Consider the following 57,671-nt stretch of genomic DNA (forward strand, 5'->3'; position numbering starts at 1 on the left):
CTCCGCTGCCGGTAAAGACATTTCTCGTATTACGTACAGAGAAGGATAAACGCAGTGCTTATATCAAATGGTCGCCGGTTGACAATGCCTATGCCTACAATATTTACTATGGAACAGCACCTGATAAGTTGTACAACTGTATTATGGTACATGATGGAAATGAATACTATTTTAAGGGAATGGACAAAGAAAAAGTTTACTATTACAGAATCGAAGCGGTAAATGAAAACGGCGTTTCGGAAAAAACAATAGTGCAAACAGTAAATTAAAATTATATAGCAGCATGAAATCCGTAAAAAATTATGTAGCAATTCGAACGGTAATTCTAGGTTTTCTGACAATTATTGGGACCTCTTTGTTTTCTCAGCATAAGGAACATTTTCAGGATGATGGGGAAGCGCCCATTTTATCCTATCATCATGGGAAACCATTTTATAAAGACATTCAAAATTTCAAGTCGGCAGATAGTGTTCAAATGCCTCCCTCAAAAGCTATTTTGCTGATCGGTAGTTCTTCATTTACCTATTGGCGTGATGTGGCAGCTTATTTTCCCGGTTATACAATAGTGAACCGTGGATTTGGTGGCTCAACACTGCCTGACCTGATCCGGTATCAGGATTTTATCATCTATCCCTACAAGCCAAAACAGATTCTGATTTATTGCGGTGAAAATGACTTTGCCTCATCGGATACAATTGATGTAACGACAGTTGTAAATCGTTTCAAACAATTGTTTTGGGATATCCGTGTACGTTTGCCGCGGGTTCCTATTAGTTATGTTGCCATGAAACCCAGTCCAAGCCGGTATCATCTGTTACCAAAATATGTAGAAGGCAACAGGCAGATAAAAGAATTTCTTGCTACCCAAAAATTTACCTCTTTTATTGATGTTTACCCGGCTATGTTGCAACCCGATGGCCATCCGATTGGCGAAATTTTCACATCAGACAGTCTGCATATGAATGCCAAAGGTTATGCTGTGTGGCAGAAATTAATTAAGCCACATCTCAAAAAAGGAAAATAAAAAAATTGACCACCATGAAATATAAGATTGCTGTTTGCCGGTTTGTGTTACCGGTTCTTTTACTGTTGCTGATAGCCATAAGTCCATCATTTGCACAACAAAAAATGAATCAGTTCATCACCGGTCTGATGGCCAAAATGACGGTTCAGGAAAAAATCGGGCAGCTCAATCTGGTAGTTGGTGGTGAAGCTACAACCGGTTCCGTGGTAAGCACCGGTGTGGAAGAAAAAATCAAACAGGGGAAAGTGGGTGGCATTTTTAGTGTTTCAACACCCCAGCGGATTCGCCGCATTCAGGAACTGGCAGTACAGCAAAGCCGGCTTAAAATTCCCATCATTTTCGGGATGGATGTGATTCATGGGTATCGCACTATTTTTCCTATTCCGTTGGGGATGGCCGCTTCCTGGGATATGCAACGTATAGAAGAATCAGCCAGGATAGCTGCGCAGGAAGCAACGGCAGACGGACTGAACTGGACCTTTTCTCCTATGGTGGATATCTCCCGTGATCCACGCTGGGGAAGGATTTCCGAAGGTTCGGGGGAGGACCCCTTTCTGGGGTCAGCCATCGCGGCAGCCATGGTAAAAGGATACCAGGGTAAAGATCTGTCTGCAGATAATACACTGCTTGCCTGTGTGAAACATTTCGCTCTATATGGTGCAGCAGAAGCAGGTCGCGATTATCATTCAGTTGATATGAGCCGGATCAAAATGTTTAATGAATATCTGCCTCCTTATAAAGCGGCCATTGATGCAGGTGTAGGATCGGTGATGAGTTCCTTTAATGATGTGGATGGCATTCCGGCAAGTGGTAATAAATGGTTATTGACCGATGTGCTGCGTAAGCAATGGGGATTCAAAGGCCTGGTGGTATCCGATTATACTTCGGTGAATGAAATGATCGATCATGGTTTGGGTGATCTGAAAGCGGTATCGGCACTTTCCCTGAAAGCCGGACTGGACATGGATATGGTGGGCGAAGGTTTTTTGACAACGCTTGAAGCTTCGCTTAAAGAAGGGAAAGTAACGATGGCGGAAATTGATCGCGCCTGCCGCCTGGTACTGGAAGCGAAATACAAACTGGGTTTGTTTGATGATCCATTCCGGTATTGTAATGATGTAAGAGCGCAAAAAGAGATTTTCTCTGAAGCGCATCGCAAAATTGCCCGTGCTACCGCAGCACGCTCCTTTGTGTTGTTGAAAAATGAAAATGTATTGCCATTGGCAAGAAAGGGATCCATTGCATTGGTTGGACCGCTTGCTGATGCAAAGGAAAATATGGTGGGCACCTGGTCGGTATCTGCCGATGTTTCCAAGGCAACTTCTTTGCTGGCCGGATTGAAAGAAGTAGCCGGAACCGGCGTACAGGTTCGTTATGCAAAAGGCGCCAATGTTTCGGAAGATGCTGCATTGGAGGCCAGAACAAGTGTGTTTGGTAAACCCTGGCAGCGTGATTCCCGTCATCCGGATACCCTGATTGCAGAAGCCGTGCGCCTGGCAAAAGAGTCTGATGTAGTGGTGGCTGCCATGGGTGAACTGGCAGAATTTACAGGGGAATCATCCAGCAGAACCGATTTAAATCTGCCCCAAAGCCAGAAAAAACTGGTGGATGCATTATTGGCTACCGGTAAACCCGTTGTAATGGTATTGTTTACGGGTCGTCCGCTTACTATTACAGAGGAGGATCAAAAACTTCCTGCCATCCTGAATGTTTGGTTCGGCGGGTCTGAAGCAGGTTATGCCATTAGTGATGTATTGTTCGGCGATGTGAATCCATCGGGTAAATTACCTGCCACCTTTCCACGAAATGTTGGACAGATTCCTATTTATCATAGTTACAAAAACACGGGTCGGCCGCTGGTGGGGGACGAATTTCAGAAATTTCGTTCCAATTATCTGGATGTTTCCAATACACCCCTTTATCCGTTTGGTTATGGTCTCAGTTATACAAAATTTGAATACAGTCCGGTTAAGCTGAGTAAAACTTCATTAAAAGGTGCTGAAAAGCTGATGGCGTCTGTAACAGTTACCAATAGTGGGAAATACGCCGGTGAAGAGGTGGTGCAAATGTATCTCCGGGATATTGTGGCTACGAATACCCGGCCATTAAAGGAACTGAAAGGGTTTAAAAAGCTGCTATTGCAGCCTGGTGAATCGAAGGAAGTGAGTTTTGAAATCACCACCAATTTGCTGAAATTTTATGATCACAACCTTCGGTACGATTGGGAACCGGGTGAATTCACCGTATTTATCGGCACCAATTCCCGCGATGTATCATCCGCCAACTTCACCTGGAACCGTTGACCTAAATTTCCACCGGTCGGGTGCCACCGGTCGGGTGCCACCCGACCGGTGGAAGAAAAAAGAGTAACTTTGCCGCATGAACCGTTACCGGCTTTTTTCAGTAGCTACGATTGCCTTACTAGTTTTCATCTGTTCCTTTTCCCAACATGGAAGCGATGAGAAAAAATGGATTGAATTATTCAATGGCAAGCATATCCGCAATTGGATGGTGAAGGTCAATCACCATGATGTGGGGGTGAATTTTGGCAATACGTTCCGGGTAGAGGATGGTTTGATTAAAGTCCGCTATGATCAGTATGGCGCTTTTAATAATCAGTTTTCTCATCTCTATTTCAAACGGCCATTTTCGCATTATCATCTGCTGGTAGAATATCGATTTACCGGCAAGTTCAAAGAGGATGCGCCGGGTTATACCTTCAGAAACAGCGGTGTCATGATGCATTCGCAGGATCCGCGCACCATGTTGAAAGACCAGGACTGGCCGATATCCATCGAAATGCAATTTTTGGGCGGACTGGGAGATGGGAAACCCCGCACTACCGGTAATCTGTGTACGCCAGGAACGGATGTGGTGTATGAAGGCAAAATTGATCCCCGTCATTGCATCGATTCCAGATCCAAAACCTATGATGGCGATCAATGGGTTACTGCTGAAGCCATCGTATTGGGGGATAGCCTGATTCAACATATCATCAACGGAGATACTGTACTTCAATATTCAAAACCACAGGTGGGTGGCGGTGTTGTCAACAATTTTGATCCCAAATTCAAAGTCGATGGAACACCTTTAAAGAAAGGATTTATTGCCTTGCAATCAGAAGGGCAGGAAATCGATTTTCGCCGGGTTGCGATCCGGATCTTAAGGCGCTAAGACCGGATGCCGTACCTTTGCGGCATGGAAAAAATCGAAACAATTATTCTGGACCTGGGTGGCGTGTTGCTGAATATCAGTTTTGAAGCCACTGAAAAAGCGTTTGAATCCATTGGTCTTACCAATTTTCATCAGTATTTTTCTCAATACAAAGCATCTCCTTTGTTTGAGCAACTGGAGACAGGTGCAGTTTCGGAACAGGAGTTTTATACCTATTTCCGCAAGGAAACCGGTCTGATCGTAGATGATGAATCCATTACAAAGGCCTGGAACGCCATGCTGCTGGATTTTCCTCCGGAGCGGATCGAATGGCTGCGCGGACTGGAGGATCGTTACAGGGTCTTTTTATACAGTAATACCAACAGCATTCATCATGAGGCTTTTCAATTGAAATTCAGTGCTGAATTTCCGGGTAAACCCTTCGATCTGCACTTTGAAAAAGCGTATTATTCACATATACTCGGGAAGCGAAAACCCTATCTGGATTCCTTTCATGCCCTTATTGAGGATGCCGGTATTAATCCCGCTACCACCGTATTTATTGATGATACCAAAACCAATATCGATGGTGCCGAGCAGGCAGGAATGAAAGGGATTTTTCTCACCAATGGACAAACGGTGCTGGAGCTGGGGATCTGAGGAAGTGAAAGGTGAAAGGTGAGAGGTGAAAGGTGAGAGTTCACCTGAAGGGTACCCGTCGGGTGAACAAATGTTGCAGAAAATACCCACAAGTTGCAAAAAGATGTTACTACCTGTTTGTAGCTGGGATTGAAGTTCCACCCACTTTTTTTAAACAGGAGTAGTTACCGCCTTAGACCTTCTGTGCTAAAGATTGATCCGATGTGGATGATAAATAGAAAAGAAGCCCAGCGTTGAGCTAAGCGTTTAAGAGAGTTTCAATTGAGTTCCATGAGTGTTGCTCGAGTAACTTTTCACTTTTCACTTCCCACTTCCTCAAATTCTATATAGTCACCTTTTGCAGGAGCGGCCTGCTGCGTGTTGCGCAGGGGATCGGGCTGACCGGCGTTTTCGCGATAAGCACCTTGTTGTTGCATGCGGGCTTCCATTTCTTCCTGGGCCGCTTTGAATTGGCGCCGAACGGTTCGGGTTGCCCGGGTAACCGGAACTACGAACCCGAAAATAAACCGATAAGCGATGTACGCCAATAACAGTAGTAATACAGTTTTTAACATAGCCCGGTAAAGGTACAAACTCTGGCAAGATCATTTTTGTTAATCTTACCGGCTGGCCACCGGCGCAGCACATTTGGATCGTATGCAGGTTTTACCTTACATTTGCATCGGAAAAAGAAGCAAGAGAAGGGAACGGAAGCGTTCCCTTCTTCTATTTTCGAAATTGACAAATCAGGCAGCGTGGCAAATGAAACATATATCCAGGCAGTTGGGCAGTTTATGAATGAGCTGCTGGAAGGAGACGGAGATTGCTTTTTGGTGGAGGTAAGAATCAAGCCCACCAACAATTTTAAAGTGTTTTTGGATGCGGATTCAGGGATCTCAATAGCAAGATGTGTGAGTTTTAACCGGGCATTGTACAAGAAAATAGAGGAAGCGGGCTGGTTTCCGGAAGGAGATTTTTCGCTGGAAGTATCTTCACCCGGATTGGATGAGCCATTGAAACTTTGGCGCCAGTACAAAAAAAATATCGGCCGCATGGTAGATATTACACTGCTTGATGGAACACCGCTTAATGGCAAATTGCTGGATGTAACGGAAGATGGCTGTGTGGTTGAAGAAACAAAAGGGAAAAACAAAAAAAAGGAAGTGATTACCCACTCTCTTTTATTTGAGAATATAAAACAAACAAAAATTCAGGTAGTATTCTAAATAACACTACTATGGCAAGTATCAATTTGATTGAAGCATTCCAGGATTTTAAAGAAGCGGAGAATATTGACCGTCCCACTATGATGAAAGTAGTGGAAGACGTGTTTAAAACGCTGCTGAGAAAGAAATACGGTAGCGATGACAATTTTGACGTAATCGTGAACGCTGAAAAAGGTGACCTTGAAATTATCCGCAGAAGGATGATTGTAGATGATGGTGCTGTGGAAGATCCACTGGCTGAAATCGCCTACAGTGAAGCCCGGAAAATTGAACCCGATTACGAAGTTGGGGAGGAATTGTACGAAGAAGTGGAAATCCTGGATTTTGGTCGCAGGGCTATCCTGGCAGCCAAACAAACCCTTGCCAGCCGGATCAGTGACCTGAAAAAGAATGTGCTGGTTAAAAAGTATGGTGACCGCGTTGGGGAAATCATCAATGCGGAAGTTTACCAGGTATGGAAAAAGGAAATTCTGCTCCTGGATGAGGAAGGAAATGAACTGATTCTGCCTAAAAGTGAGCAGATTCCGCAGGATTATTTCAAAAAAGGGGAGACGATCCGCGCCGTTGTAAAGAAGGTCGAATTAAAAAATAATTCACCCGTAATCATTTTATCGCGCACCAGTCCGTCTTTCTTAGCTAAATTGCTTGAAATTGAGGTACCGGAGATCTTTGATGGATTGATTGTTATTAAGAAAATTGTCCGCGAACCAGGCGAAAGAGCCAAAGTAGCGGTAGAATCCTACGACGACCGCATTGACCCTGTTGGGGCTTGTGTGGGAATGAAAGGAAGCCGCATCCATGGAATCGTTCGGGAACTGAAGAACGAAAACATTGATGTGATCAACTACACCAATAATCAGCAGCTCCTCATTCAAAGGGCACTGACACCGGCCAAGATCACCAGTATGGAACTGGACAACGAAAAGCACCATGTGAATGTATTCCTGAAGCCCGACCAGGTATCCCTGGCTATCGGACGTAAGGGCGTGAATATCAAGCTGGCACAGGAATTGACCAGCCTGACTATTGACGTGTTCCGAGATAATGAAGGTGAACCGGAAGAATATGATATCGACCTGGATGAATTCAGCGACGAAATCGAAACATGGATCATTGATGAATTAAAACGCATTGGTTGCGATACCGCACGCAGCGTTTTGGACCTTACAGTTGACGAGTTAGAGAGAAGAACCGATCTGGAACGTGAAACGATTGAAGATGTGAAGAAAGTGCTCCAGGCTGAGTTCGAGAAAGAATAAGTTCGAACAAAGAAAAAAAATAAGGTCTGCATGGGGCAGACGCAATAAGTACGAATGGCAGAAACAACAACACCTAGATTGATGGCCGCCGCCAAGGAATTCAACGTTGGGAAGGACACCCTCGTGGAATTTCTGGTGAGCAAAGGTTTTGATCGCGATGAACTGAAACCCACTTCCAAACTCTCGGAGGACATGTATAATGCCCTCCAGCGGGAGTTTCAGGGAGATAAAGTGGCTAAAATCAAGAGCGATCAGATCGACCTGCCCAAAGGCAGTGTGCAGGAAAAGAAGAAAAAGGAAGATGAAGAATTGCTCTTCCGCAAGGAAACTAAAAAGGCAGAGGTTCCGGCAGAAAAACCTGTTGTGGAAGAACCGACTCCTGTTGTGGAAGCGGAAGCACCGGTGAAGGAAGCTCCTGTCAAGGAAACTCCTGTAAAGGAAATGCCGAAAGAAGCACCAAAGGAAACACCGAAGGAGGAGCCCATTGCTCCTGTTGTTGCGGAAACTCCCGCACAGCCGGAATTGGTAACACCTGAAGTAATAGAAGAAGCAAAACAGGAAGAACCTGCTGTTGAGGAACCGATCAAACCAAGCGTTCCATCAATCGAAGGCCCAAAAATTGTAGACAAAATTGATTTGTCTGCCATTGATTCTTCCACCCGTCCTAAAAAACTGGTGAAGAAACAGGAACCCAAAGCACCCGAATCAAAAGCACCGGCAAGAGATCCCAAAGAAATCGAAAAGCCGGTTATTGCTAAGAAAGAGGATCCTGCTCCGGCGAAAGCACCGGAGGCTCCTGTTGTTGAATCGGATGAAAACAGTAATCTGCCTCCTGCCATTGAAAATATTCAGGCAGAAAGATTGACCGGTCCAAAGATTATGGGCAAAATCCAACTGCCTGTTGACAGCGATACACGTCCTAAACCTGCAGCTGCCGGAGCCGGTGGTAATGCAAGTCAGGATGAAAAACGCAAACGCAAGCGCATTCCGATTGATAAAAAAGGGGAAAATATCACCCGCCAGCAGGCCAGTGGTCAGCAACAGGGGGGTGGATTCCGTGGCGGTCAGGGACAGGGTGGACAACAAGGTGGCGGTAATCGCTTCCAGCGTCCTGGTCAGGGTGGTCAACAGGGTGGCAGAGGCGGACAACAAGGCGGTGCCAACCGGGGTGGTCCTGGCCAACGGAACCAGCCTCGTGAGGTTAAAGAAATCGATCAGAAAGAAATCCAGGAGAAAATACGCCAGACACAGGCTAAAATGGCCGGTGGTAGTGGAAACCAGAAAGGTGGACGTGGTATGAAAACCCGCCGTCTGAGGGAAAAACGCGCCGGCATGGCCGAAATGGAGGGTGGTGAAGCACAGGATATGACCCTGCAGGTAACGGAGTTTATCAGTGTAAGCGAACTGGCTGCCCTGATGGATGTAAGTTATGCTGAGGTAATTGGAAAATGTATGGGACTGGGTATGATGGTGTCTATCAACCAGCGCCTGGATGCGGAAGTTATTGAATTGGTAGCAAGCGAATTCGGCTTCAATGTGGAATTCATTGGAGTGGATGATGCCGATGCCATGGATGAAGAGGAAATTGTGGATGATCCGGAAGATCAGAAACCACGCTGGCCGATTGTAACTATCATGGGTCACGTTGACCATGGTAAAACATCCCTGCTTGACTATATCCGTAGTGCGAATGTGGTAGGTGGTGAAGCGGGTGGAATCACCCAGCACATTGGTGCCTATACCGTGGATCTCCCGAACAATAAAAAAATCGCTTTCCTTGATACACCTGGTCACGAAGCCTTTACCGCGATGCGGGCAAGGGGTGCCAAGATTACCGATATTGCGGTGATTGTGGTAGCTGCAGACGATGCAGTAATGCCTCAGACCAGGGAAGCCATATCACACGCACAGGCGGCAGGTGTTCCCATGATTTTCGCCATCAACAAGATTGATAAAGACGGAGCCAATCCGCAAAAAATATACGAGCAACTGGCCGGCATGAATATACTGGTGGAAGAATGGGGTGGTAAATTCCAGAGCCAGCAACTCAGTGCCAAAAGCGGACTGAATGTTGATTTGCTGCTGGAAAAAATCCTGCTGGAAGCTGAATTGCTCGAGTTGAAAGCAAACCCGGATAGGGAAGCTAATGGTAGTGTAATTGAAGCTTCTCTTGATAAGGGCCGGGGTTATGTTGCAACTGTTCTGGTTCAGAACGGAACCCTGAAACAGGGTGATCTGGTGGTATCTGGTCAGTATTTCGGTCGGGTTAAAGCCATGTTCAATGAACGGAATAAAAAGCTTGATTCTGCTCCTCCATCCACGCCGGTTTTGATACTTGGCTTAAATGGTGCGCCGCAGGCAGGTGAAACTTTCCGGGTATTTGAAGATGAATCCGAAGCGAAGGAAGTGGCCAACAGAAGGGCTCAGATCCTTCGTGAACAGGGGATCCGGACCAAGAAACATATTACCCTGGATGAAATTGGTCGCCGTCTGGCACTGGGTAACTTTAAACAGCTCAACCTCATCATCAAAGGTGACGTGGATGGATCTGTGGAAGCTCTGTCTGATTCATTGATTAAACTGAGCACAGAAGAAATAGCTGTAAACGTAGTACATAAAGCTGTAGGTGCGATCACCGAAAGTGATGTATTGCTGGCAACTGCATCGGATGCTATCCTGATTGGTTTTAACGTTCGTGCTTCAACACAGGCCGCCCGTCTGGCTGATAATGAAGGGGTTCAGATTAAGACTTATTCCATCATCTATAACGCCATTGAAGAAATCAAGAGCGCTATGGAAGGGATGCTGGAACCAAAAGTTCAGGAGAAAGAAGTGGCTACTGTGGAAGTTCGCGAAGTGTACAAATTTGACAAAGCTACCGTTGCCGGTTGTTTTGTTACTGAAGGAAAACTCAAGCGCGACAGCAAAGTTCGCCTCTTCCGTGATGGGGTACTTATCTATCCAAGAACAGAAGGTGCATTTGCCGAACTGGGCAGCCTGAAACGTTATAAAGACGACGTAAAAGAAGTAAATAATAACTACGAGTGCGGACTTACACTGAAAAACTTCAGCGATGTTCAGGTGGGTGATACCATCGTGGCCATTGAGGAGGAGGAAGTGAAAAGAACCTTGTAGAAGTGAGAAGTTAGAAGTGAGAAGTTGGAAGTTGGAAGTTGGAAGTTGGAAGTTGGAAGTTGGAAGTTGGAAGTTGGAAGTTGGAAGTTTTGCTCCAACTTCTCACCTCCAACTTCTCACCTCCCACTTCCCACTTCCAACTTCCTTAGGGCTTTGTTAAATAATACATGCGTTAACACAGGAGCAATTCTCCTGTGTTAACTTTAATAGGATTACCGAGATTATGCAGAAATTCCTTTTTTTATTGCTGGTTTCACTGGCTTTCGCAAACAGCCAGGCACAGACCCGCAAGGTAGTGGCCGATAAGATTATTGGTGTGGTTGGCGACAAAATCATTCTTCAGTCGGATATTAAAAATGCCATTTTGGATGCGCAGCGTCAGGGGCAACCAGTACCTGAAAATGCCGATTGTTTCATAATGGAACAGGCACTGGCTCAAAAAGCACTTGTACTTCAGGCTGAAAAAGATTCACTGGTAGTGAGTGAAGAGGAAATTGATGGTATGCTCGACAACCAGATCCGTCAGTTTATTGGCATGTATGGTTCAAAAGAGGCACTCGAACAGATTGCCGGAAGAACCGTTTACCAGATCAAGGAAGACTTCCGTCAGAATTTTCGGGAACGCCGGCTGGCTGAACAGATGCGGGGGAAAATCGTGGCCAATATTAAAATCACACCAAATGAAGTAAAAGATTATTTCGATAAGATTCCAACCGATAGCCTTATGTTCTATGAAAGTGAACTGGAGATCGGCGAAATTATTCTATATCCCAAAGCCAGCCGTGATCTTGAACTTTATGCCATCGAAGAATTGAATGATTTCAAGAAACAGGTGGAAGAAGGGAAAGCAAAGTTTGAAACGCTGGCAAGTTTATACACCGATGATCCGGGAAGTAAGAATACCGGTGGTATGTATCAGATTAACAGAACGGAAAAACAAATGGACCCGGCTTTTATCTCCAATGCGTTTCGACTGAGAGAGGGACAGGTTTCTCCGGTATTCAAATCAAAATTCGGCTATCATATAATTCAGATGGTGAATCGGGCGGGTGATGATGCAACAGTGCGCCATATCCTTCGAATTCCTGCCATAACCGATACAGAAGTAGGTGAAACCGTTACCAAACTGGATTCCATTCGCAACGACCTGGTGGCCAATAAATACGATTTTGGCGCAGCTGTTTCCAAATTCAGTGAATCCGATGAATCAAAATTTACCGGGGGGATGAAGCAATGCGGACAGGGAACTTATTGCACCATCGATCAGCTCGATAAAGATTTGGTGGTTGCATTAAAAGGATTAAATCCCGGCGACCTGAGCAAACCACTTGTTTATACAGATGAGCGTGGTAAAAAAGGAGTTCGGCTGATTTTCCTGAAAACCCGTACAGAACCACATCGTGAAAACCTGAAAGACGACTATAATAAAGTAGCAGATCGCGCGCTGGAAATCAAAAAGATGGAAGCCGTAGACAAGTGGTTCAAAAGTAAGATACCTACTTTTCACCTGGTTATCGATCCACAATTTACTGCCTGTACCCAATTAGGGTTATGGATGAATAGCATCACGAAGAACCAGTAATACAATATTCTAATGAAATCAGCAGGTGGTCTGCCTTCGGGCAGACCTTTTTTGTGTAATTTTAAGAATGCACACCCTCGCTGCCATGCCTTCCGTAGTACAGGAACAAACCAGCTATCAGCTTTTTTCCGATGAGGAATCGAGGGTGCTGACTATTTCATCCACGCTTTCTCCGCATCTTTCTTATTCAATTGAAGCAGGGAGAAATCGGCTGGATGATGTGCTGCATCTCGATTCAAAGGCAAGTGCATTGCTGCGATTCGCCACTAAGACAAGGCAACCGGTTCATTTCCGGGCTTCGATTAGAATGGAAGCCGGCATTTTATTTCCGATTTACTGGACCATCATCCCTCAGGCGGAGGGATACCAATGGTTTGGTTTTCCGGTCCCTGAAAAAAATGAATCAGAAAACAGGTTGAAGGAAATTGAACGAACCCTTTCCTCGCTGCATGATATCGTTTTTGAATTGGATGATCAGGGTGTGTTTACCAACTTCTGGGTGGATGATATCAATAAGCTTTTTTTACCACCGGCCGAATTTCTTGGGAAGCCTGTTGAGCAGGTACTTTCGGGATTTCCTTCGCCAATTGGTGATCAATTGGTTCATGCTTATCAGCAGGCAAGAACGAGTCAGTTGAAATTTTCTGTTGAATATTCGGTCCCCGATCAATCCAATTGGTTTGTATGTCGGTTTATGCCGGTTCGGTATGCGGATAAATCTTTTGCCGGAATGATTGTTGTTATTACCGATAGCACACAGCAAAAAGCATTGGAAAATAATTTGCGGGAGAGCGAATTGCGTTACCGCGATTTATTCGAAAATGCACACGATATAATTTATACACTGGATCTCGATACCCGAATTCGTTCCTTCAACAGAAAAGCATCCGAATTACTGGAATATGAACAGGAAGAAATCCTTGGTCAGTCCTCCCATCTGTTTTTTGCTCCTGAAAAATTGGAGCAGGCCATTGAACAGGGCAATTTTAAACGGGATGGAAACAGGGTGGTAACCTTTTATGAGTCGGAATTTATTTCAAAAACAGGGAAACGAATTCCTGTTGAAATCAGTTCCCGATTAATTTTTCGAAATGGTGAGCCCGACGGAATCCATGTAACTGCTAAGGATATCCGCAATCAGAAAATGGCCGCTTTGGAGCTGGCTAAAAGTGAAGCGAAATTTCGTTTTCTGGCTGAATATTCCCGTGACCTGATCTGCCTTCATCGCCCTAATGGAGATTATATGTATATCTCCCCTTCCGTTCAATCGATTCTTGGGTATGAGCGGGATGAATTACTGGGACAATCTCCCTACAATTATTTTCATCCGGACGATGCTGAAACTGTAGTTCGCCAGGCACATGAAAATAATTTTAAAGGCGTTGATGCACCTTCCATTCAATACCGGTACAGAAAAAAAGACGGCAACTATGTATGGTTGGAATCAGTTTCCAAACCAATAATGGAGGATGGTGAACTTATCTATATCCAAACGAACAGCAGAGATATTACGGACCGGAAAATATCAGAAGAAAGACTTCGCCACAGTGAAGAATGGTTCAAAGCCCTTTTTCAAAACTCGCTTGATATTGTACTCGTAATTTCAAAAGAAGGCCGGCTCCTGAATGCTTCACCAAGTTTCGAAAAACAATTGGGCTATACAATTGAAAACTGGTTGGAAAAATCGATTCGTGAATTGATTCATCCCGATCAGGTAGCACTCTTTGATTTTGCCATCAATAAGGTGCTGCTGGCCGAAGACCCTGATCTCGTCTTACGTATTCGACTGAGGAATTTGGAGAATACCTGGTTATGGATGGAATTAAAGGCGGCATCCGGATTAAATACTTCTTCTATTCAGGGAATTATTCTTAGTCTCCGAAATATAACCGAGTATATTGAAATTGAAAAAACCCTGCAGCATTATTCTGACCAGATTACCGGAATGCTGCATAGTATTACAGATGGCTTTATTGCTGTTGATCGAAGTTTTTGCATCACCATGTTCAATGCGGTGGCACAGGAAGCCCTTCTTCATAATAACAACCTGGTGGTAGGTCATAATCTTTGGGGATTGTTTCCGGATGCGTTGAACTCCATCAGTTATCATTCTCTTCAACAGGCAATGCAGCAGCATTCAACCATTCGGTATGAACAGCGAATTGATTCCCTGGCCAGTTGGTTTGATGTCAGTGCATTTCCATATGATGAAGGGTTGTTTATTTATTTCAAGGACGTCACCAAACGAAAAAAACAGGAACGCCTGTTACAGTTGGAAAAAGAAGTGCTTGAAATGCATACGAGCTCCAGAGCGAGTTTGGAGGAAGTGGCAGATCATCTTTTAAAAGGAGTTGAAAGTATTAGTGATCGCTTTTATTGTGCGGTGTGTATTGCTAAAAACAATCTGCGGGATGCAGTTTTACTGGCAGCACCAAGTCTGCCTCAATTATTCTGGGATTTTACGCAGGCGACTCCCCTTGAACCTGAATTGACCACTTGTGGAAGAGCAATAGTACAGCGTCAGCCCGTGGTAATACCGGATGTTGAAAACTCGGACCTCTCAGAATCTACCAGGCAGGGGGCACAGGTTTTAGGAATCAAAGCCACGCTGTCTATCCCGATGATCAGTTCCGGGAATGAAGTATTAGGTACCTTTTCGATTTATTTCATTGATCCTCGTCGGCCAACAGAAGAAGAAATGGCTGTTCTGAGCCGTCTAACTCACCTGCTTACAATGATCATTGAAAACAAGCAGGCGGCAGAGAAACTTTGGATCAGTAATGAACGGTACCTGTTGGCAACCAAGGCCAGTAATGAAGCCATCTGGGATTGGGATGCGGTGGAGCAGGTTTCTTTCTGGGGCGAAGGATTTAATACCCTGTTTGGTTATCCTTCCATGTTTTATACAGGCACCTCGCTGAACTGGGAAAATAAAATCCATCCGGATGACCAGGATCGTGTGCTGAAATTGATATCAAAATATACGTCTGGTGAAAAGAAAGGCTTGTATAAAGCAGAATATCGATTCCGCAAAGCCGATGGTACGTATGCCAATGTAATTGATAAAGGGTATTGCATTTATGATGATAAGGGAAAAGTGATCCGTATGATTGGTTCTACGGAAGACATGACGGAACGAAAGATGCTGGAAGATCAGCTCCTGCAACAGGAAATTCATAAGCAGCAGCAGATTGCGCAGGCCGTGGTGGATGTCCAGGAAAATGAACGGGCTGAGATTGGAAAAGAGTTACACGATAACGTAAATCAGCTGCTTACTACCGCCAAACTTTTTCTGGAACTGGCCCGGAACGATGCTTCCATGCAGGAAAGTATGTTGAAAAGGAGTTCGGAAACTATCATGAATGCCATTAATGAAATCCGCAAAATCAGCCGCTCACTGATGCCGGCCAGTATCAGTGATCTGGGCCTGATTTCCTCTATTAATGATGTGGTGGAGAATATTAACCTGTCGCGCCAATTAATGGCAGAGTTTAAATACGATAAGAATATCGAGAAGCGTTTGAAGGCCAAGGAAAAGCTCATGTTTTTCCGGATTATTCAGGAACAGGTCAATAATTCACTGAAGCATGCGCAAGCCAGCCATCTCCTGATCAGCATAACCAATCACCGGAAAATCACGAGACTGGAGATTAAAGACAATGGAAAAGGCTTTGATCAACAGCAGGCCAGGAAAAAAGAAGGGATCGGAATGTTGAATATTATGAGCCGTGCAGCTATCTTTAACGCAAAAGTTGAAATTATAACGGCTCCGGGAAAAGGATGCCATTTAGTTATAGATTTGCCTTATTCCTCTAAAAAAACAATACCAGAATGAAAAAAGTGTCAATCCTTATCGTTGACGACCACAAACTTATCCGTGAAACCTGGAGTTTCATCCTCGGCAGCGATGAGCGTTTTGAAGTAATCGCAGACTGTGGAGACCCGGATGAAGCAATCAAAGTGGCGGCTGAAAAGAAGCCGAATGTGGTTCTGATGGATATCAATATGATTCCCATGAGTGGCTTTGATGCTACTGAACAAATTAAAAAAGTTAGTCCCGAAACAAGAATCATAGGTGTATCCATGCATTCCCAGCCGGCATATGCCCGAAAGATGTTGCAGGTTGGTGCACATGGCTATGTAACCAAAAACAGCAGCCGCGAGGAAATGGTGAAAGCTATCCTGGAAGTGGATAAAGGAAACAAATACATCTGCGACGAAATCCGTAATATCATATCTGAACAATTAACCGAAACAGAACCGCAGGGACCTGATATTCAAAGTCTTACAGAAAGAGAAATCCAGATTATCAGTTTTATCAAAAAAGGACATTCCTCCCGGGAAATTGCTGCGGAACTGGATATTTCACTTAAAACAGTGGAAGTACACCGGCATAATATTCTTAAAAAACTCAAACTTAAAAACACGGCTGCACTGGTAAACTTTATCAATAGCAACCCAAGTTTGTATTGAGTTTGAATTTTGCTGATAAAGCAATACAATTCTTTAGTGAGTTGAAACCTCCGGGTCGGTTACCGCCCGGAGTTCAACCGCTCTTTCCCCATAAGGATCCCGCTATTCAGTTGCTCATTCGGCAATTTTTTAAGCGGTTTTATGGAGGTGATCAGCCCAGGGTTATGCTGATCGGGATTAATCCTGGCAGGCTTGGTGCAGGAATTACCGGCATTAATTTTACTGCACCCAAACAATTGGAGGCAAACTGTGGAATTTCACATGATTTGGGAGATTCGTCTGAATTATCAGCTGAATTTATTTATGAGGTGATTACTGCTTTCGGTGGCCCGTTGGCTTTTTATCAGCAGTTTTATCTTGGATCCGTTAGCCCGATAGGGTTTATCAAAGCCGGGAGAAACCTGAATTATTATGATGACCCTCTTTTGCTTGAGCGGATTCGACCCTATGCAGTAAAACAAATAAGCAAGCAGCTGGATTTTGGCATAAAAAAATCAGCTGCAATATGTATTGGTGGAGATAAAAACCTGCGATTTCTGAAATCTGTAAATGATGAGTTTAATTTCTTTGAAGAGCTCCGGGTTGTTCCTCATCCTCGTTTTATCCTTCAATATCGCCGTTCAAAGAAGGAAGAATTTATTCAACAATATTTGAAGGAACTCTTGTATTGCATAAAAAAATAATACTAGATTTGCCGTCTTATACGTCGAATTATGATCTGCTAATTTACCGGTCCAACCGGTACTGATCCATCAGGATCTATTTTATAGCCGGTAGTAAATACCGGATGCTGATATGGCCTTTTCTGGCTATTCTTTATTATTATTTATCTGTAAATGCAAACGAATAATTCTACTGCCCTTCGACTGGGTAGTATATGGACTTTCCTGAAAGCTGCTCTAAAAGGTGAGGAGCAGGATTATACCAGCGGCAGCATCCGCCGTGCAGTTTTTCTTCTGGCCATTCCCATGGTAATTGAAATGGGAATGGAAAGTGTTTTTGCCATCGTTGATCTCTATTTTGTTGGACAACTTCCCGATAGTCAGCATAATATTCAGACAGTGGGTTTAACTGAATCGGTTTTATCACTGGTTTATGCCATGGCTATTGGAGTAAGTATGGCGGCAACGGCTATGGTGGCACGCAGGGTAGGGGAAAAAGACCGAAAAGGTGCCGCACATGCAGCCATGCAATCCCTCCTGGTGGGTATTGCCATTGCTGTAGTAGTAAGTGGTGTTGGTCTCTTCCTGGCACCGGATATTCTCCGTTGGATGGGAGCTGAACCGGAGACCGTGAAGATAGGAACCCCCTATACCCGACTAATGATGGGGACCAGTCTGGTAATTACCCTGCTCTTTCTTATTAATGGAATTTTCCGTGGTGCAGGTGATGCTTCCATGGCCATGAAAAGCCTGATGATTGCCAATCTCGCCAATATTGTACTCTGCCCGATCCTGATTTTGGGATGGGGTCCCATACCAGGTATGGGTTTGATAGGCGCTGCGTTAGCCACCACTATTGGAAGAGGTATTGGCGTTGCCTATCAGTTGTATCATTTGTTTGGCAACAAATCGCAGGTAAGTCTGCGACTGGCAAAATGGTTGCCTGATTGGAATGTAATCACTTCCCTTTTTAAAGTGGCAGCACCTGGGACGGCACAATTTATTATCGGTTCCTGCTCCTGGATTTTCCTGGCCAAACTGGTAGCTGAAACCGGCCATTCTGCAGCATCAGCAGGTTATCAGACCGCAATCCGGATAATGGTATTTTTTATCCTGCCTGCATGGGGCATGTCGAATGCGGCAGCTACCCTCGTGGGACAAAATCTGGGTGCCCAAAAACCGGAACGTGCCGTAGAATCTGTAAATGCAACGGCCCGGTACAATGCCATTTTTATGGGTATAGTTATGCTGGTTTTTCTGTTTGCTTCCGAATGGGTAGTGGGGTTTTTTACCCATGACCCGGAAGTGAAACGAATCGGAACCGAAGCGCTCCGGATTATGAGTACCGGATTCGTTTTTTATGGAATTGGCATGGTGATGGCAAATGCTTTCAATGGGGCCGGCGATACCAAAACGCCTACGCGGATTAACCTGATCGGGTTCTGGTTTTTCCAGATTCCACTTGCTTATCTGCTGTCAAAAACTGCAGGCCTCGGTCCATTGGGAGTTTTTATTGCCATCCCCGTTGCAGAAACCAGTATCACCATTGCTGCCTGGATTCTTTTTTTAAAAGGGCGCTGGAAACATGTAGTGATATAATGTTATATTAGAACATGAGTTATTTAAATTCAGATAAACTTCGTCAGGTTATTTTTTTATTGATGCTGCTCTTATTGGGCGGCATCCTTTTTTTTGAATTAAGAGCCTTTTTGCCGGCAGTTTTAGGGGCTTTTACTTTATTTATTCTGATGAACCGCTGGATGCGGGTCCTGGTTGTCAGAGGGTGGAAACCCGCGTTGGCAGCCTCGGCTTTGATGTTATTATCCTTTATGGTGATTGTACTCCCAATTGCAGGAGTTATCAGTATGCTGGTGAACCGGTTGAAAAAATCAGGGTTGCATCTGCAGCAAGCCATCGGTGCCATTGAAAAATTCATTCAAAACCTGGAGCAGCAAATTGGCTTTCAACTGATTAGTGAGCAGTCTTTGGAAAAATTAGGAGGGCTCGCAGCGCAGGAATTACCGCTTCTGCTGGGGGCTACTTTCAATACCCTTACTACCCTGATAGTCATGTATTTTATTCTGTATTTCATGCTGATGGGCGGCAGGACATCAGAATACAATATTTTTCAGTGGCTGCCTATGTCCAAAAAAAACCAGCATCAGTTGCAACAGCAAATCAATTCACTGGTGTTTTCCAATGCCATTGGGATTCCCCTGATTGCTGTAATTCAGGGCGTAATAGGATTGGGGGGATACTTAATAATGGGAGTGAAAGAACCCTTTCTCTGGTTTGCCATCACCTGTATCGGATCAATGATTCCGATTATTGGTGCCGCGATTGCCTATATTCCGCTGGCCATCATATTTTTTGCGGGCGGCGATACCTTAAGGGGGGTGGCCATGCTGATTTTTGGATTTGGTGTAATCGGCACCTCCGATAATGTTTTTCGTTTCTGGCTTCAAAAGAAAATAGGGGATGTACATCCGTTGATTACTGTTTTTGGAGTAATTCTTGGGATTGATCTGTTTGGTTTTATCGGACTGGTATTTGGTCCACTCCTTATTTCTGTTTTTATTTTACTGATCCGGATTTATCATTTAGAATTCGCGGAAGTAATTCCTGCTGAAAATGAATCCTTTACTGCTGATGAATCCCGGTGATAGGTTTGCCTGATGATGATTTTGGATTTATTTAGGATTTTGGGTAGAAATACGCACACTATTTGTTTATGGGTGCCCGTTAATACAATCCAAGCGTCCATGAACAATCTATTATCCAATCCTACCCTGAAAACAGCTGTATTCCTAACACTGTTTTCCCTGCATCTGATGGTCCCTGTAAATGTAACCACCAGTATGGCAGCCGGTTTTAAAAGCGCCGGTTCCATTGCTAATTTAACTGCCTGCATGCTGCCGTTGAGCCAGCAATTACCCGAAAAAAAGATTTTTTCCGCAAAAATTCCCCAGCCTAAAAAACTGGTAGCAGATGCTGTTTATACTGTAGCAGATTCTATTTATTCGGCACTTGGACTGGCACGGAAAGGCTTATCCCGTCCCGCTTTTCGATATGCGTGGAAAGGGTATAAGAACCTGCTCGATAAGGGCCGTGTTCGTCGATCCGATGTATTGTCTATTTGCGATTTCAGTCAGTCTTCCAAAAGGAAACGTCTCTATGTAATTGATCTGGAAGAGAAAAAGCTATTGATGCAAACCTTTGTGGCGCATGGAAGAAACTCGGGATCAGAATATGCCCGGAATTTTTCCAATCGTCCGGAATCACATCAGAGCAGTCTGGGTTTTTATGTAACCCGATCCACTTATTTTGGGGAACACGGATTGGCATTGAAGATTGATGGACTGGAAAGAGGAATAAATGATAAAGCGTCGGCCCGGAATATTGTGGTGCATGGTTCTGACTATGTGGGAACTGATTTTCTGAGATCCAATAAAATGAATGGAAGAAGTTTTGGTTGTCCGGCTGTTCCCAGAGAACAGGCTACCAAAATTATACATACTATTAAACAGGGCTCCTGCCTGTTTATTTATCATCCTTCAAAGAAATACCTGTCAAATTCAAAAATACTTAACGTTTAGCTTGGACATAGACAAAGGCTGGTTTGGACACCCCTAAGCAAGAGCTCAATCCGTAGATTGAGCTTTTCTTTTTATTTTCAGGGTAACCTAATCTGCTGTTTATGTCAAATACTGCAACCTGCCTGAATTGTCAGCTTACTTAAAAAGAAGAAGACATCTGTTGTAATCATTGTGGGCAATCGGGGGCTACGCCTCTATGGTCAGTTACTGAAATGCAAAGGATGTAAAAGCTGGGTGGGGGTTGTTCTGGCAAGTGTTGCTTCGATCGCTTCTATGAAAAAAAGTGATTATCCGATGACCACAATTGAAATTGCCATGGATACCAAACCAGTTAAGAATCCGGCTGCAAGATCCCTGGGCTCATGCTCGCCCAGAATTAGTCTAGCTGTTCCAACAAGTCCGCTTATGAAGAGGGCAATCATCAGGGGCAGGGTCATTGGGATTAAACTTGTCCATGCGAGGTAGATGAAAAATCCGGATAAAACGCCCATGGCGATTCCATGCAGGCTGATTTTGATAAAATTATTGGCAGTAAGGGCAATGATACTGGATACAAAACTGGCGCATAATACCTGTACCAGTTCAGTAGGATTATCGCCCTGGTTTTTTGCCACGTAAAAAATCCAGAAATAAAATACCATGGAGGCAATAATCGGGATGATACGTTCTTTCTGCGTCTTTAAGCGAACGCTGGTGGCAAAGCCTAATCGTTGTAAAAGAAACACGGTAAAGGCTGGAAAAAATGCTGTGCTCACAAATACCGATACCAGTTTGATTTTTTTATAAAGCTCCGTATCGCCCATAAATGCAAAGGGATGCAGAAAGAGTAAAAATGCCGTGATATAGGTTGGGATAAAAAGCGGATGAAACAGGATGGAAATAAGGTTAGCAAATGCCCTTAAGATCCAATTAGCTTTTGGTATGCTACCAGCCTCGAAATTAAGTTGATTCATTATAATTCCTTTCTGAGTCGCGCAACCGGGATATTTAGCTGTTCCCGGTATTTTGCTACCGTTCTGCGTGCAATGTTATAACCTTTTTCCTGTAATAATTCGGTTAATCGTTCATCGCTCAGGGGTTTGCGTTTGTGTTCACCTTCTACCAGATTACTGAGGATTTTTTTAACCTCACGGGTACTTACTTCTTCTCCGCTATCCGTACTTAGACTTTCGCTGAAGAAGAATTTCAGCCGATAGGTTCCGAATTCGGTTTGTACAAATTTGCTGTTGGCAACCCGGCTAACAGTAGAGATATCCAAACCGGTGCGTTCGGCGATATCTTTCAGGATCATTGGACGCATGGTTGTTTCATCGCCCGTCAGAAAAAATTCATATTGGTAATCCAGAATGGTTTGCATCGTCATCATCAGGGTTTGCTGACGTTGTTTGATGGCATCAATAAACCATTTGGCCGCATCAATTTTTTGTTTGATAAACATCACAGCCTCTTTCTGACGCTTGTCTTTTTTGGTTCCGCGATCGTATTCCTTCAGCATGTCGCGATAACCTTCACTGATTCTCAGATCGGGTGCATTTTTGCTGTTCAGGGTAATTTCAAGTTTGCCGCCTGTATTGTAAATGAAGAAATCGGGCACTACATAACTTTCTGCTTTATTTACTTCACCCACATTTCCACCGGGTTTTGGACTCAGCCGGATAATTTGCTGGATGATGAGTTTGAGTTCTTCATCATCGATATTGAGTCCACGCTGAATTTTATCGTAGTGTTTTTTGGTAAACTCATCGAAATAATTGGAAAGGATTTCAATAGCGCCATGTACGGCGGAGCCTTCATTTTTTTTACGTTCCAGTTGCAGCAGCAGGCATTCCTGAAGGTTGCGGGCAGCTACGCCAGCCGGATCAAAATGCTGGATAAGCAGGATTAATTCTTCTATTTCCTCTTCCGTGGCATCAATATTCTGGCGAAAGGCCAGATCATCCTGGATGGAGGCTGATTCTCTTCGGAGATAGCCGTCATCATCGATGCTGCCTACAATTTGTTCTGCAATTTTTCGCTTGCGATCGTCCAGAGTCAGCATGCCGAGCTGGTCAGCCAGCATATCATGAAGCGATGATTCAATTTTAAATGGGGTAACCTGCTTGTCGTCTAATTCAGGATAATTATCATCCCGGAGCCGGTAATCGCCGATATCATCATCACCTTCCGAAACATATTCACTGATATCAATATTATCATATTCTTCTTCAGACCCTTCTGATTCAAACTCTTCTTCGGTTGATTCGAATTCATCTCTGGGCTCTTCGAAATTATCATCGTCCATTTCATCGCCCTGTTCCAGTGCCGGGTTCTCTTCCAGTTCTTCCTTGATGCGTTCCTCCAGGTTGGCTGTAGGCACCTGCAGCAGTTTCATCAGCTGAATTTGCTGAGGAGAAAGCTTCTGAAGTAGTTTCTGTTGTAAACTTTGTCCTAATGCCATTCGTTATGTTCAGGGTTTATGCGCCTTTTTTTGAAAAGTCGCGCTATCCACAAAAATCAGGCCGTAAATTACGTAATTAGTTGCAGCACTTGTGAAAGGAATCCTTAAAATAATGATAATGCTCTTTATAGGGATGTCAGGATATACTGCGAAAGCCCAACAGGAGAAGCTTTTGCCGGTTTTAAAAAATTATGGCAGAATAGCTGTTCCAAGTCTTCAATCGGTGATGGAAATCAAAAAAACTCCTGATTTAAGGGGGTTCAAACAGCTGGATTTAACACATTGGCGGGGGGCTGGAATAATAGTACATGCACCGCCACGAGCTGTTTTTCTTCCGAATAATGTCCGGCTTGCGCCTGATTTTATTCTTCAGCAATGGGGGATTATATGTGTTGGGGAATATAGGTTCGAAAAAAAAACCGGGCTTCCGCTCCGGTTTCGATTAGGTTCACTGGATTATGTAAATCGCCTGGAAGGCAAATAGCTCAATAGTTTAGAAATCCGGGATTGGGCGCAATCCATTCCATGGATGGGATGGTGGCGGGCTGGCGATAATAATTGGTACGCAGACTATCATTCCAGCCATTCGGATTTTTCTCAAAACTTTTACTGCTGAAATAAATTACACCGTGCATATTTGGGGTGTTGCGCACCGCCTGGATCATTTTCGGCAACTGGTTGGGGTCTTTCCAGGCGGAATTGGACCCGGCCCGGTAAATTCCCAGGCCGATATAACAATGTTTGCCATAGGTATTTTTGCTCCACCAGTCAAGCAGTACTTCAAAGGGGGCTGCTTTATGACCGAATTCCCAATACAGTTGGGGGGCAACATAATCGATCCAGTCTTTCTCCAGCCATAAAAGAATATCCGCATAGAGGTCGTCATAATTGGTTTGTCCGGCTTTGGTAGCACTGCCTCGAGGATCCTGATCAGCGTTTCTCCACACACCAAAAGGAGAAATCCCAAATTTTACCCAGGGTTTTTCGGCTTTGATGGTGATGGACAGATGGCGAATAATGGAATCTACATTGCTTCTTCTCCAGGCATCGCGCGACATCCCTTCTCCGAAAACTTTAAAAGTTTTGTAATCAGGAAATTCTTTACCGGCAATGCGATAGGGGTAAAAATAGTCGTCAAAATGGACGCCATCTATCGGGTAACGCTTTACAAGATCGCGCACGATGTTTACCACAAACTGCTGTGCGTTTTTATTTCCCGGGTCAAAGTATTTTTTATCACCATAGGTTAGGAACCAGTCGGGGAAACGACGGGTAATATGATCCTGCGCGGTGATGGTGCTTTTTATATTAAATACGGCGCGATAGGGATTTAACCAGGCATGGAATTCCATTCCTCTTTTATGGGCTTCAGCAATCATGAATTGGAGGGGATCATAAAAAGGAACAGGAGGCTGACCCTGTTTTCCGGTAAGCCATTCGCTCCAGGGTTCATAGGAAGAGGGGTAAAGTGCATCGGCTGCCGGACGAACCTGTACAATAACTGCATTTAATCCGTTTTTTTGGTGCAGGTCCAGCAGTTGAATATATTCTTCCCGCTGTTTTTCCGGATTGATATTTCCTTTGGTAGGCCAATCAATATTCGCAACAGTGGCGATCCAGGCAGCTCTGAATTCCCGGGTTCCTGAATTATTACTTTCCGAGGGAGGGGGAATTGGTGCTGCAGGTTGCTGTGCATTGATAAAAATGGGAGCCAATAGGATTGCTATTGCCAATAGCAAGGAGTTGTTTAACTGCATGATATATTTTTCGGTTAATCCTGACTGTTGCGGAGCTTATCGAGTAGCTTATTTAATTCAACAGCCTCTTTTTCATTGAGATTTTGAAGCAGGCTTTCCCAGTCGCTTTCATGGGTATCCATTTCTGCCAGTAATGCCTGTCCTTTTTCTGAGATAGTTACGTCCACCAGTCTGCGGTCAGAGCTACAAACGACTTTGGAAACCAGTTCTTTTTTTACCAGGCGGTCTACGATTCTGGAGGTATCGCTCATTTTATCGAGCATTCGTTGTCTGATTTGCAGGGTGCTGAGCGGTTCTCCGGCGCCGCGCAGAATCCGGAGTATATTGAATTGCTGGGTAGTAAGATCGTATTGGTCCAGGTGCTTACGGGTATTTTCCATCAACCAGTTATAGGAATAAATCAGGTTAATCATAGCTTTTTGATGTTCATTCCTGAATTTCCGTTGATTGATGTCTTTATTAATACTCATAACAGATATGTTCAGTTTTAAAATTACAGTAAAATGAAATAAGTGATTTTCTAATCCTTATCCCCATACTCTGGTGCCTTCCGAACAGTTGGCGCAAATATCGATATTAGCCCGGCTTTTCAGCAATCCGGATCGGAATTTCTGATAGTTGGCGTCCTTCCAGATTTCATGGAAGGAGGCTTTTTTTAAATCTCCGAGCCGATGTTGTGCATCCTTATCAAAACAGCAGGGTACAACCAGGCCATCCCAGGTGATGACAGTTGCATGCCAGGCCCTCCAGCAATGATTCAGTAATTGATTGTTGAATGCATAGTTGCCGGATTTGTCTTTTTTATAACGACTGTATTTTTCGTTGGTTGGAATGAGTTGATTGGGATCATTGGCATAATCATATACCTGGGCTGTTTTCAGCCAGAGCGCATCTACTCCGATTTCTGCGGCAAGTGCTTTGGCATCTTCGATCTGGTGTTCATTTGGTTTTACCACCAGAAATTGAAACACTACAAATGGTTTGTTGCTACCCAGTTCTTTTTTTGCTTTTACAATATTGCGGGTTCCTTCCAGTACTTTTTCAAGTTTCCCTCCCACCCGGTATTGCTGATAAACCTCCTGAGAGGTTCCATCGATTGAGATTATCAGTCGGTCCAGACCACTCTCAACGGTTTTTTTGGCATTTGCTTCCGTGAGATAATGTGCGTTGGTGGAGGTAGCGGTATAAATTCCTTTATTGGAGGCATATTTGACCATCTCGAGGAATTCAGGGTTCAGATAGGGTTCGCCCTGAAAATAAAAGACCAGGTAGAACAGGTCTTTATAAAGCTGATCGATGGTATTTCGGAAAAAATTGCTCTGCAGCATGCCGGTTGGACGGGTAAATGCCCGAAGGCCACTGGGGCATTCAGGGCAGCGCAGATTGCAGGAGGTGGTCGGCTCTACGCTAATGGAGATAGGTACGCCCCATTGTACGGCTTTCCCGCTGTATTTGCTCAGGTAATAGCTGCTCAGCACTTTCACAGCATTCCATGCCCTGCGAACTGTCATCTTTCTGGCCAGGTTCAATGAATCTCGAAAATTAAACGGCATCCTCCAAAGATACACCCGTCGGGTAAACCCGACGGGTGATTTTAATTTACCCGACCGGTGCCACCGGTCGGGTGGCACCCGGCGGGTGAGGGAAATGCCTATTTTTGCGCGCGATGGCAAAGAAGAAAATGGGCCGGGAACCCGGACCGAAATATTTACTGGCAATATTGGCGATTGGATTAATTGGATTCCTGGGGTGGTGGTGGTTTACCAGCAGCGAACCGGATTTCGAACATTATGAAGATTTTGGAATCGAGATTCCCACCAATTTTCAGATTCATGGGATTGATGTATCGAAATACCAGCAGCGGATTAACTGGGAGGCGGTAAAAGCAATGCGGGCAGAGGATATCAAAATAGGCTTTGTATTTATAAAGGCTACAGAAGGATTGGGAAATATGGATCAGCAGTTTCGGCGTAATTGGGAAAATGCCGGAGAAGTTAGGATGCCAAGAGGAGCCTATCATTTTTTTTTAGCTCCCAAAAGTGGAGCCGAGCAGGCGGAGAATTTTATCCGCCGGGTGGAATTGGAGAAAGGAGATCTTCCTCCGGTGCTGGATGTTGAACAAACCTATGGGGTGTCAGGCGCCAAATTACGGGCTGGTGTAAAAGCATTTTTGGATCGTGTGGAGGCTCATTATGGAGTAAAACCCATCATCTATACCAATGTGGATTTTTACAATCGTCACCTGAAAGATGAGTTTGATGAGTATCCTTTATGGGTGGCACATTATCTGCAAAAGGATCGGCCAAGAATTGCTCGCAACTGGGCTTTCTGGCAATACAGCGAAACCGGACGGGTTACAGGGATTCGCGGTAAGGTTGATTTTAATGTATTCAATGGCGATTCAACAGATTTTCGCGACCTGTTGATAGAGTAGTAGCTTTGAAAAAACTGACTGTATGAGTGAAATGGAAAAAGATGCCCGTGATCTGCTGTATAAAACGCTGATGACCCTCTCCATTGGTGCTTTATGGATGTTGTTGAATATGACAATCGGCATTTATGCGGGATGGTTCTTTTTCGAAAACAGCCCCAAGCTCGGGAACTATATCTGTTATGTGTTTTTTCTGGGAAGCCTGGCCTGGGTCCTGCGGTATTTTTATAAACTGTGGAAGTGATTACTCCTCATACCTTCTCTTTCGCTGAGCCTTATATTTTGCATTTATAATTTCGGCCATCGGCTTTTCATACACCTTGCTTTCCACCCAGGAAATAATATCCAGATAGGCGAAGGCTCTTGTTTCAAAACGGCTTTTTTCGAGGTGTTTGATTTTGTGCAGGAATTTTTCCAGTTCCGGTTTCATTTTCCGGGGAGATACCCCAAAGGAGTGGCGAATAAAACGAAACATTTCCTCTTCCACAACGGTGAGATTTTTCATTTTCGCCATGAATCGATACACTGATTTAATCAGTGATTCTATAATTTCATCATTCCCCAATTCATAGTGAGCCAGCATATGCATGAGACGGGCATAACTTTGCAAATCTATCCGCAGATCAGCCGAAGTATCGTTGATTATTTTTTGTAAAAAATCGATACAGGTATTGTAGTCACCGCTTCCAAAATATAGCGTTGCAAGTTTGTAATTAAAAACAACAATTCGATGCGGATCCACGTAAAGCGCGTATTCATCCAGGTTGGCAATTACAGCATCCACCATTTTGAGTCCCTCTTTGAAGGTGCCAGTCATCAGGTGCCAGTTCAATTTGGCACTGTTGATATATATACTGGTATGAATTCTGAAATTGTCGTGCTGCTCAGCAATGGGGGTGTGTGAAAATGCTTCGAATTCCTTCAATACTTTTTCAAACTGCTGGAAATTTCTTAAGTCGAAATGTGCATTCAGCAGATTGTGCATACCTTTGATATAATGCCCGATTTCGACTTTTTTCATCACTTCATTCTGATCAAAAAGATCCAGCCATTTTTGTGCATATCGGTAATACATCAGAAAATCCTGACGGATAAACGCATACCAGGTATAACTCTGGTATAAATAAAGCCGTTCATAAAAATCGGTCAGCTGAAATGCATCTGAAGGCAATTGCTCTTTAAAGAATTCGCGAATACCAGTTTCATCTTTTTCATTTCTTGCATGTCCGTGTTTGGTATACCACCCATAAAGAAGGAGAGCAAGGTTGGATAAGCGGGTTACACGGTCTATATGACCACTGATTTCCAGGGCTTCCTGGGTCAGTTTTTCCGTTTTTTCCTGGATACTGCGGGTGATATGCAGGGTTTCAATTTTTTTCTCTAAGGATATTACCTGCGCCAGATAATTGAATTTTCCGTTGGCTTTAGCAATTTCCCGGGCTCTTTCCAGAATCTTGAGGGCCTGGTGTTTCAACCCTTTATTATAAAGGATACGGGCATTGTCCAATTGTTCCGACAATTGAAGTTCGAGGGTGTCTGTGCTTTTTAAATCACGTAAACTGGCCAGTAACTGCTTGTAAAGATGGGTTTTGGTATTATTCAACTGTGGCTTCTGGATGGATGGCAGTTTTTTTAGCAGAAGTCGCTCATCGTATTCAGTTAATTTGTCAAGCGAATCGAATAATTCCACAATTTTCAGGTCCTCTTTTGCCGAGCTGCGCTTGATATATAGTTTGAAATGCCGTTTTTCCGCCTTGTGAAGAGATTTTATTAATTGAAAAAGAGAGTCGGTAGATCTGTTGGACATCATTAACTATTTTTCTGCAAATCCTTGCTGGATAAGGGTTTAACTGCAAAAATATCCTTTTTGGAGTAATAAACCGGTTCAAATTTTGATTTTCAGGAAGAAAATTCCCGAGCTACTTTTACATCATCAAACGGGACAAAAGAAAACGACCCGGCTTCACATCGGAAAGCAAAAAAATGAGAAGCAATCGTTAGAGGGAAAAATGGCAAACAATCGTTAGAAGCAAAGCATCGCAGAGGTCGTTATCCCGAATCCTGAAAAGGAACAAAGAAAAGATTCGAAGATTTTTTTATATGGCAAGCAATCGTTAGAGGTCGACTGTTTCTACAGTGGACCTTCTTTTTTTATTTAGCGATGTGAAAATAGGGGACCTATTCCATATAACAAAGAAATTGGTTAAAATTTTTTAACAATCAGTTAATTTATCCCTTCCTTCCGCCTTTTATCACGTGAACCCCAGCCTTATATAATTTTTCTCCTTAAACCCGATTTTTTAGGCATATTGTATGTCTAAATAGTTTTCATGAGAAAAATTGCCTTCCTGATTCCGGCTGCGATGCTGTTAGCAACCGGATCAATAGCACAAAGAAAAGGTAAGAAAGCCCCTGCACCGGTAGCTGATACCACAAAAAAAGCACCCCCTGCACCCCCGGCTAAACCTACCGTAAAAGACAAAACAAAATCAAGTAAAAAACACGAAGGGTTGTTCACTTTGTATCAGGATACCGTTACTGGTTCCGTACAAATGTATATCCGCAAAGATCAACTGGGTAAGGAGTATCTCTACCAGAGCTTTTCAATGGGCGGACCAACTGCACTCTTTTTGCACCAGAATATGATCCGGGCTACATTCCCGTTTATGGTTGAAAAATCATTTGAAAAATTGGAATTCAAACAAATGAATACCAATTTTTACTATGATAAGAACAATGCTGTAAGCAAAGCTGAAAATGTAGACGTAAGCGATGCGGTTATCATTGCAGAAAAAGTAGTGGTTGAAGACAGCCTCGGTTACCTGATTGCGGCTGACGGATTGTTGCTCGGTGATAAACTCGATCCGGTTAAACCAATGATGCCACCCGGTTTACCTCCTGGTGCTGTATTTAACCTGGGCGGTTTGAACCCGGGTAAATCCAAATACGGTATCGTTCGTTCATTCCCGAATAATACCGATGTGTTGGTTGAATTGGCATACGATAATCCAATGCCATTTAATGGGGGCGGAAAAGATATAACTGATGCCCGCTATGTTCGCGTGAAAATGCAGCATTCCTTCCTCGAATTACCAAAAAATGATTTCCGCGCACGTCGGGATGATCCAAGAATTGGTTATTTCGGTAGCGAAGTGGATGATCTTACTTCACTTTCTCCAACTCCATATAAAGACATTATCAATCGCTGGAACCTGGTTAAAAAAGATCCCAATGCGGCTATCAGTGAGCCGGTAGAACCAATTGTTTGGTGGATTGAAAACACCACACCTGTTGAGCTTCGTCCGGTAATCAAAGAAGCCGGTGAAAAATGGAACGAAGCATTTGAAGCTGCGGGATTCAAAAACGCAGTGGTAATGAAAATGATGCCCGATGATGCCGATTGGGATCCTGCTGATATCCGTTACAATGTGATTCGCTGGGTAAGCTCTGCCAATCCGCCTTATGGAGCTATCGGACCAAGTTTTACCAATCCGCGTACCGGACAAATTCTGGGAGCTGATATCACCGTAGAATGGAGATCAGGTGCCGGTGCTGTTATTCAGGATGATCTTTTCAATGCAGGTATGAGTTCTTCTGTTAGTCTGCCTTGGGAAAATCCGGAAGCAGCCATCGAAGCTACACATAACTATAGCAGTTTTGCTGTTCATGGTATGAAACAACACCTTAATTGCGCCATTGCGCAGGAATTAAGTATGCAATTTCAAACAGGGATCGCTACTATTGCCACTCTGGATGAAGAAGAGCGTCAGACTGCTGAAGTAAAAGAATTACACAAGCAGTTTTTGTATTACCTGATTCTGCATGAGATGGGTCATACCATGGGCCTGAACCACAATATGAAGGCAAGTCAGATGCTGAGTCCAACAGAAGTACATGACCAGTCCATTACCCGCAAAATTGGTTTGCAGGGTTCTGTAATGGATTATCCATCATTGAACGTAAACAGCAATCGCGCCAAACAGGGCGATTATTATACAACCAAGGTGGGTCCCTATGATATTTGGGCTATCCAATATGGTTATACCCAATTATCTGCAGCAGAGGAAGAAGCTGAACTGAAAAAAATCCTCTCCCGCAGCACCGATCCTCAACTCACTTTCGGTAATGATGCCGATGATATGAGAGCTCCTGGTAAAGCAATTGATCCAAGAGTGATGGTGAATGATATGAGTAATGATATGGTAGCTTATGCGGAAGAACGCCTGAAACTGGTAAATACCATGATGCCCAAACTGCAGGCTCGTTTCGCCAAACCGGGTCAGAGTTATGCTGAGCTTCGCGGACGCTACTATCAGTTAATGGGCCAACGGGCACAAATGGTGAATTCCGTGAGCAGATATATTGGCGGGGTTTATGTAGATCGTAGTTTTTCCGGACAAAAAACCAATACCAAACCATTTACGCCGGTACCTGTTGCGTATCAGAAGAAAGCAATGGCTTTGCTGAACACCTATCTGTTTGCACCGAATGCTTTCGCTGCAGATGCCAGTCTCTTCCCTTACCTGCAAATGCAACGTCGTGGATTTGGCTTCTTTAATGGCACAGAAGATGTGAAGCCGTCGAATACCATTGCAAGTGTTCAACTAAATACACTGGCGCATATCCTGCATCCGGTTACACTTACCCGGATCAATAACAGCGGACTTTATGGCAATACCTACAGCGTTGCGGAAGTTATGGGTGATTTATCCAAGTCCATCTTCCAGGCCGACCTGAATGGTAGCGTAAACCTCTACCGCCAGAACCTGCAAACAGAGTTTGTAAAAGGAGCTGCAGCTATTGTTGATGCGAAGGTTGGTTACGATAATGCTTCCAAAGCAGCTGCACTTCATACACTGAAGAAAGTAAAAGCTATGCTGGCTGGCGCCACCAGTAGCGATGAGCAAACCAGGGCACACCGTAATAACCTGGTTTTCCTTATTGATCAGGCAATTACAGTTAAGTAATTAAGTTTTATAGATTGAGTTGAGGCGGACCGGATTTTCCGGTCCGCCTTTTTAATAGGTTCCACTTAGTTAAAATGGATGGTATTCATGAAAATTTTCCATTCGTCGAAAAATGCAGTCGGATAAAGGGTTTCATACACTAAAGCTGCCTTACAGCCGTTTTGGAGCATAGAAAATCCCTACCCATGAAACGTATTCTAGCGGTTCTGGCAATTGCCGCAACAGGACTTGGAGCCTGCGAAAAAATAGACAAGCTTACCCAGTTTACGGTAACAGATCGTACCGAATTAAAGATTGAAGCGGGTGCAGCAACCCTGCTTCCCTATGATATTTATACGCCCCCTGTTTATTCTGAAGCGAGCCGCGAATTATCTGTCAATAATTCCAAAGCAGAGATGCTGGAGTCAGTAACCCTGCAGGAATTCAGGATGGTAATTTCGAATCCCTATGGTCGCAGCTGGGATTTTCTGAAAGACATCGAAGTGTATATAGATGCTGATCAATTGCCTGAAAAAAGAATTGCTTTTGAAACGGATCTTACAGATTACATCAATGGTGTTCTTGTACTTAAAACAGAAGATGTTCAATTGGCCGATTACCTTAAAAAAGGTACGTATATCATCAAAACAAGATTAACTACGGATAAAATCATTACAGATGATTTAGACGTCAGTATAACAACAAAATTTGCAGTTGATGCAAAAGTCCTGGGTTTATAACCCGGGATTTTTTTTGGACTGTCTGAAATACTGAAGCAATATAGTCAGCAATAAAATACCGATTCCGATTGCTGCTGTTCTTGCCATGATAAAAATGTCTCCCTGCTTGAAATAAATGCCATACAATGCCCAACAAATTACCAGCGGGTAGGCTTTATCTTTCCACCTGAATAAAAACAGCAACCCCAGTGCTACGGCTACCAGCATCATTACAACGGCCCAGTTAATTGGAGAAAGAAATCCTCCTTCCCAACCCGACGACACCAGTACAGCAGTCGTATTGGCAATGGTGGCAACACTAATCCATCCCAGATATACACTGAAAGGAACCTGAAGGAAAAAATAAGCGGTACCGGATAAGGATGATTTATAAAGAGTAAGTTTCTGATAAATAAGTATAAGGGTTATCAGAAAGAGCAGCATAACTACCAGTGATAAGCGAATTTGCAAATAATGCCATAAAAAAATCCAGGAGCAATTGATGATACAGGTGAGTAGAAATAAGTTCAATAATCCGGGTAAGAGTTGCCTGATTTTAGTATTCGCCTGATTAGAAAAGGCAAACCAGATTGCGTATCCGCAAAAACTAAAAAGCAGCAGGTAAATGGCCGACCAGATGCTGAAAGTAAAACCTGCCGGCACAAAATAATTCGGGTACAAATCTGAAATGGCTCCTGTGCTCATTTGATTGATGGGTAATAATACTGCAAGTGAATTCACTATGATTACACCGGCCATCGCAAGTAAGGCGGCAATCGATCTGGTTTTAAGTTGGTCAGCCATACGGTTTTTTGTTAGTTTCTAAGATACTGCAACAACCAGACCCGTGCTTGGTTGATTTATCATATCCAAAATTTTGGTTAGATTTCAGAATAAACCCAAACCCATGTCGCCACGGGACTATATTCTGCCTTATTATACACTGGTGCATCACCTGCAACAAACAGTGGGGGCTAACCGGGAAGAATTGATGACCGCTTTGCATTCTGCCGGCTGCGATCTGAGTCTGCGCAGTTTTCAGCGCTTACTGGAATCACTCCGGGCTGATTTGGGTATTCAAATTTCTTATGATGCCGCTTCCAATAAATATTTACTGGATGAAATGCCGGTAATTCAACTGGGGAATTTTTTCCGCTACTGCAAATGGATGCTGGAAGCCGGATTTGTATTGGATCAACTAAAAGCGAGATCCGGGGAAGACAGTACCATTTTTATTTCGCCCGCTGAAGGAACCGCCGGAGCGGAATGGTTGCCATTATTGGCGAAGGGCATCGAAGTCAGCCATCTCCTGCGAATTTCCATCCGACAGAATAAGGGGGAAGAAAATAAATCCTATACAATTTTGCCTGTTGCACTTAAAAAAGAAGAGGAAGACTGGATTCTGCTGGCCTGGCATCCCAAAAAAGAAAAATGGCGCCAGATTGCAGTTGGGCGAATTTTGGAATTGCAGGAAAAAGCACCGGGTACTGATATTTATCCTCCTCAGTCCAGGGATGCCATTCGTCAATTCCATCTAAATGGCAAGTCTTCCAAAAAATAGGATCCTTCATTTTCTGTGAATTTAGAAGCAGTATCTGGTGATATGGAGGTGAGTTTCCAGGTAAGAATCCTTGAATTTCGTGAGGTAATCTGGCTATATGTACACAAATCGATTTATTTTCTCCATCGCCATAATAATTGGATTGGCTGCCTGTTCAGGAAATACCAAACTCGTTGAAAAAATTCCGGAACCTGCACCCTATGGTGTTTTACCTGCTGAGCGGCAGTTACGCTGGCAGGAATTGGAATCCTATGTACTGGTTCATTTTACACCAACTACTTTTGAAAATAAAGAGTGGGGCTATGGTGATGCTGATCCGTCCAGTTTCAATCCCTCTGCTTTTGATGCGAGCCAAATTGTTCAAGCTGCAGCAGCCGGTGGCTTCAAAGGATTGATCCTGGTAGCCAAACACCATGATGGATTTGCACTCTGGCCAACCAAAACCACTTCCTACAATATCAGTAAAAGTCCCTGGAAAAATGGTGGGGGAGATATGGTTAAAGAGTTTGAAACGGCCACCAGAAAAATGGGACTGCAGTTTGGCGTGTATTGCTCACCCTGGGACCGGAATTTCCCGGCCTATGGTTCTTTTGAATATGTGAAAGCATTTCGGGAACAACTGCGCGAATTATATTCTAATTACGGTCAATTATTTATCACCTGGTTTGATGGGGCCAATGGCGGAGACGGCTATTATGGCGGTGCCCGGGAAAAACGGAATATCGATCGGACTACCTATTATGGATGGGATACGACCTGGAATATGGTTCGTGAACTCCAGCCTGGCGCGGTTATCTTTAATGATATGGGAGATGTGCGCTGGGTAGGAAATGAGGAAGGACATGCTGCCGAAACTTCCTGGGCTACCTTTACCCCGCAACCACTGGATGGCAAAACAGTTGCTGCTCCCGGGGAACTGAAATACTGGCTATCGCCGGAAGGAACCAGGAACGGCGAATTCTGGAAGCCTGCAGAATGTGATGTGCCCCTGCGGCCGGGATGGTTTTATCATCCCGAACAGGATCACCGGGTGAAAACACCTGCCCAGCTTTTTGATCTGTATTTCAAAAGTGTGGGAAGAGGTGCTGCTTTGGATCTTGGACTATCTCCTGACCGGAGAGGTTTGTTGCATGCTAATGATGTGGAATCCTTAAGCAAATTCGGGGCATTATTGAAAGAAACCTTTGCAACTAATCTGGCTTCTAAAGCAGAACTGAAAGTTAGTAATATTCGTGGAAATGCTGCTTCGAAATTTGGTCCGAAAATGTTGGTGGATGAGGATCGGTATTCCTATTGGGCTACGGATGATAGCGTTTCGAAAGCAGAAATTTTATTGGAATGGAAGGAGCCTGTCAAATTTAATATTGTTCGGATTCGGGAGAATATAAAACTGGGGCAACGGATTGAACGAATCGCCATTGATGTGAGTGAAAATGGAAACTGGAAAGAATTGGCTACGGCTACCAGTATCGGTGCCAATCGCCTGGTACGGTTACCCTTTTTTGTTACGGCAAAACAGTTGCGGATAAGAATTTTGCAATCTCCTGTTTGTCTGGCGATAAGCGATCTTGCTGTATTCAAAGAACCCGATCAGTTACCTGGTGTTTCGTATGAAATGAAGAAAGCACCGGACGCACTTGATAAAAGCGCATGGAAACTTGTTTCGGTTTCGGCAGAGAGTAAACTGCCTGCGGGTGCTGCCCTTCATGCCTTTGATAATGATCCCTCTACTATTTGGCATACCTGGAACAATGAAAAAGAAATGATGCCACCGCCGCAGGAAATTGTTATCGATATGGGCGGGGTTCAAACCATTAAAGCATTTACCTATTTACCAAGAGTGGGCGGTTCCTGGGGAGTGGTGGGTCAATATGAATGGCAGGTGAGTGTTGATGGAAAATCCTGGTCCACTGCCGCTACTGGTGAATTTTCCAATATTAAGGCCAATCCGATTGAGCAGGTGGTATCGCTCCCAGCGCCCATTAAATGCCGCTACTTCCGTTTCATCGGCAAATCCAGCGTAGAGGACAACTATATTTCCGCCGCCGAACTCGGTGCGCTCTGATTTTCACCGGTCGGGTGCCACCGGTCGGGTGCCACCCGACCGGTGAAAATGTGTTAAAACTTCGGTAAAGGGTAGGGGCGGAGTGTGAAAAAAATCGGGTGGAATCATCTCATCCGAAAACCACCATCATGCCAACCCGCTTAATTAAAACCAGCCTCCTGGCAGGAGCGCTGCTCTTATGCTCCGGAATTATTTATACAGCTGTCAGTAAAAACAAGCCGCATTCAGATCCGTTTTCTCCACATCCATCCAGGAAAATTCAGGTTGCCATCTTATTGGATGTGAGTAATAGTATGGACGGGCTCATTTCTCAGGCCAAGGCCCAACTCTGGAATATGGTCAGCATTTTAGGCAAATCCAGTTGTGATGGCTATACACCAAAAATCGAAATCGCCTTGTATGAATATGGCCGTTCCTCAAATAAGCCTTCCGCTGGTTATGTTGAACAGATAACTCCATTTACCACAGATCTGGATGAAGTATCGCGTCAGTTATTCCGGCTTTCCACAATGGGTGGTGATGAATATTGCGGACAGGTAATGTATAATTCCTTAAATGAACTTAAATGGGAAGATGGTCCCGATCATTATAAGGTCATTTTTATTGCGGGAAATGAAGATTTTCTGCAGGGCAACCTTCCTTTTACTAAAGCCTGTTCTATTGCAAAACAAAAGAAGGTAGTAGTTAATACAATTTATTGTGGTGATCGAATGCAGGGAATGCAGGAACACTGGAATCTTGGAGCTGAATGTGGTAATGGCAGCTTTACCCATATTAACTCCGATGCAGCTATTGATATGGTTGCCACTCCATATGATGATCGTTTATTTGAACTGAACAAGCAGCTGAATAATACCTATATCGGATACGGTGCATTGGGACGCGAAAGCAAGGCCAAGCAGGAAGAAGCCGATGTTCAGAATTATTCCATGAGTAAGGAAGTGGCAGCAGACAGGGTAGCCGTAAAAGGAAAGAAGTCATTATATAAAAACACGCAATGGGATCTGGTTGATGCCCAGGAAGCTGATCCCCAGTTTTACAACAAGGTCGACAAAGCAACACTGCCGGAAATGCTAAAAAACAAATCAAGAGCTGAAATCAAAATCTATATTGATGAACAAACGGCCAAACGCAATCAGATCCGGAAAGAATTGGAATCTGTTCAGCTGAATCGTGAAAAATTCATAACTGCAGAAAAAACCAAAAAATCCGGCAAATCAGATCCAACCCTTGCCACTGAAATTGAAAAAATTATCCGCGATCAGGCCCGCCGCACCGGAATCCTGATCCAATAACCATACTGGCCACCCGTCGGGTGGCCATTTCTATGTAACTTGCAGGCTTGCCGCTGGAGTACCTGAACGCCAAAACCAGGGCAGTACGAATTTGATGACGCAAGAATATTTGAACGGATTAAATGAACAGCAACGAGAGGCTGTTTTACATAAAGACGGCCCATTGATGATTGTAGCAGGGGCAGGTAGTGGAAAAACCAAAGTGCTGACAACAAGAATCGCCCACCTGATGGCGCATTATCGGATCGATGCGTTTAATATCCTCGCCCTCACATTTACCAATAAGGCGGCCAAGGAAATGAAAGAGCGGATCGAAAAAATCCTTGGCAATTCAGATGCAAGAAATTTGTATGTAGGTACTTTTCACTCTGTTTTTGCACGAATATTAAGGAGTGAAGCACATCATCTTGGCTATCCGAACTCCTTCACCATTTACGATACGGACGATGCGAAAAGTGTGGTAAAAACTGTGATCAATGAATTGAATCTGGACGATAAGCTGTATAAACCGAACATTGTTTACAATCGCATCAGTTCTGCTAAAAATGCGCTGGTTGGTCCGGGTGAGTATGCACAGGATTATTATATCCAGCAGGAAGATAATCGGTCCAATCGTCCGGCTATTGCTCAGATTTATGCTGCCTATGCCAAACGTTGTTTCAAGAATGGTGCAATGGATTTTGATGATCTGCTAATGAAGATGTACGATTTGCTGAAAAATTTTCCGGAGTCTCTGCATAAATACCAGCATAAGTTTAAGTATATACTGATTGATGAGTATCAGGATACCAATCCGGCTCAGTATGAAATCATTAAATTGCTTGGCGCCGCCTATGAAAATGTGTGTGTGGTAGGCGATGATGCACAATCCATTTATTCTTTCCGGGGTGCAACCATTCAGAATATTCTGCAATTCCAGAAGGACTATGATGATGTGAAAGTGATCAAACTGGAACAGAATTACCGCAGTACCAAAAGCATTCTGAATGTTGCCAATGAGGTAATCAATAACAATAAGGGTCAAATTCCAAAAGAGCTCTGGACCGAAAATGGCGAGGGCGAAAAAATCAGACTGGTTCGCACCATGAGTGATAATGAAGAAGGGAAATTTGTTGCGGATACCATTCAGGAACAAAAATTGCGGAATCATTTCAGCAATCGTGATTTTGCCATTTTATATCGCACCAATGCACAAAGCCGGGCATTTGAAGAAAGCCTGCGTCGGATGGGCATCGCCTACACAATGTATGGAGGTGTGAGTTTTTATGCCCGTAAGGAAATCAAGGATTTTGTGGGTTACCTGCGTCTGATTGTTAATACCCGGGATGAAGAAGCATTGAAACGGGTTATCAATTATCCCGTTCGGGGAATTGGAAAAACAACCATTGATAAAGTGATGGTGATAGCGAATACCAACAATATCACCATGTGGGAAGTGCTTGAAAATGCAGCAAAGGCCGGATTTAAGGCAGGCACGCTGGAAGCCATCGAACAATTTGTGATGATGATCAAAGGCTGCCAGAGTATGCTGACTGGTAAAAACGCCTACGATGTAGCCTTTCATGTAGGTAAACAGGCCAATATTGTGAAAGAGCTTTTCAATGATAAAACAGTGGAAGGGCTTCAGCGATATGAAAACGTGCAGGAATTATTGAACTCCATCAAAGAGTTTACAGAAACACCCAGTAATGATGAAGGTGAAGTGGGCGATAAAGGTCTGGCTGCCTACCTGCAACAAATTACCCTGCTAACGGATGCGGATGAAAAAGATCCCAATGCAGATACAGTGAAGCTGATGACCATTCACGCAGCAAAAGGCCTGGAGTTTCCTGTTGTATTTGCAGCCGGATTGGAAGAAATGCTTTTCCCCAATGCGATGAGCATCAATACCCGCGAGGAACTTGAAGAAGAGCGCCGGTTGTTTTATGTGGTTATCACCCGGGCAAAACAAAAACTCTGGATCACATATGCCAATACCCGGTATAAATTCGGACAACTGCAACAGAATGAACCCAGTCGGTTTATTGATGAAATCCCTCAGCAATACCTCGATCGCACTTTTGCCGGAGGCGGCATGCGTAACCAGGGCACAGGGTTTCAACAGAGTAGTGCATTTGACAGAATGCGCGGGTTTGGTGCAAGTGAACAGGCTGAAAAAATCTACGGACCGCCACCTGCAAAAAGGAAGGATACCGTGCCAGCCTATGTGCCCCCGAAAACTGTGCCTAAAGTTGTGGAGCATATTCCAAGCGCAGATTTTATTCCAAGTGATACAACCAATCTGCAGGCCGGACAAAAAGTGGAGCACCAGAAATTCGGATTCGGAAAAGTATTGAAAATGGAGGGAAGCTCACATAATCCCATCGCTACTGTTCAATTTGAAAACAATGGCGAAAAAAAGATCATGTTGAATTATGCCAAATTGCGGATCATAGAATAACGGATCATAAAACGGCTCTTCAAATAATGCATTTAGTACAACGGGGAACTGCTGTTGTTTTGCTCTTTGCAAAAGAAATTTGAGTAGGTGAAGAACTTTTCCCTTTCACTTTAATCACGGTTACATTGGCAGAGGCCTGCGGTTGGATCGGCTCTAAAATGACTCTGGCTGCAAGCCCCGAAAGCAGCACCAGAAAAGCCGCGAGTAAATAAAATAATTTCATACAATAGGTTTATTGCCGCAAAGTTAAGGCGGGGTTGCCCCCTCTCCAAGCTATTTGTTAATGAACTGTTGTTTTTGGTGTATGAATGGCTGATTTCATTCGTATTCATACTCGAAACGGATTTCAGGTTTGTGCTGTCCATTGATTTCAAGGTGTTGCTTACGGGCGGTAGGATACCCATCTGCGCCATATTCATAACTCATGTGAACGATCTGCCTAACAGATCCATCCGGCAGCAGGTCTTTTATTCTTGTTGGATTGTTTTTATGAAGTACCAGTCCCGGTAAGAATTGTCCCCAGGCTTCCCCGGGTATCGGGTTCCATTTATTATCATGCTCTTCAAAAAACATAGTTGATGTCAGTTCATATTGATTGCTGTCTTTTCTCTTATGCTGATTCACAATTTTTACCAGGTTGCCTTTTTGATTGTATTGGTATTGTGAACGAACATGACTGATTTCATCCGGATTTGTTATAGTTTCCACCAGTTCAGTCAACTGATTCTTTTCATTAAAACTATACTGATGCGTTGCATACTTTGTACCATTGGGATGATAGAATTCTGCTGCCGCCGGACGATTTCCTATATAGGTAAATAACTGCTTTCCTCCTCCTGCAGTTACTGATTCTTTTAGTTTCCCGTTTTCATATTGGTAGTTAATGGTGTAGGTTTTTACAACCGGTCCTTCGGGAGAAAAAATCCAGGTAGATTGATAGGTCGTTACCTGTTTTTGTTCATTGTATGTATACGTGAAGTGGTCGTTTGGTCCGGCTATTAATTTTTTTACGCGTTTGGAAATGACAGGTTCCGGATTGGGAATATCCTGATCATCGTCGTTTTTTCTGCAGCTGTTCAGGGTTATGGTAACTGCCAGCAACAGTAACAGGAACTTGGTGATTTTTTTCATATTGAATAGTTTAATTCAGGTGTATTGCTGACAAGATCATTTTTCAAAAACACATGCATTTTGGATAAACGGCAATTATTTCCACTTAACTGGCACCAATTGTGAAAGTTGAAATTTTCTACAGTTCGGGTGCAACGAATAGACTTCTTTGGTGTTCAAAGCTTATAACCTTAACCATTTTACCTATCCAAATGAACCTTATCATTCACCTGGCGGTGTCATCTCTTTTATTGGCGGGATGCAGTAAAGTGCATACCAGGCCATCGCCATCGCCGGAGCCAAAACCTGCCACCGGCATGGTACAGTTTAAAGTGTATGCAGACCCGGCTCTTCGTTTGTCTCGTCCGGCTACTGCCGATGCAGGTATCCGGTTGTCCATATTGCAAAGCAGTTTTACAACAATGCTGCCGGTTGCTGTTTGGGATACCCTGCTGCCACTTCAGCAATTATCGGGTTTTCCCGGACCCAAGGATCCCGTATTAATTAATAAAAATCTTGAACTGGAATCAGGTAAAAAACAATTGTTTTATCTGACTGCACATAAAATGTATCGCATCGGTCAGGAGATCCGGGTGGATGAAATTTCGAAAGGATTTTCCTCCGTGCAGGAGTTGGTTGTCCTTGATATTGGCCTTTGATCAGAGCAAAGTGCCAATGAACTTTTTTATAGCAATGCAAAAAAGTCTTTTCTGGAATTTTGCAAAATGAAAAAAACGCTGCTCCTTATTTTATTGGCTGGTTTAGGATTCAGTGCGTCATCTCAGGCAATCCGACTCGCCACCTATCAATACGATACGCTTACCCGGATAAGCAATCTTCAACCACTCGCCAATTACCTGGAAAAGAAGCTGGGAAAACAGGTGGAAGTCAAATCTTACCCTGATGTGCCTTCGTTTATTGCAGCAATCCAACAGAATAAGGTGGATTTGGGGTTCATCAATACATTTGGATATCTTCTTCTTACCAATTCAGCAACTGCCCATCCGATGCAGGCTGTTGCGGCCTGGGTTGTACCTAAGGAAACAACGGATATTTATAAATCATCGTTCATTGTAAGGAAGCATTCAGCCATTCAATGGGATCAGTTAAGCTCCCGGAGTTCATCTATCCGGCTCTGCCTGGTTGCAGCAGGATCTACTTCCGGTAACCTTGTACCCAGATTATTACTAACCAGTCTGAATCTGGATGATCCGGAAAAATCCTTTAAATCAGTATCCTATGCTGGTACACATCAGGCAGCTGTAGAACAGGTATTGCAGGGAAAGGCAGATCTGGCAGCGATGGGGCAGGATGCATTTTTATCAGTTATCAAATCCGACCCCAACAAAAAAGCTGAATTATCGGAGATCAGGATTTCCCCTGAAATTCCCCTGGGTCCTGCACTGCTAAATCAACAACTTTCCAGGGAAATCAACGACTTAATAGTTGCTGCACTGCTTGAATTACACACCAAATCACCGGAAGCGATGGAGAAAATCCGGCAGGGATGGACAGAAGCTCGGAAAGCCACCCATTTTGAACAGATTGCATCTAACCATTATGAGCCTTTTTTACAGCAGTTCGGGAAGCCTAATGCAGTGGCATCCATCCTCTTACGCTTTGCCAAATAGCGGATTAATGCTGATTTCGGCGTACCTTGAGGGTGAAATCTAAACATGAACTGTAGCGAGAGAATTTTACTTTATTTATACCTTCTTCTGTTTTTTCCACTTACCGGCATGGCCCAATCAGACCTGGCCGAGGCGAATGCATTGCTGGATGCAGAGCAGATTCAATATCGAAACTTTCTGAATCAATTCAAAGGCGAAGAAGGAATCCGTATCAGAATTAGGGAATTTGCCTATTACACAACAGATAGCTTGCAGGCAGCTTTTTCTGAACGAAAAGAAGAAAAACCAAAAGATCGCCTTAATAGCATCATCAGTCTGCGGTATTTTTTGCAAACACTCAGAGGAAGCCTGCAGCAAAACCAATATGATGTATACGATATTCCATATGCACTGGAGAAATTCCCGCAGATTGCCCATAAGATTGTAAATGGCGAATCTTTACAGCAAATCATGGCCGGATTTGGAGCCAGGAGAACCCAGCTGATGGCCGATGCCTTTCGGATTTATCCGGTTGGTAAACGACTACAACAGCTGGCAGATGTAAGGCGGGTTGCAACAAGCGTGGACAACCTGATACCTTTCCTGGAAAGAAGACCTGCTTTTCCTTATATGGATACCGCCCTGGTATATATAGCGGAAAGATCCCCGCTTACCATTATTCAGTATATCAATCAGCAATCCACGCCACTGGTAACGTATATAAAAAATTCAACCCATCCATTAATTCAGGAACTGGTAAGTATATCAGGTAACCGAAATGTTGGGGAACTTGCTCATTTTGCATCCGGTCTGCTCAATGGGAAATATACCGTAGATGAATTGCTCTTGTTAAGGAGTTCAAACGTAAATGGATATTATCAAAAGCTGGTAGATGCCATTCAGGAAATTCGCTGGAATCGCCAGCCGGGTACATCTATCGGGATGCAGCCGGCTTTACGAACAGCGTTGCATGAAAAAGCAATGGCATTTTATATCAAGCCGATCAATGATTTGCATGAAAATGGAAATGCAACCAGATTTGCAAGTATTCAACCGCTTCGTACAATTGATCTTTATTACCTGATTACGACCGGAGAAGACGAATTATATACCTCCAGTTTCCTCGGTATCTACAAACAAATGATGCAACAATTGCCTCCGGGAAGAGCTGATAGTCTGCTTGAATATGTTGCCTACGATCAGTTTAGAAAATTTATCCGAATCTGCTCTCACTATAATGTACTGGCGAATTTTTTGTCGAATATGCCGGAACCGGAACGAAAAACGCTGTTGTCTCGTTTTGTATCCGGCATTGAATCGGATATGGAAAACGGAATAGAGGAAGCCATGGATGTGGCCGATGCTTTTATCAGTTTATCGTCTGATTCACTGGCTAACAGTGTGGTTGCAGACCTGTTGGAAGAAAACCTGATACGATGCAGGTCCTCCGATAATTTTTACGGAATCCGGCTTTATACCATTCTTGAACAGATTTATGAAGTGGCCAATCATCCTGAATCGAGGCAGGAATTGTTTTCCCGCCTTGGTAATTATGAATTGCTTTCAGTTAAATCAATCATTGGTGTAGATAATGTCATTCATCAACTGGTTTTGTTTTATGGAGATGATGACGGAAAAGCCAGCTTTAACAGCTTTCTGCAATTGTTCAGGGATACGGCAGTTTGGGAGATCGCTAAAATGCCTAAATGGGTTGAAATTTGTTCGAAAAATGCCATTCAGGCAGTGCATATTTATGCCAATCTTCCCTTGGATCACACCTTTCGGGAGGATGAAAAAGCACAAAAGCAATTACTGGAATATCTCTCCAATCAGCAGATTAAACCTGGTGTTATTATTCACCGGGGACATAGTTACCATCTGCCTACGACACTGAGTTATTTGCAGTCCTATATGAAGCTGGCAATATTGGGTTCCTGCGGCGGTTACAAAAACCTGCTTACTGTTGCCGACAAAAGTCCTCAGGCACAGATTGTGGCAACCAAACAAATTGGTTCCAAACTCATCAATGATCCTATGATTCATGAGCTGAATACGCTTTTGTTACAGGAGCAGGATATATTCTGGCCCGATCTCTGGATAAAACTGGCTGATCAATTCAATAAATCCGAAGCAACAAAAAACCTGTTTTCTGAATATGTACCACCCTACAGAAACCTGAGTCTTTTCGTGATTCGCCTTTATAATGAGGATGCTGCAGTTTTATAATGCTTTTTTAAGTGCCTCTGTAACTGCCTTCGTATTTCCTACAAAAATTTCATTTCCAACTATTGCTACCGGGCGTTTGAGAAAAGTATATTCTTCCAAAATCAGCTGGCGGTAATCGGCTTCCTGCAAGGTTTTTTCATGTAAACCCATACTGCGGAATTTAAGCGCCCTTCTGCTGAACAACGCTTCATAACTGCCGGCAAGTTTTTTCATCTGGTCCAGTTGCTCCGGAGTAATGGCAACTGTTTTAATGTCCTGCAATTCCACCTTTTTTTTAACAGCATCAACTTCCTTTAATATTTTCTGACAGGTATCACAGGTGGCGAGATGGTAAATCTTTTTCATAATCATTCGGAAAGCAAAATAACAGCATTGGACTCAATTTTGTTGAATGAAGCAGCTTTTCTACCTTTCCCTAAATTCTGGAATATGAAAAGCTGGATCAGCCTGTTGATGCTATTTCTGGGAATGCAAGTTTTTGCTCAGCACCCTGATGAATTGGCCATACGTAAAGTATTATCGGATCAGCAGGATGCCTGGAACCAGGGCGATATAGATGCTTTTATGAAAGGCTATTGGAAATCAGATTCGCTTCTTTTTATTGGTGCGAAAGGAGTAACATACGGTTTTACCAATACCTATGAACGATACAAAAAAAATTATGATAGTCCCGAAAAAATGGGTCAGCTTAAATTTGATTTTCTCCATTTTTTACCGCTCTCAGCCAATACCTGGATGATTGTAGGAAAATGGCAGCTCACCCGACCTGTTGGAGATGTTGGCGGACATTATACACTGATCTTCAAAAAAATCAACGGGCAATGGCTGATTGTATCTGATCATACCAGCTGATCAGCCACCGGCACGTACGCGATTCTGTTCTTCACTGCTGCCTCCGGAGCGTTTTTTTGTTTCTCCCAATTGTTTTCCAAATCTCCAGCTGAAACTAATCGTTGCTACCCGGGTATCCCTGTTTTGATCAAACCGTTCACGAACATGCTGGTAGCGGATATCGCCCTTTATCTGCTGACTGAAAAAGATATCACGGACATTTAAACGGACTGTGCCTTTCCCTTTCAAAACCTGCTTGCCAATGCCAGCTGCAACCTGTCCAAATCCATAAATGACGAATTGTGCATCCCTGTTTTTTGCATTATAAAATCCGGATAATTCTGCCGACCAGCCATTCTTGAACTTAAACTGATTGTTGATGTTGCCATTTCCACTGGTGGTTTCGCTGTTGAAATCACTGTTCATCCCGGTTCCGGCCACTTTTCTATAGGTTCCGGTAATATTGATATTGGCAGACCACCAGCTGGTTGGATTAAATTGTGCTGTCAAGGTCAGGTTCAGGTTTTTCATATTAGCAAGATTGCCTTCCGTTAGTATCGTCACCCTGCCTTCTGTTTTGAACAATTGAGAGAAGTACTGTTTGGTATCGGCATATTCAAGAGAACTGGTTAACCATCCTTTATAGGTATGCGAAACCTGAAAATTCCAGGTAAACTGTGGTTGTATATAGGGATTTCCTACCTGATAGGTGTATTCATTGATAAAAAACAGAAAGGGGTTTAATTGCTGATAAGCCGGGCGGTCAATCCTTCTACCGGTTTGTATGGTAAGGGTATTGTTCGAATCCAGTTCATGTGTCAGATAGATGGTTGGAAATAAACTCGCATATTTTCTGCTGAAACTGGAATCGTTTTTTTCAGGATTTCCCAATTGTTGCCCCTTGTATTGGGTATGTTCAAATCGAAGTCCGCCCTGTGCCGACCATTTTCCGAATTTTTTATTACTGTTCAGGTAGGCTGCATAAATTGACTCTTCATATAGAAAATGATTCGTTTTCCCATAGTCCGGAATCCAGTTGTTGGCATTAGAATTAAAGTAGTTCGCCTGATTATTGGTTTTTACATGGCTGGTTTTAATTCCGGCTTCCATTTTCCAGTTGGTAAACAGCGTAGTGGTATAATCTGTTTTGCCGGTATAGATCCTGATCGTTGCAGGCAGATCTCCTTTCAGGTAGCCATCGCTAATCAGTGATTGATCAGCAAGTGTAATGGTATTGTGAAACAGTTGATTATTGCTCATGTCATAGTGCATATAATCCAGATCTGCTGTCAGTTCTGCATTTTTATTAATAGATTGTTTAAAGTTGAGGTTAACCATCCCATTGAGCCATTTGTTGGAATTTTTGCTGGTTGTTTGTACGGTGGAATCTACAATACGATCAGCATCCATCAGGTAACCTGTGCTAATACTGTTGTACTTTCTGGGAGAAATAAATCCTGAACTGGTAATTCCAATGGTGGTTCGTTTACTTAAGTAATAATCCATGCCCAGTTTAAGTGTATTGTTTTGTCCGTTCATTCGTAGAAATGTAGGCTGATCGAAATATCCGGTAAAGGACTGTCCGCTTGCATCCAGATAACTCCGTTTTATATAAAGACTGTTGAAGTTTTTATTTGCATTCTGACTGTAATTCAGAAAGAGATTAAATTTCTCCTTACGATAATTCAGGTTGAGACTGTTATTGGTTTTGTAGTATGCACCATGACCATAGGAAAGATTCAGACTTCCATTCCATCCCCGCTGTTTGTTCTTTTTTGTTTTGATATTGATTATTCCTGAGTTTCCTGCAGCATCGTATTTTGCAGGCGGATTGGTCATGATTTCAATCTGATCCAGTTGGTTGGCTGTCATGGTGTTTAACAGATTAACCAGATCCGGTCCTGTCAGATAACTCGGTTTTCCATCAATCATAACCAGTACACCCTGTCTTCCTTTTAAACTGATATTGCCATCACGGTCAACCGAAATACCGGGCGATTTTTCCAATACTTCCATTGCCGTTGCTCCTGCATTTGAAATGGCAGCATCCACATTCACGATGGTTCGATCGGGTTTCACTTCGATCATTCGTTTTGTAGCACTTATTGTTACTGCCTGTAATTCTGTATTGTTTTTGGAAAGAGATAATGGTCCAAGATCCAGAACGGTTTTGGTATTGGTCAGTTGAAATTCGGAAGAATAAAAATTGGCATACCCTACTGCCGAAACCTGTAATAAATAACTGCCAAAATCAAGCTGATCCATTTCAAATATGCCCTCCTTTCCTGCTACTGCTAATTTTACCACTGAGGAATCGCCGGCCTTTAACAATGATATGGTGGCGCCTTCAACTACCTGACCAAGAACCCTGCCTTTTTCCTGAGCAGTAATAGAAAGACAGCCAAAAATTAAAAAGAATAAACAGATTATTGAACTATACCTCATGTCAGCTGATTAAACCGTAAAAATTCTAAATGCCGGGGGATATAAAAATAGAATTGGGATAACGGGTCGAATAATCCTGCCAATGCACAAGCGGTGAAAATCGGGTATGAAAGGTGCCGCGCCTGGAAACCAAAAAAAACTGAAAGACAGTGTAATAATTTCACCTGATATGTTACTAATTCTATAACAGATGACATTAGTTTTGATCACCAACAGGTAACAATGAACGAAGAATTGTTTTTATCGGAGATAAAAGCAAACCAGGGTATTATTTTCAAGATAGTATCTCTGTATGCGGCAGACCCGGAAGAGAAAAAAGATCTCTACCAGGAAATACTGTTGCAGTGCTGGAAAGGACGGTCGCAATTCAGAGGAGAAGCAAAGTTTAGTACCTGGTTGTACCGGATCAGCCTCAATACAGTCTTAACCAGTAACCGAAAAAAAACGGTGGTTCTGTATCAGGATGAGCTGCCAGATACAGCTTCAGGTGCGCCCATTCAGTTTGAGCAGGAAGACTCCCGGGCATTGCGGGCAGCCATCAGGCAATTAACAGATGCCGACAGAGCCATTGTCTTATTGCACCTGGAAGGATATTCAAATTCAGAAATAGCAGAATGGATGGGGATTTCAGCAAATGGACTTGCTGTGAAATTATACCGGATCCGTCAGCGATTAGCCACCCTTTTAAATGTTCCTGATCATGAATGAACAACAAAAATGGCAGGATTGGAAACCCGAGGATGAAGACCTGAATCAGCTTCTTCAACCCGGTAAAATTCAACAATTTCAACAACATCATCCGCTGCTGAAATTAAGGAGAGGATTGCAGATGAATATGATTTCAGGCATAGTTATCCTTGTTTTTTACCTGGCAATTTTATGGTTTTTCCCTTACTGGCCCATTGTGTTCACAATGATTGTGACAATTTGTTTTACCTTATATATTTTGGGGACGGCATGGAAACTTTACCAGTCTATTCAATCAACTGTTTCTGCAACAAGACCGGTATTGCAGGAATTAAAGATACATTTTGAAGAAATAAGCAAATGGGGCAGAGTACAACAAAAATTGGGACTATTCGTATATCCTTTTGCTGCCGCAGGTGGTTATTTTTGTGGCGGAATACTGGGTTCCGGAAAAACATTTGAAGAGTTGATGCAGCGTCCAGTTTTTGTGTATGTTTTACCAATTACAGTACTTGTTCTGGTACCATTGGGCTATTTGCTGGCAAAATGGATGTTCAATAAAGCATTTGGTAAGCACCTGCGCTCACTGGAGGGGATTATTCAATCACTTGAAATGGACAATTAGTGGTACTTTAAAGCAAAACTACCTGTATGGATCAGCGTATAATTGAACTCTATGATGAATACACGCATCGTCCTTTAACTCGTGATCAGTTTCTTAAAAATTTAATCAGCCTGACCGGCAGTTTAGCTGCGGCCTATTCGATTCTTCCGTTACTGGAAGGGAATTATGCTTCTGCAGAAACAGTTGAAGAAAATGACCTTCATACCGAACGGGTAGAATATGAGACGAAATTTGGCAAAATGAAAGGATACCTGGCTAAACCAAAAACCGGTGAAAAGCTTCCTGCTGTGATGGTGATTCATGAAAACCGTGGCTTAAATGCTCATATCGAAGATGTTGCAAGGCGTGCAGCAAGTGCCGGTTTTCTGGCACTGGCACCGGATGGATTATCCTCACTTGGCGGAACTCCTGCAAATGAAGATGAAGCCCGTCAGCTCTTTCAGCAATTGGTTGCCGGGGAAAATACGGAACGGTTTGCTGCCGCTGTTCCTTATCTCCGGGAAAGGCCAGACTGCACCGGATCTGTTGGAGCGGTTGGGTTTTGCTGGGGTGGTGCCATGAGTAATCAGTTGGCAGTAAATGCACCAGATCTGAAAGCTGCCGTTGCATTTTATGGAAGGCAGCCTGCAGTAGCTGAAGCGGCTAAAATCAAAGCTGCAGTTCAACTTCATTATGCTGCATTGGATGAACGTGTTAATGCAGGTATGAAGGAATATGAACAGGCATTAAAAGACAATGGCATACGGTATGAACAATATGTTTATGAAGGTGTTCAACATGCTTTTCATAACGATACATCTGCTGCCCGTTATAATAAAGAAGCCGCCACTCTTTCCTGGTCAAGAACCCTGGCATTCTTTAATAAATACCTGCGTTCCTGAAGGCTAAGTGGCGGCTCCTGTATAAAACTTATCTATTGGTAATGGTTAGTTTTCGGGTAACCATCTGTCCATCCTGCTGAATCTGAAGCAGATAAACTCCCGGTGTTAAGCCACCTACCTGCATCTGCAGCAGATTGGTTCCATTTTGTACTGCCAGACGTTGTCCTTTTACCTGACGACCATTCAGATCAATGACCCTGATTTCTGCAGTTCCTGCTTTCTGAGATGGCCAGGTAATAGTAACCCGATCCTGAACCGGGTTGGGATAAATCCGGAAAATTGGTTGGATTTGCATTCCTGCTTCCATTTCACTGGCGATTAATGCACTGCTGTTATTGTCGTCATCTTCGTCGTCATCTTCGTCGTCATTTTCTTTTTTATAATTCAATTTCAGTGTATAACAACTATTAGCATCAAATGCACCTTTTTTTCCTGAAATGTAAATGGTGTATCGCTCTTTCTTTTTAGTTTCATCCAATACGATGGTTTCGTCAGTCTGGCCGTCTTTTGTGCTGCTTTCGATCAGTTTTCCTCTGGAATCATAGAGGTAAACATCGTAATCGGCAGGCAGGTTGGTCAACTCCAGTTTAAGTCCCTTTTTATTGTTTTTTGCATGGAAATAAAAACGGTCGTTATCCAATGGACTTGATATGAGGGCTTTGATTTTAGACTTCATTTTCAGCTGAGTGCCGAGCAAACTTAAACGCTCATATTGATCCTTACAAACGGCTGAAGTCGAACCTTCCAGCGGACCGATAGGCAGGTTGTAAAAGTATAAAAGTCCAATACCCCGATTATTGATAAGCATAGGGGCTGAATTATTATCGTGTGCGATAAAACTCAATCCGGTAGGGTTGTTGTTGGTGCCCGGATTCCGGCTAAAGTCAATGATCACTTTATTATCATTGATAACAACGGAAGTAATGGTAAAGCTGCCACCTTCCAGCCTGAACTCACTGGTCAGGTCTCCCAGTGCTTCATAGGAACTTGCTGCATCCTGGAGTGTTAGTGTAAGCTGATCGGCCACCAGGTTTTCTACCGAAGAGAAGGCTGCTTTCTGAGGAGCAGGCGCGTAAATAGAAGTAGGTAAATTTTTTACTCCATAGACATCTTTTTTTACAAGTTCAGTAATCCAATCGCCAAATGAACCATAGCCATTGGGAAAATTAAAGTGACAATAATTAATAATTCCACCATCAAATAATTGAATAGAGGCACCGGTAGACATGATGGAAATATCTTTCCGTTCTTCATCCAGCTGGCGTTGTGCTTCCTGAATTTCCAATGCTCCATTTACAGAAGCCATTCCGCAACCAAAGCGAATTTGAAATAAATAGATTTGCTTTATACCGGGGAAATCCTGCTTCCAGTCAGAATAAAGTTGAAGAAAGGATTGCTTGTATTGCTCTGTAGTCAATTGGGTACTACTCAATGCCCCTAGAACATCGGATTCTCCCTGATACCAAAGAATCGCCTGTATGTTTTTTTCAAAACCAGCTTCTTTGATTCGGCTTAATAATCTTCCATAATTCGTGCTTATCGATTCAGGACTTCCATCGTTTCGTTGAAAAAACTGAAGAGGCTGTCCGGGATCTGCACCATTAAAGATGGCCACCGGAATTTTCATGGAGCCTGCCAGGTTGGAGCCCATGCGCATACCCCACTGTCCGGTATTACCGTTGTTTTCGAACCAAACGTTACCATCACCGATAAACCATTCTTTCGAATAACTAAAAGAACTGCTGCCACTACCATATACACGAACAAACTCTCGGTTGGGTGCATTGGCGGCCGAATTGGCATCATTATCCGGGGTCCAGTTTCCACGCAGGTTAGCTACTGCATTGGATTGACCCTGAATTATAAAGGCATCACCCGCAACCACCTGATCGGCTGATTGCAGCAGAGTCTGCGATAAACCCTTTACTCCATATAATTCAAAGCGATAATTTGCCAGCTCTGCTTTGATTTCTTCCGTTAGTTTGAAACTGGCTTTGTTGTTTCGGAAGAATAACAAAATTGGTAGCTGATACATCAATTGATTATTCCGGTACTTCTTGAGCAATAACATGGTGTAACCACTGCTTTTCTCAATAGTACCGGCAATCGGGATCGCCGCTTTGTTGGTCTTCTGGTTTCTTGGATAGAGTTGTCTGTTTTGCGGATATTGGCTGATTTGCGCAAATGTAGAATGCGCCACGATGGCAAATAGCACATAGAGTGCTGTCCTCCGCCATTGGCGTAGGAAGGCCGGACTGCTGAATTTCATGATTCCTAAGGTTTACTGGTTAACAACCGTCAATTTACGGTTTATTATCATTTGTGCATGTTTAATTTTTAACACATAATTACCTTGAGGAAGTCTGGTTAAAGGCATACGGTATTGTACTGCACCGGCTGGCAAGTTCTCTTGTCGTACCTGCCAGATCCGACCTGCCATATCTACCAGACTGAATTCAGCTTTTGCTGCTGTAGTTGCCTGATATTCAATCGTGATATAGGTACTGGCTGGGTTCGGGTACAGGTGAATGCCGGTAATTTGCATAGCCGGGATATCCATCACTTCCTGGGCTGTTCCGATTTCACGTTGGTTATTAGATGCCCCATAAGCTGGCGAGCCTGATGCAAGCGGACTTGAAAAAGCTTCCGCCCTTATCTGATAACATACGGAAGGAACAATGTCCCCGGATTTACTGATGACTTTAATTCTATAATTGGTGTTAGCCGGACCGTCATTGTAATTGATTACTTCAGCGCTTGTTCCACTATTGGTGGACCTGGCCAATTCCACACCGTTTACATCATAGAGATAGATATCATAGTCTGCTGCAAGATTCCAGAGGCTAAGCTTGAAATAAGGGAAAGACCAGGTTCTGAAACTAAACCAGTCTTCATCCGTACTACTTGCAATGGATGCGGATTGGTTTGTATTATGCGCAAGGGTTTTGGATGCTCCGATCTGATTATTTGGTTCATAGATGTCCGGACAAGGGGTGCCGCCTGGTTCAGGTTCTGGATCTGGTTCTGGTGTTGGATCCGGATCCTCAGAACTTGGTGTAACAGAAGGTGGAGGAGTTGGATTAGCAAGCGGACTTGAAAACGCCTCCAATAGTAGCGAATAACAACGCGTTGGATCATTTGCGCCATTTTTACCTACTACTCTAAGTCTGTAACTTGCATCCGCCAAACCGTCATTGTAAATAATGGCTTCTTCACCTGTACCACTATTTGTAACAGAGCGAATAAGTTCTCCAGTTGTGGAATAGAGATACATATCATAATCTGCCGGTAGATTCGTCAGACGTACTCTGAAATATCGGAAACTCCAGATTCGAATATTGAACCAGTCTTCATCTGTATTGCTTTCTATGGAACCCTGAATGCTGGTATTGTGTGGTAATGTTTTTCCTGTACTGATGCTGTTATTGGGTTCATAGTTATCCGGACAAACAGTTCCGCCTGGCGGAGGAGGCGGTGGAGGAGGGGGATTTGATCCGCCTGTAATCGGGAAGAAAGCAAAATGAACCAATCCCAATCCCTGACTATTGGTGATGATAGGGGAGGCATCTCCCTGGTGACTTCTGTAAGTGACGGAGCTTGGATTATTGGAAGTGCCTGAATTTCTTGAAAAATTTATATAAATAGTTGCACCATTCAGGCTCACAGAGTTAATTGAATAACTTCCCCCGTCCAATCGGAAATCATTGCTGATATCCCCGAACAGATTAAAATTAGTCTGCTGATCTTTTAAGGTGATGGCAACCTGCGTGGCAGCGCCTGAACTGTTATATGCGGTAAAGGAAGCTGATTGAGGTTCTGGCGACTCGATGGCTGCAGGAAGGCTGGCTCCATATAAATCACGCCGAATAATTGGTGAGAGCCAATCGCCTATGTTTCGATAACCATTTACAAAATTATAGTGACAAAAATTCAAGCCGTTATTTTCGAAAAGCTGACTGGTATTTGAACTGGAAATGGTTAAAACTTCAGTTGACTCCTTGTCCAATTGACGTTGTGCTTCCTGCACCAGAACGGTATTGTCAGGTGAATTGATTCCGCAGCCATGACGGATTTGAACAATATAGAAGCGATTTAATCCCGGGTAATCTGATTTCCAATCGTTGTATAAATTGGTAAACCCATTTTTATATTGTTGTATACTTAACTGGGTACTGCTCAACAGGCCCTGGTTATCAGATTCCCCCTGATACCAGATTAATGCACGGATATTATTTTGTAATCCTGCTTCTTCAATTCTTCGCAACAGTCTTCCATAATTGGTAGAACCTGATCGGGGGCTGCCATCGTTGCGTTGAAAATAACTTAATGGCTCGCCAGGCATGGCACCATTAAAAAGCGCAACTGGAATATTGGTTGACCCAACAAGATTAGAGCCCAGTCGCATACCCCATTGACCGGTTTGTCCATCTACATCATACCAAACATTTCCGCGCCCAATAAACCATGCCTTCGTATAGTTCATGCTCAGGTTTCCTCCACCATATACCCTTACAAAATTTCGATTGGGGGAGTTGCTGGGATCATCTGCATTATTGGCGGTATTGGAAGATCCTCTGAGATTTGCAACAGCATTGGATTGTCCCTGAATAATATAGGCATCTCCAGCAACCACATTATTTACGGTTCGTAAATGAGTTTCAGACCAGCTTGATGCGCCATAAAGAGAGAACCGATAATTGTTTCTTTCTGCCGGAATTTGTATGTCAAATGAATAATTGGCTGTCCCATTCCAATAACTAAGATTAAAGGTATAGGTGCTGATCCAGTTGCCATCTCTATAAACATATAATCTCATTCGCCGGTAGTTTGAGTTCTGAGAGGCCATTCCGGCAATGCGAACGGTTGCCCGGTTCGTACTGAGGTTACGTGGATACAACTGATTGTCCAGGGGGAAGGTATTTATCTGTGCTGCCAGCTCAGTAACAGATATAATACTGCATAGCAAAAATGTCAGGAAAGTTGACATAACTTGCCAGGGGCGATGATGGGGTTTCATGCCTAAATAATTTCTACGGTTAAGAATGAGTTTAGAAAGCCGCGCTAAAAATCGGAGATAACAAAAGCATTAATAAGGTAGGATTGCAGGCTGGTCAAATCGAGTAGTGGTATAAAGTTAATTTATTTTGAATACATGCTAATGTTATTTATAAATTTTTGTGTATAGAAACGAGTGAAAATAAAAATCAAGTGTTTTTACGTTTGAAATTCGTGTAATCAATACCCTGTTTAGGGTATTTTTTTCATCGGCTAACCATACCTGTTAATTGATATAAAAAAAAGGAGGCGGATAACCCGCCTCCTTTTCAGAGTTATTCAGATTGAATACTTATTTTCTTTCCAGCAGTTTGTAGAACTGATCCAGTTGAGGAAGAATAACGATACGGGTACGGCGATTGGCAGCTTTACCGGCAGCAGTTGCGTTATCAGCTACTGGCTTGTATTCTCCACGTCCGGCAGCAGCCATTTTAGCCGGATCAAGTCCATGTTTTTTCTGAAGAACCTTCACAACACTGGTTGCACGCATTACGCTGAGGTCCCAGTTGTCTTTAATGATTCCGATATTGCCACGAACTTCATTGTTATCGGTATGACCTTCAACCATGAATTCAATATCAGGCTGGTTTTTAAGAACCATGGCAACTTTACCCAGAACTTCTTCTGCTCTTGGTGTTATCGCATAACTGCCACTTTTGAATAACAGTTTGTCTGAGATATCTACATAAACTACACCTTTATCAACTTTGATATTGATGTCCTCATCTTCAAGGTTACCAATAGCACCTTTCAGATTCATCACCAGTGCCATGTTCAGCGAATCTTTTTTCGCCATTTGCGTTTGAAGATCCTGAATGTATGCATCTTTCAAACCCAGGTTATCCATAGATTTTTTGATACTTTCTGCCTGAGCTGAAGAAATTACTGAAAGATCCTGCAGTTGTTTTAAAGCAGTCGTGTTGTTTTCTTTTAAAAACTCCATTTGCTTGTTCAGATTGGCAACTTCTGATTCTAATCCCGCCCTTTTACGTGCTTCTTCCGCTTTAGCGTCTTCACAGCCTTTCAGATCGTTTTGCAATTGATTGTGCTTATCACTCAATTCTGCATAACGCGCCTGTTCAGCTTTGAATTTTTTGGAGCTTACACAGGAGATCATTGAAATTGATGTGAAAGCTACAAGGACTAAGTAAGAAACTTTCATTTGGTTATAGTTTTTAGTTAAAATTTCGCATAAATGTACGCCTAACTATCAAGTTTTGTGCCTCAAATCGGGGACTTTTAACAACACTTGAAAGTATTCAATGGAATAATAATGTGTATTTAATTCCCTTCCTTCTTTAAGTCATGCATTCCCAATTCGGGGTGTCGCCCTTTTACCGGTGCAAAAAAGTCAATAATCCGATGTAAATCTTCAGATGGTTCTTCACCCGGGTAAAAGGGGGTTGACAGTTTCAGTGTCTTAGTAGAAAAATCCATGCCAGCCATCACAATCGGAACATTTGCCTGCCTGGCAATATGCCAGAATCCCGTTTTCAGCCGGTCAACTTTTTTTCGGGTACCCTCGGGAGATAGTGCCAGTACAAAATTTTCCCTAAGCGCAAATTCCTGTACAACCTGTTCTACCAGATTATTTTTGCTGAATCGATCAACCGGAACTCCTCCTGTAGCTTCAAAAAACCAGCCGAATGGCCCATCAAATAATTCTTTTTTACCAAGATAATGAGCATATGGAATGGGTATAACTGAGCGGGCAGCCATCCCGGTAACAACATCCCAGGCACTGGTATGCGGACCAACAATAATGATTGCCCTGGTTAATTCCGGAGGCCATATTCCATCC

General features: G+C 43.4%; 47 protein-coding genes (2 of these 47 cut by a window edge). 31 read left to right on the plus strand and 16 right to left on the minus strand.

The annotated features are described in order from the left end of the window. The 5 genes from B2746_RS12305 to B2746_RS12325 form a co-directional block, all read left to right on the plus strand. A protein-coding gene (locus B2746_RS12305; protein ID WP_290794221.1) for a discoidin domain-containing protein crosses the window boundary here: on the plus strand, positions 1-269 show its 3' portion. 1,900 nt of this gene lie to the left of the window's left edge; the window shows 269 of its 2,169 coding nt (coding positions 1,901-2,169); its start codon lies off the left edge, out of view; it ends in the stop codon at positions 267-269. A 14-nt stretch (positions 270-283) separates the two neighbouring features. Beyond that, complete coding sequence (locus tag B2746_RS12310; protein ID WP_290794223.1) at positions 284-1,024, plus strand: GDSL-type esterase/lipase family protein; 741 nt, start codon at positions 284-286, stop codon at positions 1,022-1,024. Between the two features lie 14 nt (positions 1,025-1,038). Then, on the plus strand, positions 1,039-3,327 hold the full coding sequence (gene bglX, locus B2746_RS12315) for a beta-glucosidase BglX (RefSeq protein ID WP_290794226.1): 2,289 nt from the start codon (positions 1,039-1,041) through the stop codon (positions 3,325-3,327). A 76-nt stretch (positions 3,328-3,403) separates the two neighbouring features. After that, positions 3,404-4,198, plus strand: coding sequence for a 3-keto-disaccharide hydrolase (locus B2746_RS12320; protein WP_290794229.1), 795 nt, complete (start codon positions 3,404-3,406; stop codon positions 4,196-4,198). A 24-nt stretch (positions 4,199-4,222) separates the two neighbouring features. After that, a complete protein-coding gene (locus B2746_RS12325) occupies positions 4,223-4,837 on the plus strand; it encodes an HAD family hydrolase (protein ID WP_290794232.1) in 615 nt (204 codons plus the stop codon). A 293-nt stretch (positions 4,838-5,130) separates the two neighbouring features. Here the strand turns inward: B2746_RS12325 and B2746_RS12330 are convergent, their stop codons facing one another. Continuing rightward, on the minus strand, positions 5,131-5,391 hold the full coding sequence (locus tag B2746_RS12330; RefSeq protein WP_290794235.1) for a hypothetical protein: 261 nt from the start codon (positions 5,389-5,391) through the stop codon (positions 5,131-5,133). A 180-nt stretch (positions 5,392-5,571) separates the two neighbouring features. On the opposite strand from B2746_RS12330, the gene B2746_RS12335 reads away from it, so the two are divergent. The 10 genes from B2746_RS12335 to B2746_RS12380 all read left to right on the plus strand — a co-directional run bounded on the left by B2746_RS12335 (position 5,572) and on the right by B2746_RS12380 (position 20,749). After that, positions 5,572-6,042, plus strand: coding sequence for a ribosome maturation factor (locus B2746_RS12335; protein ID WP_290794237.1), 471 nt, complete (start codon positions 5,572-5,574; stop codon positions 6,040-6,042). Positions 6,043-6,053: 11 nt separating this feature from the next. After that, a complete protein-coding gene (nusA, locus tag B2746_RS12340) occupies positions 6,054-7,301 on the plus strand; it encodes a transcription termination factor NusA (RefSeq protein ID WP_290794239.1) in 1,248 nt (415 codons plus the stop codon). 54 nt (positions 7,302-7,355) lie between these two features. Continuing rightward, positions 7,356-10,436 carry a translation initiation factor IF-2 gene (gene infB / locus B2746_RS12345; RefSeq protein WP_290794241.1) on the plus strand — a complete coding sequence of 1,027 codons (3,081 nt, stop codon included), beginning with the start codon at positions 7,356-7,358 and terminating at the stop codon, positions 10,434-10,436. 223 nt (positions 10,437-10,659) lie between these two features. Continuing rightward, the gene (locus tag B2746_RS12350) at positions 10,660-12,018 is read left to right on the plus strand and encodes a peptidylprolyl isomerase (protein WP_290794244.1); all 1,359 of its coding nucleotides are present in this window, start codon (positions 10,660-10,662) and stop codon (positions 12,016-12,018) included. Positions 12,019-12,085: 67 nt separating this feature from the next. Further along, a complete protein-coding gene (locus tag B2746_RS12355) occupies positions 12,086-15,853 on the plus strand; it encodes a PAS domain S-box protein (protein ID WP_290794247.1) in 3,768 nt (1,255 codons plus the stop codon). Further along, the gene (locus tag B2746_RS12360) at positions 15,850-16,491 is read left to right on the plus strand and encodes a response regulator transcription factor (RefSeq protein ID WP_290794252.1); all 642 of its coding nucleotides are present in this window, start codon (positions 15,850-15,852) and stop codon (positions 16,489-16,491) included. The genes B2746_RS12355 and B2746_RS12360 overlap by 4 nt, the downstream gene beginning before the upstream one ends. Continuing rightward, on the plus strand, positions 16,488-17,174 hold the full coding sequence (locus B2746_RS12365; RefSeq protein WP_290794254.1) for a uracil-DNA glycosylase family protein: 687 nt from the start codon (positions 16,488-16,490) through the stop codon (positions 17,172-17,174). Before B2746_RS12360 ends, B2746_RS12365 begins: the two co-directional genes overlap by 4 nt. Before the next feature lie 153 nt (positions 17,175-17,327). Next, positions 17,328-18,752: an MATE family efflux transporter gene (locus B2746_RS12370; RefSeq protein WP_290794257.1), complete on the plus strand. Its 1,425-nt coding sequence runs from the start codon at positions 17,328-17,330 to the stop codon at positions 18,750-18,752. Between the two features lie 14 nt (positions 18,753-18,766). Continuing rightward, on the plus strand, positions 18,767-19,816 hold the full coding sequence (locus B2746_RS12375; RefSeq protein WP_290794260.1) for an AI-2E family transporter: 1,050 nt from the start codon (positions 18,767-18,769) through the stop codon (positions 19,814-19,816). 99 nt (positions 19,817-19,915) lie between these two features. Continuing rightward, entirely contained in the window at positions 19,916-20,749 is an 834-nt protein-coding gene (locus B2746_RS12380) for a murein L,D-transpeptidase catalytic domain family protein (RefSeq protein WP_290794263.1), read from the plus strand. Positions 20,750-21,036: 287 nt separating this feature from the next. On the opposite strand, the gene B2746_RS12385 is transcribed toward B2746_RS12380, so the two are convergent. Beyond that, positions 21,037-21,702 (minus strand): hypothetical protein, encoded by a 666-nt coding sequence (locus tag B2746_RS12385; protein ID WP_290794266.1) that lies wholly within the window; start codon positions 21,700-21,702, stop codon positions 21,037-21,039. Next, positions 21,702-23,186: an RNA polymerase factor sigma-54 gene (gene rpoN / locus B2746_RS12390; RefSeq protein ID WP_290794269.1), complete on the minus strand. Its 1,485-nt coding sequence runs from the start codon at positions 23,184-23,186 to the stop codon at positions 21,702-21,704. The genes B2746_RS12385 and rpoN overlap by 1 nt, the downstream gene beginning before the upstream one ends. A gap of 118 nt (positions 23,187-23,304) precedes the next feature. On the opposite strand from rpoN, the gene B2746_RS12395 reads away from it, so the two are divergent. Beyond that, a complete protein-coding gene (locus B2746_RS12395; protein WP_290794272.1) occupies positions 23,305-23,670 on the plus strand; it encodes a hypothetical protein in 366 nt (121 codons plus the stop codon). Position 23,671: 1 nt separating this feature from the next. On the opposite strand, the gene B2746_RS12400 is transcribed toward B2746_RS12395, so the two are convergent. From B2746_RS12400 to B2746_RS12410, 3 genes are read right to left on the minus strand one after another with little or no spacing between them, the layout of a single operon-like run. Continuing rightward, positions 23,672-24,943 (minus strand): glycoside hydrolase family 10 protein, encoded by a 1,272-nt coding sequence (locus B2746_RS12400; RefSeq protein ID WP_290794274.1) that lies wholly within the window; start codon positions 24,941-24,943, stop codon positions 23,672-23,674. A 14-nt stretch (positions 24,944-24,957) separates the two neighbouring features. Beyond that, a complete protein-coding gene (locus B2746_RS12405; RefSeq protein ID WP_290794276.1) occupies positions 24,958-25,413 on the minus strand; it encodes a MarR family winged helix-turn-helix transcriptional regulator in 456 nt (151 codons plus the stop codon). Positions 25,414-25,470: 57 nt separating this feature from the next. Beyond that, on the minus strand, positions 25,471-26,454 hold the full coding sequence (locus tag B2746_RS12410; protein ID WP_290794279.1) for an SPASM domain-containing protein: 984 nt from the start codon (positions 26,452-26,454) through the stop codon (positions 25,471-25,473). Positions 26,455-26,609: 155 nt separating this feature from the next. Between B2746_RS12410 and B2746_RS12415 the strand changes: the two genes are divergently transcribed. Continuing rightward, positions 26,610-27,377 (plus strand): glycoside hydrolase family 25 protein, encoded by a 768-nt coding sequence (locus tag B2746_RS12415; RefSeq protein WP_290794282.1) that lies wholly within the window; start codon positions 26,610-26,612, stop codon positions 27,375-27,377. A gap of 22 nt (positions 27,378-27,399) precedes the next feature. Then, a complete protein-coding gene (locus B2746_RS12420; protein WP_290794285.1) occupies positions 27,400-27,618 on the plus strand; it encodes a hypothetical protein in 219 nt (72 codons plus the stop codon). Here the strand turns inward: B2746_RS12420 and B2746_RS12425 are convergent, their stop codons facing one another. Continuing rightward, positions 27,619-29,181, minus strand: a complete 1,563-nt coding sequence (locus tag B2746_RS12425) for a hypothetical protein (RefSeq protein WP_290794287.1) — start codon at positions 29,179-29,181, stop codon at positions 27,619-27,621. A 523-nt stretch (positions 29,182-29,704) separates the two neighbouring features. Here B2746_RS12425 and B2746_RS12430 point away from each other — a divergent pair. Next, complete coding sequence (locus B2746_RS12430) at positions 29,705-32,341, plus strand: zinc-dependent metalloprotease (RefSeq protein ID WP_290794290.1); 2,637 nt, start codon at positions 29,705-29,707, stop codon at positions 32,339-32,341. 185 nt (positions 32,342-32,526) lie between these two features. After that, the gene (locus tag B2746_RS12435; protein ID WP_290794293.1) at positions 32,527-33,060 is read left to right on the plus strand and encodes a hypothetical protein; all 534 of its coding nucleotides are present in this window, start codon (positions 32,527-32,529) and stop codon (positions 33,058-33,060) included. Here the strand turns inward: B2746_RS12435 and B2746_RS12440 are convergent. Then, on the minus strand, positions 33,055-33,843 hold the full coding sequence (locus B2746_RS12440) for a hypothetical protein (RefSeq protein ID WP_290794295.1): 789 nt from the start codon (positions 33,841-33,843) through the stop codon (positions 33,055-33,057). The two genes, B2746_RS12435 and B2746_RS12440, sit on opposite strands and share 6 nt — an antisense overlap. A 103-nt stretch (positions 33,844-33,946) precedes the next feature. Between B2746_RS12440 and B2746_RS12445 the strand changes: the two genes are divergently transcribed. The 4 genes from B2746_RS12445 to B2746_RS12460 all read left to right on the plus strand — a co-directional run bounded on the left by B2746_RS12445 (position 33,947) and on the right by B2746_RS12460 (position 40,400). Beyond that, positions 33,947-34,600 carry a WYL domain-containing protein gene (locus B2746_RS12445; protein ID WP_290794298.1) on the plus strand — a complete coding sequence of 218 codons (654 nt, stop codon included), beginning with the start codon at positions 33,947-33,949 and terminating at the stop codon, positions 34,598-34,600. 97 nt (positions 34,601-34,697) lie between these two features. Next, the gene (locus B2746_RS12450; RefSeq protein ID WP_290794301.1) at positions 34,698-36,665 is read left to right on the plus strand and encodes an alpha-L-fucosidase; all 1,968 of its coding nucleotides are present in this window, start codon (positions 34,698-34,700) and stop codon (positions 36,663-36,665) included. Positions 36,666-36,793: 128 nt separating this feature from the next. Next, on the plus strand, positions 36,794-37,960 hold the full coding sequence (locus tag B2746_RS12455) for a vWA domain-containing protein (RefSeq protein ID WP_290794303.1): 1,167 nt from the start codon (positions 36,794-36,796) through the stop codon (positions 37,958-37,960). Positions 37,961-38,054: 94 nt separating this feature from the next. Continuing rightward, on the plus strand, positions 38,055-40,400 hold the full coding sequence (locus B2746_RS12460) for an ATP-dependent helicase (RefSeq protein ID WP_290794306.1): 2,346 nt from the start codon (positions 38,055-38,057) through the stop codon (positions 40,398-40,400). A 19-nt stretch (positions 40,401-40,419) separates the two neighbouring features. Here B2746_RS12460 and B2746_RS12465 read toward each other — a convergent pair whose 3' ends face one another. Both B2746_RS12465 and B2746_RS12470 read right to left on the minus strand, forming a co-directional pair. Continuing rightward, positions 40,420-40,623: a hypothetical protein gene (locus tag B2746_RS12465; RefSeq protein WP_290794308.1), complete on the minus strand. Its 204-nt coding sequence runs from the start codon at positions 40,621-40,623 to the stop codon at positions 40,420-40,422. A gap of 95 nt (positions 40,624-40,718) precedes the next feature. Beyond that, complete coding sequence (locus tag B2746_RS12470; protein WP_290794310.1) at positions 40,719-41,531, minus strand: hypothetical protein; 813 nt, start codon at positions 41,529-41,531, stop codon at positions 40,719-40,721. 191 nt (positions 41,532-41,722) lie between these two features. Here B2746_RS12470 and B2746_RS12475 point away from each other — a divergent pair, with 191 nt between their 5' ends. The 3 genes from B2746_RS12475 (at position 41,723) to B2746_RS12485 (ending at position 45,346) form a co-directional block, all read left to right on the plus strand. Then, entirely contained in the window at positions 41,723-42,169 is a 447-nt protein-coding gene (locus tag B2746_RS12475) for a hypothetical protein (protein ID WP_290794313.1), read from the plus strand. Positions 42,170-42,235: 66 nt separating this feature from the next. Further along, positions 42,236-43,141, plus strand: a complete 906-nt coding sequence (locus tag B2746_RS12480) for a phosphate/phosphite/phosphonate ABC transporter substrate-binding protein (protein WP_290794316.1) — start codon at positions 42,236-42,238, stop codon at positions 43,139-43,141. 45 nt (positions 43,142-43,186) lie between these two features. Further along, entirely contained in the window at positions 43,187-45,346 is a 2,160-nt protein-coding gene (locus B2746_RS12485) for a hypothetical protein (protein ID WP_290794319.1), read from the plus strand. On the opposite strand, the gene B2746_RS12490 is transcribed toward B2746_RS12485, so the two are convergent. Then, positions 45,341-45,691, minus strand: a complete 351-nt coding sequence (locus B2746_RS12490; RefSeq protein ID WP_290794322.1) for an arsenate reductase family protein — start codon at positions 45,689-45,691, stop codon at positions 45,341-45,343. The two genes, B2746_RS12485 and B2746_RS12490, sit on opposite strands and share 6 nt — an antisense overlap. Before the next feature lie 84 nt (positions 45,692-45,775). On the opposite strand from B2746_RS12490, the gene B2746_RS12495 reads away from it, so the two are divergent. Then, positions 45,776-46,198 (plus strand): YybH family protein, encoded by a 423-nt coding sequence (locus tag B2746_RS12495; protein ID WP_290794325.1) that lies wholly within the window; start codon positions 45,776-45,778, stop codon positions 46,196-46,198. Here B2746_RS12495 and B2746_RS12500 read toward each other — a convergent pair whose 3' ends face one another. After that, entirely contained in the window at positions 46,199-48,622 is a 2,424-nt protein-coding gene (locus B2746_RS12500) for a TonB-dependent receptor (RefSeq protein ID WP_290794328.1), read from the minus strand. A gap of 222 nt (positions 48,623-48,844) precedes the next feature. Between B2746_RS12500 and B2746_RS12505 the strand changes: the two genes are divergently transcribed. Genes B2746_RS12505 through B2746_RS12515 form a run of 3 tightly spaced genes read left to right on the plus strand, consistent with a single transcriptional unit; the run spans position 48,845 to position 50,815 of the window. Beyond that, positions 48,845-49,330 carry an RNA polymerase sigma factor gene (locus tag B2746_RS12505; protein ID WP_290794331.1) on the plus strand — a complete coding sequence of 162 codons (486 nt, stop codon included), beginning with the start codon at positions 48,845-48,847 and terminating at the stop codon, positions 49,328-49,330. Then, positions 49,323-49,934 (plus strand): hypothetical protein, encoded by a 612-nt coding sequence (locus B2746_RS12510; protein ID WP_290794334.1) that lies wholly within the window; start codon positions 49,323-49,325, stop codon positions 49,932-49,934. Before B2746_RS12505 ends, B2746_RS12510 begins: the two co-directional genes overlap by 8 nt. A 26-nt stretch (positions 49,935-49,960) precedes the next feature. Further along, the gene (locus B2746_RS12515; protein WP_290794337.1) at positions 49,961-50,815 is read left to right on the plus strand and encodes a dienelactone hydrolase family protein; all 855 of its coding nucleotides are present in this window, start codon (positions 49,961-49,963) and stop codon (positions 50,813-50,815) included. A gap of 28 nt (positions 50,816-50,843) precedes the next feature. On the opposite strand, the gene B2746_RS12520 is transcribed toward B2746_RS12515, so the two are convergent. From B2746_RS12520 to B2746_RS12535, 4 genes are all read right to left on the minus strand, one after another. Continuing rightward, positions 50,844-53,084 (minus strand): T9SS type A sorting domain-containing protein, encoded by a 2,241-nt coding sequence (locus B2746_RS12520; protein ID WP_290794339.1) that lies wholly within the window; start codon positions 53,082-53,084, stop codon positions 50,844-50,846. Positions 53,085-53,096: 12 nt separating this feature from the next. Continuing rightward, positions 53,097-55,832: a sialate O-acetylesterase gene (locus tag B2746_RS12525; protein WP_290794342.1), complete on the minus strand. Its 2,736-nt coding sequence runs from the start codon at positions 55,830-55,832 to the stop codon at positions 53,097-53,099. A gap of 330 nt (positions 55,833-56,162) precedes the next feature. Beyond that, positions 56,163-57,032 (minus strand): OmpA/MotB family protein, encoded by an 870-nt coding sequence (locus tag B2746_RS12530; RefSeq protein WP_290794344.1) that lies wholly within the window; start codon positions 57,030-57,032, stop codon positions 56,163-56,165. 119 nt (positions 57,033-57,151) lie between these two features. After that, positions 57,152-57,671, minus strand: partial view of a 1-acyl-sn-glycerol-3-phosphate acyltransferase gene (locus B2746_RS12535; RefSeq protein ID WP_290794347.1) — the 3' portion only. 53 nt of this gene lie beyond the right edge of the window; the window shows 520 of its 573 coding nt (coding positions 54-573); the start codon falls outside the window, past its right edge; the stop codon is at positions 57,152-57,154.

It is taken from the genome of Flavihumibacter sp. UBA7668 (genome assembly GCF_002483205.1).
In the GTDB taxonomy this organism is placed as follows: Bacteria; Bacteroidota; Bacteroidia; order Chitinophagales; family Chitinophagaceae; genus Flavihumibacter.

Coding starts and splice junctions, on each gene's coding strand:
- bglX (WP_290794226.1), top strand. CDS start 1,039: ATGAAATATAAGATTGCTGTTTGCCGGTTTGTGTTACCGGTTCTTTTA.
- B2746_RS12490 (WP_290794322.1), bottom strand. CDS start 45,691: ATGAAAAAGATTTACCATCTCGCCACCTGTGATACCTGTCAGAAAATA.
- B2746_RS12440 (WP_290794295.1), bottom strand. CDS start 33,843: ATGGCTGACCAACTTAAAACCAGATCGATTGCCGCCTTACTTGCGATG.
- B2746_RS12500 (WP_290794328.1), bottom strand. CDS start 48,622: ATGAGGTATAGTTCAATAATCTGTTTATTCTTTTTAATTTTTGGCTGT.
- B2746_RS12445 (WP_290794298.1), top strand. CDS start 33,947: ATGTCGCCACGGGACTATATTCTGCCTTATTATACACTGGTGCATCAC.
- B2746_RS12350 (WP_290794244.1), top strand. CDS start 10,660: ATGCAGAAATTCCTTTTTTTATTGCTGGTTTCACTGGCTTTCGCAAAC.
- B2746_RS12450 (WP_290794301.1), top strand. CDS start 34,698: ATGTACACAAATCGATTTATTTTCTCCATCGCCATAATAATTGGATTG.
- B2746_RS12485 (WP_290794319.1), top strand. CDS start 43,187: ATGAACTGTAGCGAGAGAATTTTACTTTATTTATACCTTCTTCTGTTT.
- B2746_RS12505 (WP_290794331.1), top strand. CDS start 48,845: ATGAACGAAGAATTGTTTTTATCGGAGATAAAAGCAAACCAGGGTATT.
- B2746_RS12480 (WP_290794316.1), top strand. CDS start 42,236: ATGAAAAAAACGCTGCTCCTTATTTTATTGGCTGGTTTAGGATTCAGT.
- B2746_RS12525 (WP_290794342.1), bottom strand. CDS start 55,832: ATGAAACCCCATCATCGCCCCTGGCAAGTTATGTCAACTTTCCTGACA.
- B2746_RS12370 (WP_290794257.1), top strand. CDS start 17,328: ATGCAAACGAATAATTCTACTGCCCTTCGACTGGGTAGTATATGGACT.
- infB (WP_290794241.1), top strand. CDS start 7,356: ATGGCAGAAACAACAACACCTAGATTGATGGCCGCCGCCAAGGAATTC.
- B2746_RS12415 (WP_290794282.1), top strand. CDS start 26,610: ATGGCAAAGAAGAAAATGGGCCGGGAACCCGGACCGAAATATTTACTG.
- B2746_RS12310 (WP_290794223.1), top strand. CDS start 284: ATGAAATCCGTAAAAAATTATGTAGCAATTCGAACGGTAATTCTAGGT.
- nusA (WP_290794239.1), top strand. CDS start 6,054: ATGGCAAGTATCAATTTGATTGAAGCATTCCAGGATTTTAAAGAAGCG.
- B2746_RS12360 (WP_290794252.1), top strand. CDS start 15,850: ATGAAAAAAGTGTCAATCCTTATCGTTGACGACCACAAACTTATCCGT.
- B2746_RS12430 (WP_290794290.1), top strand. CDS start 29,705: ATGAGAAAAATTGCCTTCCTGATTCCGGCTGCGATGCTGTTAGCAACC.
- B2746_RS12405 (WP_290794276.1), bottom strand. CDS start 25,413: ATGAGTATTAATAAAGACATCAATCAACGGAAATTCAGGAATGAACAT.
- B2746_RS12375 (WP_290794260.1), top strand. CDS start 18,767: ATGAGTTATTTAAATTCAGATAAACTTCGTCAGGTTATTTTTTTATTG.
- B2746_RS12320 (WP_290794229.1), top strand. CDS start 3,404: ATGAACCGTTACCGGCTTTTTTCAGTAGCTACGATTGCCTTACTAGTT.
- B2746_RS12520 (WP_290794339.1), bottom strand. CDS start 53,084: ATGAAATTCAGCAGTCCGGCCTTCCTACGCCAATGGCGGAGGACAGCA.
- B2746_RS12530 (WP_290794344.1), bottom strand. CDS start 57,032: ATGAAAGTTTCTTACTTAGTCCTTGTAGCTTTCACATCAATTTCAATG.
- B2746_RS12465 (WP_290794308.1), bottom strand. CDS start 40,623: ATGAAATTATTTTATTTACTCGCGGCTTTTCTGGTGCTGCTTTCGGGG.
- B2746_RS12460 (WP_290794306.1), top strand. CDS start 38,055: ATGACGCAAGAATATTTGAACGGATTAAATGAACAGCAACGAGAGGCT.
- B2746_RS12425 (WP_290794287.1), bottom strand. CDS start 29,181: ATGTCCAACAGATCTACCGACTCTCTTTTTCAATTAATAAAATCTCTT.
- B2746_RS12410 (WP_290794279.1), bottom strand. CDS start 26,454: ATGACAGTTCGCAGGGCATGGAATGCTGTGAAAGTGCTGAGCAGCTAT.
- B2746_RS12395 (WP_290794272.1), top strand. CDS start 23,305: ATGCTCTTTATAGGGATGTCAGGATATACTGCGAAAGCCCAACAGGAG.
- B2746_RS12475 (WP_290794313.1), top strand. CDS start 41,723: ATGAACCTTATCATTCACCTGGCGGTGTCATCTCTTTTATTGGCGGGA.
- rpoN (WP_290794269.1), bottom strand. CDS start 23,186: ATGGCATTAGGACAAAGTTTACAACAGAAACTACTTCAGAAGCTTTCT.
- B2746_RS12510 (WP_290794334.1), top strand. CDS start 49,323: ATGAATGAACAACAAAAATGGCAGGATTGGAAACCCGAGGATGAAGAC.
- B2746_RS12355 (WP_290794247.1), top strand. CDS start 12,086: ATGCACACCCTCGCTGCCATGCCTTCCGTAGTACAGGAACAAACCAGC.
- B2746_RS12420 (WP_290794285.1), top strand. CDS start 27,400: ATGAGTGAAATGGAAAAAGATGCCCGTGATCTGCTGTATAAAACGCTG.
- B2746_RS12380 (WP_290794263.1), top strand. CDS start 19,916: ATGAACAATCTATTATCCAATCCTACCCTGAAAACAGCTGTATTCCTA.
- B2746_RS12435 (WP_290794293.1), top strand. CDS start 32,527: ATGAAACGTATTCTAGCGGTTCTGGCAATTGCCGCAACAGGACTTGGA.
- B2746_RS12330 (WP_290794235.1), bottom strand. CDS start 5,391: ATGTTAAAAACTGTATTACTACTGTTATTGGCGTACATCGCTTATCGG.
- B2746_RS12385 (WP_290794266.1), bottom strand. CDS start 21,702: ATGAATCAACTTAATTTCGAGGCTGGTAGCATACCAAAAGCTAATTGG.
- B2746_RS12325 (WP_290794232.1), top strand. CDS start 4,223: ATGGAAAAAATCGAAACAATTATTCTGGACCTGGGTGGCGTGTTGCTG.
- B2746_RS12495 (WP_290794325.1), top strand. CDS start 45,776: ATGAAAAGCTGGATCAGCCTGTTGATGCTATTTCTGGGAATGCAAGTT.
- B2746_RS12400 (WP_290794274.1), bottom strand. CDS start 24,943: ATGCAGTTAAACAACTCCTTGCTATTGGCAATAGCAATCCTATTGGCT.
- B2746_RS12455 (WP_290794303.1), top strand. CDS start 36,794: ATGCCAACCCGCTTAATTAAAACCAGCCTCCTGGCAGGAGCGCTGCTC.
- B2746_RS12470 (WP_290794310.1), bottom strand. CDS start 41,531: ATGAAAAAAATCACCAAGTTCCTGTTACTGTTGCTGGCAGTTACCATA.
- B2746_RS12515 (WP_290794337.1), top strand. CDS start 49,961: ATGGATCAGCGTATAATTGAACTCTATGATGAATACACGCATCGTCCT.